Here is a 54,074-nt window from a genome sequence, read left to right as displayed (position 1 = left end):
CCTATGTGGTCTGCACCGGCGGCGAGCCTCTGCTGCAGCTGGATGAGCCCCTGATCGAGGCCCTGCATGCCCAGGGCTTCGAGGTGGCGGTGGAAACCAATGGCACTCAGCCCGCGCCGGCGGGGCTGGACTGGATCTGCGTCAGCCCCAAGGCCGATGCCGAGATCGTGCTGACCCGCGGCCACGAGCTCAAGCTGGTCTGGCCTCAGCCCCTGGCCCGGCCGGAGCGCTTTGCCGGCCTGGACTTCCAGCACTTCTACCTGCAGCCCATGGACACGCCCCTGCTGCAGAAGCAGCACACGCGCGAGGCCATCGCCTACTGCCTGGCCCATCCGCAGTGGAAGCTCTCGGTGCAGATGCACAAGGTGGTGGGCATCGATTGAGGCCCGACCCGGGACGCCCCTGTGGGCAAGTCTGTGGAAAGAACTTGAACAAGTCAGGGCTTGTCCACAGCCGTGTGGCCATGCGGCGACTTGTTCTCTTTTTCAAGCGTGCCTATCCCGGGTGGGACTCACAGCGTTTTGGGCGAGCCAAAGCCTTGTCGCTCAAGGACTTTCTGCAGCTGTCCACAGACGCGTGCGCCCTCTACCAATACCACCAAGAAGAAATATCAAGAACAAGGAATTAATACAGGCCATGAAAAAGGGAGCCACTCGGGCTCCCTGCTGGGGAAGCGGCCGGGGCCGCTTGGCTAAGGGGCTTACTTCAGCCAGCCCTTGGCCTTGAGAGCCGTGGTGATGGCCGAGGCGATCTGCTGGTGACCCAGGGGCGTGGGATGGAAGCCGTCCGAGAACAGATAGGTCTTCCACCAGTCGGCGCCACCGCTGACACCGGCCGGCGGCGTGGCCGAGAGTGCAGGGGCCGTGCACGTGGGGAAGTCGTAGCTGGGCAGGCCGTCGCTGCCCACACCCTTGACCGGGCAGGCCGGCGTCTTGACATTGCTGAGCCCGAACTGGGCCGGCGTGGCCATCTGCTGGTTGAAGGTGGTGTAGAAGTCCACGATCACCACCTTGTCCTGACCGTTGAACTGCTTGGCCAGCTCGGCGTTGTAGGCCTCAACCCAGCTCTTGAACAAGGCCTCGGACTGGGCGCGTGCGGTGGCGCCGGCCGTGCCACCGCCGCTGGCGGCGGCAATGCTGTCCAGCACGGTCTGGAAGCGTGGCGTGTTGGTGATGCCCGGCATGTTGAGCAGGGCCACGCGGCGGGCGCCCTTGTCCAGGGCCTGGTCCTTGATGCTGCTGGCGAACTTCTGGGCCAGGGCTTGCATATAGGGCACGCCGATGGCGGCGATGCTGCTGGCGCCGCCCGCCAGGGCCGTGCCCACCTGGGCCGAGGGCAGCAGGGTGCTCAGCAGCTTGGCGTAGGCATCACCCTTGTCCTTGGGCACCGAGAGGTAGGCGGTGACCAGGTTGGCGGCATCGTTGCCACCGCCGTCAATCAGCAGCAGGTCATTGGGCTTGAAGCCATTGGCCGCCACCAGCTGCAGCGGGATGCCGCGCGGATCGGCCGGGTTGCTGTTGTTGATGACCCCGCCGCCGACGGCGTAGTTGGTGCAGCCGGCCTTGCTGTTGAGGGTGAAGGTGCTGCCCGTGAAGGCGTAGTAGTTGCACTGGCCGCTCAGGCCATAGGCCGCGGCCACGCGCTCGGGGAAGGTGCTGGCTTCGCCCGTCTGCACGGTGAAGCGGATGCCGAAAGTGCCGACATCGGCCAGGCTGTCGCCAAAGACCTTGACGCTGCTGACGCTGTCATCGACGGGAATGGCATCGTCACCGCCGCCGCCACAACCGGCCAGGGCCAGCAGGGCCAGGCTCAGCATGCTGATCTTGAATTTTTTCATCGCTGTCTCCAGTAATCGGCGGCCCGAAAAGCGGTGGGGAAGCTCCCCGCGGGCGCCGGTGCCTTGACTCTAGCCAGCGGCCGCAGACGCTACGCGGGTGCAAACCCCGTGCTGTTGCGGAGGGCAGACTGCTTTGGAGGTTTGCATCTAGACTGTGCCGGGCTGTCGCGGAGGTGACAGCCTGGGCGTGACACACTGGCGGCATGGACATCGAAAACCTTCAGCAGCGCCTGCGAGACTTTGCCGCGGCGCGGCAGTGGCAGCCCTACCAGACGCCCAAGAATCTGGCCATGGCCATGGTGGTGGAGGCCGCCGAGCTGGTGGAGATCTTCCAGTGGCTCACCCCCGAGGAGTCGCAGAACCTGGATGCGGCCCGACGCGAGCATCTGGGCGAGGAGATCGCCGATGTGCTGCTCTACCTGCTGCAGATCGCGGCCCATAGCGGGGTGGACATCGAGGCGGCCGTGGAGCGCAAGCTGGCCCTCAATGCGCGCAAATACCCCGCGCCAGCGGGCTCGGACTGAGCCGCGCGGGGCTCACAGGCGGAGCAAAAAATATCCTGCTGTCAAGCGCTGCTTGACGGCTTTTTGGCGCGCAAAATCCCGCCCTTGCGTTTTTTCGCCGTCCCCTGAGTTTCTTTCGAGTTCCGTATGTCCAGTATCCAGGTCCGCCCGGCCACGCTGCGTGATGCCAAAGCCATTGCTGAAATCCATGTTGCAGCCTGGCAGGACGCTTACCGCGGTCTGCTGCCCGACACCACCCTGGACAGCCTGTCGGTCCAGAAGCGCCAGGCCTTCTGGCGCGAGGCCATCGATCTGTGCGAGCCCCAGGTGATGGTGGCCCATCTCGACAACGAGATCATGGGCTTCGTGGGTTTCGACCGTTCGCGCGACAAGGGCACGCCCTCCACCACCGGTGAGATCTGGGCCATGTACGCCAATCCCGTGCACTGGGACAAGGGCGTGGGTCTGGCCCTGTGGGATGCGGCCCGCGACGGTCTGCAGGAAGAGGGCTGCACCAAGGTCACGCTGTGGACCTATCTGCGCAATGAGCGCGCGCTGCGCTTCTTCGAGCTGGCCGGCTTCAAGCGTGAGCTGGGCAGTGCCAAGACCACCGAGGTGAGTGGCACGCGCATCGAGGAACTGCGTCTGCAGCGCTCCCTGGTCTGAGTTTCGTGGCTCGGCCTGTCGAGCCCTTTTCACCATGACTGCAAGTGCAGCGGCTGCCGTGCTGGCCAAGATCACCTCCAAGAACCAGCTCACCCTGCCCAAGAGCGTGACTCAGGCGCTGGGGCCGGTGCAGTACTTCGAGGTACAGACCAAGGGCGGGCAGATCATCCTGACGCCGGTGCGCATACAGCGCGGTGACGCGGTGCGCGCCAAGCTGGCCGAGCTGGCTTTGGATGAGGCCGACATTGCGGCGGCCTTGGACTTTGCGGCTCAGGCCCAGGAAGTGCCGGCAGCCGCCCCGACGCAGCCACCGGCCAGAAAGGCCGTTGCCAAGAAGCCCAAGCCGGCCAAGAGCCGCAGCAGTGCCAGCGCGGGCCGCAAGCCGGCCGTTCGCAAGGCCGCTGCGCGGTGAGCCGCCGGCCGGCCGTGGCATCTGCGGCACCCCGTGTTGTCTTTGATACCGCGCTGCTGCTGCGCAGCCTGCTCGCCGGTTCGAGCGCTGCCCAGGCCCTGCGCCAGTCCTGGCAGGACGCCGCTTGCCAGCCCCTGGTGGATGCCGATGCGGCCCGTGGCCTGATGTTGGCGCTGGGCGCACCCAGCCTGGGGCTGTCTGCGGCTCAGCAGCAGGAGCTGCTGGCGGATTTTCTGCCCTATGCCCAGGTGATCCAGCGCCCAGAGAAGAGTCAGCCCCTGCGCCCGCAGCGCGGGCTGCCCTTGCTCCAAAGGCAAGCCCTGACCCTTGCACGCCAGGCCAGGGCGCGCTGGCTGGTCAGCGACAGCCCGGCCTTGAAGCTCTACTTCGAGCGCCACCGCGTGGCACGGCCGCTGGAACTCTTGAGCAGTGAGAAATTCTTGGCGGGCCTGTGAGCAAACCCTGCCCTCGGAGCGTGTGGAGCTCTGCTAGATTGCGCACGCCCCAAGCATCATGAACAGCTTCGATCGTTCCACCTCCACCGGCATGTGGCGTGTCGTCTTCTACGAGCGCCGCGGTTACCGCATTCATATGGATCGCACCGGTCCCTGGTTGCCGAGCAAGTCCCTGGCTCAGCAATGGGCCAACTGGTTCGGCCAGCTGGGCTATCACGTGGCCCTGCAGGACCAGATGGGGGGCATGGAACGCCTGAGCCCCGGCCTGCCCTGAACCTGGGCAAGACCTGGCCCTCTGAGGCCTTCAGTGCGTCTGCTGCGGGTGGTGGGCCCGGTATCCGCCCCGATCCAGCGCCCAGCCCTCGGTGGCACGGGGTTGCGCGTGGCGTTGCACATGCACGGGACACAGCTGCTTGGCCGCGGCACGCTGTACCAGCTGCTCGGCTTGCGCTGCGCTGAGCTGCAGGGCAAATCGGGTCCAGCGCTTCATCACCAGAGGCTGGCTCCAGGCATCTTCAAGTGCCCAGCGAATCTGCTGGGCTTCGGTCAGCGTGCCCTGTCCCAGCTGCAACACCCGCGGTGCCAGGGCCAGCACAAAGCGGTTGAAGTCGGCACGCAGGGCCTCGCCGGGTAGCAGAGCCTCCAGGCGAGCCAGGCGGGCGCTCCAGCCCGGCGTGGCCAGCTGACGCGTGATCAGAGCCTGCAGTGCCTGGATGGGGTTGAACAGACGCAGGCGGTTGGGCGGCAGCACATGCAGGGGAATCTGGGCCGCTTCCTCGTGCGGCAGTTCGGTGACAAAGCTGCACAGCACGGCCACGCGCTGCCACTGGGCGGCGTCCAGGCCGGCCACGCTGCGGATGGGGCCTTGGCTGAGGCTGCGTGCCAGCTCGCTGGCGCTGGTCCAGCCATGGCGGGCCTTGGCCGCATTGGCGCCAGGACTCATCACGGCCAGATTGCCGGCGGCATAGCCGGCGTCGTCGCGCACCCGGTCCACCGAGATCTGCTCCCCCAGGGGGCAGCGCAGGATGGGGCAATGGCTCACACCGAGCAGCTGCTGCAGATGGTTGGGGGTGAGTTCCACCTCTTCAAAAGCGCGGCCGCGCTGCCAGGCGTGCAGGCGCAGGGCCAACCAGAGCTTGGTGGCGCGTGAGGGGTGGGGCCCCGGGCGGCGGCCGAAGGTGGCCATGCCGGCCTGCCAGCCCTGCAGCAGCGGGGATTGGTGCGAGAGATGGGCCACCGGCGGGGTCAGGCCATGACGGGCGTGGTCAAAGCCCAGCTCGAAACCCAGATCATTGCTGCAGCGTGTTGCGGCGGGCTCAGCGGTCGGGGTGGTGCTCGGCGCTGGGTCCACAAAGCCCGCCAGCTCCAGCTGGGCGGCGCAGACGGGGCTGCCCGGGTGGGCGATGGAAGCGGCTGCTGCGATCTGTGCCATGGTGTGCTCCTGTTGATATGGCACAGTGTGGACCGCGGGTGGCTCACTGGATGAGCTACCAGAAGTGTCCCGCGAGGCACACGCAGGCTACTGACAAATTTGGGCAGGAGGGCCCACCCCGCCATGGACCGCACCGAGCGCTTCTACAAGATCGAGATGCTGATACGCGGGCGCGAATGCGTGAGCTTCGCCACCTTGCTGGAGGCCCTGGAGGTGTCGCCGGCCACGCTCAAGCGCGATCTGCAGTACCTGCGCGAGCGTCTGGGCGCCCCCATCGAATACGACGCCCTGGCCAATGGCTACCGTTTTGGCCAGCAGTGGCGTGGCCAGAAGCATGAGCTGCCAGGCGTCTGGTTCAGCGAGAAGGAGCTGCATGCCCTCCTGACCATGCACCAGCTGCTCTCCGGTCTGGACGAGAACGGCCTGCTGAGCCGGCATCTGCAGCCCATGTTCGACAAGCTCAGCAGCATGCTGGGCGCCGATGCGCAGGAGGCGCAGCAGATCACACGGCGCGTGAAGCTGATCAGCACCGCCCGGCGCCGGGTGGCCAGCGAGTTCTTCGCGACCGTGGGCAGCGCCGTGGTGCAGCGGCGCCGCCTGCATATTGCCTACCGCAAGCGCGGGGGCGGCGCTGCGGAGCTCTCCGAGCGCGAGATCTCGCCCCAGCGTCTGGTGCACTACCGCAACACCTGGTACCTGGATGCCTGGTGTCACCGCAGCGAGGGTTGGCGCCGCTTTGCGCTGGACGCCATGGAGCAGGCCCGGCTGCTGGACACGGCGGCCCAGGCGGCCGATCTGGCGACCCTGGAGGCCGAGCTCGACCGGGGTTACGGCATCTTTGCCGCGGGGGCTGGCCAGATGCTGCAGGCGAAGCTGGTGTTCAGCGCCGAGGCGGCGCTATGGGTGTCACGCGAGGAATGGCATCCGGCGCAGCGCAGCCGCTGGCTCGAGGATGGGCGCTGGGAGCTGGTCCTGCCCTATGGCGAGGCCACGGAGCTGCTGATGGACCTGCTGCGACATGCGGGGCAGGTGCAGGTGCTGGAGCCCCCCGCGCTGCGTGAGGCCTTTGCTCAACGCCTGCGCGAGGCCGTGGCCCGCCTGGATGCTCCAGCAGCGTAGCCGGGCGAGATTCAGTCCCCGGCCTGCTCCTGCGCCTGCTGGCGCTGCAGGCGTTCGCTGCGCCAGTAGACATCGTCCCCGCCCTTGCCATCGAGATTGGCGCGGTTGAGCACGCGGGCCAGCACGAAGAGCAGGTCGGAAAGCCGGTTCAGGTACTGGCGCGGGGCGGCGTTGATGCTCTCCTGCCCGGCCAGGGTGACCACGGCGCGCTCGGCGCGGCGGGCCACGGTGCGGCAGACATGGGCGATGGCGGCGCTGCGCGTGCCCGCCGGCAGGATGAACTCGGCCAGGCGGGGCAGGGTGGCGTTGTGGTCGGCCAGGGCCTGATCCAGGCGCAGCACGGCATCTTCCTTGAGCAGGCTGTAGCCGGGCATGCAGAGCTCGCCGCCCAGGTTGAAGAGCTCGTGCTGGATGGTGATCAGGAGCTCGCGCACATCCTCGGGCAGGGGCTCGGCCAGGAGCACGCCGATCTGGGAGTTGAGTTCGTCCACATCGCCCATGGCCATCACGCGCAGATGGTCCTTGGGCACGCGGCTGCCGTCACCGAGGCCGGTGCTGCCGTCGTCACCGGTGCGGGTTGCGATCTGGGAAAGTCGGTTGGCCATGGGCGGTCTGCAGGTCTTGCTTGAGAAAGGCCTGCATCTTGCCCCAGAAGCCTGGCCCGCTGTCGCGCCGGGCTTTCTTGGGACCGCTCAGTGGCGGCGACCCCGGCGGTGGAAGGCCGGCTTTTGGGCCAGGCGCGGGTCGTCGCCGTGCAGGGGACGCGGACGGCCCGGCACATAGGGACCGTGGGCATGGGTCGCATCCGCGGTCTCGGCGGGGCTGGCCGGCTTGTCGCCCAGACGCAGCCACTCGCGCCAGAGCTGTCGGAGCGAGTCCAGGCGCAGGGCGCCCACCACAAGCAGAAGCACCAGGATCAGCAGCAGCACATTGGCGGTATCGGACATGGCGCAACACTCCTTTGCGTGTGTGGCTGGCAGCATATGCTTGCCGACCGTCTTCATGGTGGCACCGGCGCCTGGGGCATGCAAGCCGCTGGATCAAAGTCCTGGCACGAGCCAAGAAAAAACCCCGCCGGGGCGGGGTTTGTAGCGCTGGCGCAGTGCTCAGAACTGCTGGTTGTACTGCACACCGAAGAGCAGGGAGTTCAGCTTGTAGCGGCCCCGGGTGGTGGCGCAGCTGGAGGTGTTGCGGGTGGCATCGCAGATCTGGCTGCCGGAGGCATCGGTGATGCCGCCGTTGTCGAACTGGTCGATCTGGCCGGCCTTCACATGCACATAGCTGGCCGCCAGGTCGATGGAGCGCTTCTTGTCCAGCTTCCAGTTCATGCCGGCGGAGATCCAGCTGCGGTCATTGTCCGGCAGGGAGGCTGTGCGGTTGCGCGGGTTGACGGGCGACTGGTCGAAGGCCACGCCGCCGCGCAGGGTCAGGGCATCGCTCCAGTGGTAGTTCAGACCCAGGGAGGCGCGCAGGGTGTCGGTCCAGTTTTCCGGGGTGTTGCTGTCCGGCAGGAGGTCGGGATTGGTGAAGTCAATCCGCAGCTCCTTGAAGCGCGAGTGGCGGGTCCAGGTGATGTCACCCATCACGCCGAAGCGCTCATGCTGCTTGAAGAAGTTGAAGGACAGGGACTCCGGCGTGTCGATGTTCAGACGCGCGTCGCTGTTTTTGTAAGCGGCGATCAGGCGCTGCTGCACGGCCGTGCCGGCACCGGGCTGCACCGAGCCCAGGGCGGTGTTCAGCAGGGTGGCCAGATTGCCGGCCGGGGTGGCCACATTCCAGGTGGCCGTGCCCTTGAGCTGGTGGCTGATGGACGAGCGGTAGGCAATGCCGAAACGGGTGTCCTTGTCGTACTCGTACATCAGGCCCAGATTGAAGCCGAAGCCCCAGTCATCGCCCTGGACCTCGACACTGCCGGAGTACAGGGGATTGCCGGAAGCCTGCTTGACCAGACCCGAGAGCTGGTTCATCACGGTGGCGCGGATCATCTGCACCGGCACGCCCGGATTGGCGGCGGCGTTGGCGGCCACCAGCTGGTTGATCAGATTGCCCAGGGCGCCGGAGCCGAAGTCGGCACCCTTGACCAGCTTGCCGTCGATGTACTGGGCCGTCAGGCCGGCGCCCACGCTCAGCTTGGGGCTGAGCTTGTAGGCCACCGAGGGATTGAAGGCAATGGTGGTGAGCTCGGTGGCCAGCGAGGTGTAGCGACCGGCCCAGCCATTGTCGTACTCGGTCTTGGAGCCGAAGGGCACGAACACGCCCATGCCCACCGACAGATCCTTAGAGAGCTTGTGGCTCAGGTAGCCATGGGGCACGGCCGTGGTCTTGACGAACTTCTTGGTGTCGCCGCCGCTGATGGGCAGACCGAAGGAGGTGACCGAGCCCTGGTCGCTGTACTTGGTGCTGGGCACCACGATGTTCAGCACGCCGGAGGCCTGGGTGCCGTCCAGGCGGGTCATGCCGGCGGGGTTGTAGAAGAGCACGGTGGCGTCGCTGGCTTCGGCGGCATTGGCGTTGGCCGTACCTTGGGCCGAGGCCGACTGGGAGCCGAAGTGGTAGCCCGAGGCCAGGACGTTGCTGCTGGCGAGCGCGCACAGCAGACCGAACATGATGGGAGAGGGGGCGAAACGCATAGGGTCTCCTGCTGTTGTTAAGTAGGGATCATCATGTCCCTATCGCTCTTCATAATAGCCAGCACCCGACTGGGGAAACCCCGCGGCTTGATGCCGCAGGACAACAAGAATCTAAGGAGAGACATCTAATGCGCAAGACAAAGGGCGCCCTGCGCGCGCAAGTCCTGACCCCTGTCGCCTTGGCGACATCTCTGCTCCTGCTGGCCGGCTGCGGAGGCGGCTCCGGCGATCAGAATCCGGCCGATCCACCGCCGACGTCAACGCCGACGTTCCAGGCCGAAGTCCGCTACACCAGCTACGGTGTGCCGCATATCAAGGCCGAGAACTTCAAGGGCCTGGGCTATGGCTATGGCTATGCCTTCGCCACCGACCATGTCTGCCTGTTCTCTGAGGAGACCGTGACCCTGCGCGGCGAGCGCTCGCGCTACTTTGGCGATGTGGATGCCAAGGGCATGCCCATCACCTATCTGGGCCAGTTCGGCGACTTCACGCCCAATCTGTCCTCCGACTTCTTCTACAAGCTCCTGATGACGCCCAAGCTGGCCACCTCGCTGAAGGAGGCGGCGAGCCAGGAGACGCGCGATCTGGTGACGGGCTTTGTGGCGGGCTACAACCGCTATCTGCGCGAGAAGGGCGAGAACGGTCTGCCCAACGAGTGCAAGGGCGCGGTCTGGGTCCAGCCGCTCACCGAGGAGGCGATGTACTGGCGCTTCAGCCAGGCCGCCATGGCTGGCAGCTCGATGCAGTTCATCAACGCCATCGGCAGCGCCCAGCCGCCGGTGCTCAAGACAGCGTCCGCCACGCTGCCTGGCGCCAAGGCCCTGCGTGCCCAGAGCACGCGCATGGCTGTGCTCAACAGCCCCCTGGTGCGTGGCACGGATGCGGTGTACGAGCACATGATCGGCTCCAATGGCTATGGGCTGGGCAAGGGTGTGACCCAGAGCGGCGCCGGCATGGTGCTGGGCAACCCGCACTTCCCCTGGTGGGGGGCGCTGCGTCTGCACCAGCTGCACATGACCATTCCCGGTCAGTACGACGTGATGGGCGCCACCCTGCTGGGCGCGGTCGTGCCGCTGATCGGCTTCAACAAGGATGTGGCCTGGACCCACACCTTCTCCACCGACAACCGCTTCACCCTGTTCCAGCTCAAGCTGGACCCGGCCGATCCCACGCGCTACCAGGTGGACGGGGTCTTCAAGCCCATGAGCAAGACCGCGGTGAGCGTGCAGGCGCTGCAGGCCGATGGCAGTCTCAAGACCCATGAGCGCACGATGTACGGCACCGACTTCGGCCCGGTGCTCAGCGATGGCGCGACCTTCGCCTGGAGCGGTGCAGCGGCCTTTGCCATGCGCGATGCCAACTACGGCAATTACCGCCTGATCGACCAGGCCCTGCTCAACGGCAAGTCCACCAGCGCCGAGTCCCTGCGCCAGAACCTTGCCACCTACAACGCCATGCCCTGGGTCAACACCATGGCGGCCGACAGGGCCGGACGGGCGCTCTACGCCAACTACTCGGTGGCGGCCAATGTCAGCGATGCGCAGCTGGCCAGCTGCGTGAACAGCCCCACGGGCCAGTTCCTGCTGGCCAGCCGCGGCCTGGTGCTCATGGATGGCAGCAAGAGCAGCTGCAACTGGAGCGGCGCCATTCCCGCCGCCCAGCGCCCCTATGTGCTGCGTGACGACTACATCGTCAACGCCAATGACAGCCACTGGCTGCCCAATGATCAGGTGCGCTTGAGCGGCCATCCCAAGATCATCGCCACCGGTCCGGTGGCGGAAGGTGCCGAGCAGGGCGAGCGCACCCGCGCGGGCATTGCCCAGGTGCTGGACCGCATGAAGGGCAGCGACGGACTGGCCGGCACGGGCTTCACCCTGGCCAATCTGCAGCAGGTCTACGCCAAGAGCCGTTTCTTCAAGGCGGAGATGTGGCTGGACGAGTTTCTGGCAGCCACCTGTCAGGGCAAGCCCACGCCCATCGTGGTCAAGGACTCCAAGGGGGTGGACACCGACATCACCAAGGCCTGCGGCGTGCTGGCCATCTGGAAGAAGACCGAGGGCATGACGGATCCGGGCGCCCTGCTGTTCCGCAAGTTCTATGAGCTGGCCGGCGAACTCAAGGACGCGAGCTACTGGCGTGTGGCCTACAGCCCGGCCGATCCGGTGCAGACCCCGCGCGGCTTCAACACCGCCAATACCAAGGCCCGCACCCTGCTGGCCGATTCGGTGCAGTGGTTCGCCGCCAACGGCTTTGCGCTGGAGGAGGTGAGTGCCCGCAAGCAAGTCGTGATTCGCGACGGTGCGCCGATTCCCTTCCCCGGCGGCCGCTACACCTTCAACAATGTGCGCGGCAATCTCAGCGGCGGCCTCTATGGCGATCCGGTCTATGGCAATAGCTATATGCAGTTCGTCACCTTCGATGCCAATGGGCCGGTGGCCGAGGGCCTGCTGACCTATTCGCAGAGCACGCACGCCTTCAGCGCACATTTCGCGGATCAGACCAAGCTCTATTCGGATGTCTTCCTCAAGGGCGCCAAGTGGGCCAAGCTGCCCTTCAGCGAGGCGGAGATCAAGGCTGATCCGGCTTACCGCTCCCTCAGCCTGAGCGAGTGATCGTCGGGTTCCCCGACTGCCAGACCAGGCCTGGGCGCACAGCGCTCAGGCCTTTTTCTTGTGCCTCGCGTCAGCAGCCCGGCGGCGCACAATCGGGGTCAAGAAAGAGGCCCCGCGCGGGCCGGCATTTCCTTCGGAGACAGCGCATGAACCACCCCAGTCCGGCCCCCGAGCTGCTGCAGTCCTCCCCGCGGCGCGAGCTGCCGCAAGTCATGCTGGAGGCCTTGCGCGCCCGCTTTGGCGAGCGTTGCTCGACGGCCCTGGCCGTGCGCCAGCAGCATGGTCGGGACGAGTCACCCTTTGATGTGGATCCGCCGGACTGTGTGGTCTATGCCCAGAGCAATGAGGAGGTGGCGGCCGTCCTGACCCTGGCGCAGCAGCATGGTGTGCCGGTGATTCCCTACGGGGCCGGTTCTTCGCTGGAGGGCCATCTGCTGGCGGTGCAGGGCGGGGTGAGCCTGGACCTCTCGGGCATGAAGCAGATCCTGCGCGTCAATGCCGAGGATCTGACCGTCACGGTGCAGGCCGGTGTCACACGCAACCAGCTCAATACCGAGATCCGCCACCAGGGCCTGTTCTTCCCGATTGACCCGGGGGCCGATGCCTCCATCGGGGGCATGGCGGCCACGCGCGCCAGCGGGACGAATGCGGTGCGCTACGGCACCATGCGCGAAAACGTGCTGGGGCTGACCGTGGTCACGGCCAGCGGCGACATCATTCGCACCGGCTCGCGCGCGCGCAAGAGCAGCGCCGGCTATGACCTGACCCGGCTGTTCGTGGGCAGTGAAGGGACGCTGGGGGTGATCACCGAAGTCACGCTGAAGCTGTTTCCGCTGCCCGAGGCGGTGTCGGCCGCCATCAGCTTCTTTCCCAGCATTGATGCGGCCGTGCAGGCCACCATACAGATCATCCAGATGGGTGTGCCGATTGCGCGCTGCGAGTTGCTGGACGCCAATGCCATACGTGCCGTCAATCTGCACGACCGCCTGGGCCTGCGCGAGGCGCCCATGCTGCTGATGGAGTTTCACGGCTCGCAGGCCAGCGTCGCGGAACAGGCCCAGCTGGTGCAGGAGATTGCCCGTGATCTGGGCGGCGAGGACTTTGAATGGGCCACCACGCCCGAGGCGCGCAGCAGGCTCTGGACGGCGCGGCACCATGCCTATCTGTCGGCTCTGCAGACTCGCCCGGGCTGCCGCTGCGTGACCACGGATACCTGTGTGCCCATCTCACGCCTGGCCGAGAGCATCAATGAGTCGGTGCGCGAGGTGGAGGAGGCCGGGCTGCCCTATTTCATCGTGGGCCATGTGGGCGATGGCAACTTCCATCTGGGCTATCTGATCGACCCCGCCGTGCCGGCCGAACGGGAGACCGCCGAGCGCCTGTCCGCCCAGATGGTGCAGCGGGCCCTGCGGCTGGAGGGCACTTGCACCGGCGAGCATGGCATCGGCCTGCACAAGCAGGGCTTTCTGGTGGATGAGGCCGGTGAGGGGGCCGTGGCCCTGATGCGCCAGCTGAAGCTGGCCCTGGATGCCCGCAACATCATGAATCCGGGCAAGATCTTCACGCTCTAAGACCTGGCCGGAGCCGCCCCGCGGCCGGGGCTCCTGCTCAGCCGGGCTGACCGGCTGCCAGCCGTGCGCGCAGAGCCGGCACGTACTCGGGATGCTGGCGGAAATTCTCCGCCACGGCAGCCTCGATGACTTCGTAAAGCGGCTTGATCAGCGGCCGCAGATTGGCCACCACCTTGCTGGAGCTGATCAGCGAGGGCATGCGGGTGCCGCGGTGTTCGATGGTGCCGCCAATGCCGTGGATATCGAAGCCGATGCGGGTGAAGTGACTGGCCAGGCGCGGCTCGGTCAGCACGAACACATGCTCCACGTCGAGATGCCGCGCGATGGCGGCCGCGCCCAGGTAGAGGCTGATGGGGATGAAGGGGAAGCGAGGCGTCTGCCCGCGCGACTCGAAGTCTTCCTCCGAGATGGAGACGGCGGTGCCGGACTCGCCCTTGCGCTGCCGGAAGTTGCTCATCACGGCCAGTCGGGATACCTCGCCAATATCTTGGCGGGGCAGGGCTCGGGGATCAATGATGGAGCGGTCAATCACCTCATCGCAGCTCACCTCGAAAGGCAGGCGGGCCTCGGGCTGGCCGGGATAGGCCATGACCAGACGGGTGCACCCCACCGGCTCACCGCTGCCGCGCCGGCGCAGCAGACAGTGCACGGACTGTGGGTCGTACTTGTCGGTTTCCATGCCGTCGTCGCGCAGAGGCTCCCAGCCCAGATCGCGGCAATAGACCTCATGCCGTATGCGGTAGACCTGCTCGATGCTGGCGGGATCCAGCGCTGCGGACAGCTCAAACAGCTGCTCAAAGGTGCCACCCAGGTTGCGACGATCCAGTTCGACGTTCAAGTTGCATCCTCCCGCTAGACGACCTTGCAGGATATGTCCAGGCATGGGTGCTGCCTAGGCCCTAGAACCGGGGGGGTCAGTGCGCGGGGGCGGGCACTGTCCAGCGCTTGCTGATGTCACCGCGATCATTGACGCTCTCCAGATGCACGCCAAAGCCCCAGAGCCGGGCCACATGCTTGAGCACCTCCTGCGCGCCCTCGTGCAGGGGCCGGTTCATGTGCTGGGTGTGGCGCAGGGTAAGGGAGCGGTCGCCGCGCAGATTGACGTTCCAGACCTGGATATTGGGCTCGCGCGTGCTGAGGTCGTACTGGCGCGACAGCGCCTCGCGCACATGCTGGTAGCCCGACTCGTCGTGGATGGCCGAGATCTCGTACTCGCTCAGGCGCTCGTCGTCCACGATGGAGAAGAGCCGGAACTCGCGCATCAGGTGGGGGCTGAGGTACTGGCCGATGAAGCTCTCGTCCTTGAAGTTGCGCATGGCATGGTCCAGCGTGGGCAGCCAGTCGCTGCCGGCGATATCGGGGAACCAGCGCCGGTCTTCCTCGGTGGGCTGCTCGCAGATGCGCTTGATGTCGGTGTACATCGCGAAGCCCAGGGCATAGGGGTTGAGATTGGCCATGGCCGGCTGAGCCACCACATTGGTGTGTGACTTGAGCCACTCGATCATGACGCCGTCGGTGAGGTAGCCGTCGTCGTACATGGTGTTGAGCAGCTTGTGGTGCCAGAAGGTGGCCCAGCCCTCGTTCATCACCTGGGTCTGGCGCTGCGGATAGAAGTACTGCGCGATCTTGCGCACGATGCGCACTATTTCTCTCTGCCAGGGCTCCAGCAGGGGGGCATGCTTCTCGATGAAATAGAGCAGGTTCTCCTGGGGCTCCTCGGGGAAGCGGCGCGCCTCGCGCTCTTCCTCGGCCCGGTCCTTACCGCGCGGCAGGGTGCGCCAGAGCTCGTTGATCTGCTGCTGGGCGTAGGCCTCGCGGTCCTGCTGGCGGGCGCGTTCCTCGGCGAGCGAGAGCTTGGAGGGGCGGCGGTAGCGGTCCACGCCATGGTTCATCAGGGCGTGGCAGGAGTCCAGCAGGGTCTCCACGGCGTCCAGGCCGTGGCGCTCTTCGCATTCGGCCACATAGTTCTTGGCATAGACCAGGTAGTCGATGATGGACGAGGCGTCCGTCCACATGCGGAAGAGGTAGTTGCCCTTGAAGAAGCTGTTGTGCCCGTAGCAGGCATGGGCGATCACCAGGGCCTGCATGGCCATGGTGTTCTCTTCCATCAGGTAGGCGATGCAGGGGTCGGAGTTGATGACGATCTCGTAGGCCAGGCCCATCTGGCCGCGCTTGTAGTGGCGCTCGGTGGCGATGAACTCCTTGCCGTAGCTCCAGTGGCGGTAGTTCACCGGCATGCCCACCGAGGCATAGGCGTCCATCATCTGCTCGGAGCTGATGACTTCGAGCTGGTTGGCATAGGTGTCCAGGCCGTAGCGCTCGGCGGTCTGGCGGATCACCTCGTGGTACTGCTCGATCAGCTCGAAGGTCCAGTCGCTGGGGCCGGGCAGGGGACTGGCAGGCCGCTGCTTGAGTGGCAGGGGCTGGCGCAGCGGCGCGCGGGCTCGCCGCCCACCGTATTCATGACGGTCGGCCGCGATGCCGATCTGGCGGCGGTTCTCGATCATGCTCATTGGGCAACCTCCGTGCTGCGCACTGCGGTGAGAGCCCCCTTCGGAGCGGCCGGGCGGGGGCTCATGCGCTGGCTCCTTCCTTCTTGAACAGATCGCGGAAGACCGGATAGATCTGTGCCACCTCCACCGCCTTGCGCATGGCGAACAGCGGTTCCTCGTCGGCCAGCTTGGCGTATTCCTCCCAGAGGTTCTGCTCGGCCTCGGCCACCTGCACATAGGCGAAGTAGCGGCACAGGGGCAGGATCTTCTCGGCCAGCAACTCGCGGCAGCGGCCGCTGTCGTGGTGCCAGTTGTCGCCGTCGCTGGCCTGGGCGCCGTAGATATTCCACTCACTGGGCGAGTAGCGCTGGCGGATGATCTGCTCCATCAGCACCAGGGCCGAGGAGACCACGGTGCCGCCGGTCTCGGTGGCGTGGAAGAAGTTCTGCTCGTCCACCTCCTGGGCCTGGGTGTGGTGGCGGATGAAGACCACCTCGATCTTCTCGTAGTGCCGGGTCAGAAAAAGGTAGAGCAGGATGAAGAAGCGCTTGGCCAGGTCCTTGCGCGACTCGTCCATGGAGCCGCTCACATCCATCAGGCAGAACATCACGGCCCGCGTGGTGGGCTGGGGCACGCGCACGCGGTTGCGAAAGCGCAGGTCGATGGGGTCCAGAAAGGGGATGGCATCCAGGCGCTGGCGCAGCAGCAGGATGCGGGCCTCGGTCTCGGCACGCAGGGCCTGCACCTCGGGCTTGGCCGCGTCCTCGCGGCGCAGCAGGGCCAGGCGCTCCTCCAGCTCGCGCAGCTCGCGGCGCTTGCCCATGCCCAGGGCGATGCGCCGGCCCAGGGCACCGCGCATGGAGCGCACCACATGCAGATTGGTGGGCGTGCCGTCGCTGACGAAGCCGGCGCGGTGCGTCTTCCACTCGGGCGTCTCCGCCAGGGTGGTGCGGGCCAGATTGGGCAGGGCCAGGTCCTCGAAGAAGACCTGCATGAACTCCTCCTTGCTGAGGTGGAAGACGAAGTCGTCCTCGCCCTCGCCGGAGTCGCTGGCCTCGCCACCCCCGCCCTGGCCCGCGCCACCCTTGGGCTTGGCGATGCGGTCACCGCGCACATGCTCGGTATTGCCGGGGCGCACCACCTCGCGCACGCCGCCCTCGCCATGGCTGAAGACGGGTTCGCTGATGTCCTTCTTGGGGATGTGCACCTCTTCGCCGCGCTCCATATCGCGGATGCCACGCCCGTCCACGGCGCGCCGCACCGCCTCGCGGATCTGCTCCTTGTGGCGGCGCAGAAAGCGCTCGCGGTTGCCGATGGACTTGTTCTTCCCTGACAGCCGACGGTCGATGATTTGTTGCAGCATCTTCGGTCCTTGGCCCTGTCACGGCCCTTGTCTACATCAGGAACTCTTTCTCACGCGCAGGTACCACTCGCAGAGCAGCCGCACCTGCTTGGCCGTATAGCCCTTGTCCACCATGCGCTGCACGAAGTTCTCGTGCTTCTTGGCTTCGTCGGCGCTGGCCTTGGCGTTGAAGCTGATGACGGGCAGCAGCTCCTCGGTGTTGGAGAACATCTTCTTCTCGATCACCGTGCGCAGCTTCTCGTAGCTGGTCCAGGCGGGGTTCTTGCCCTGGTTGTTGGCGCGCGCCCGCAGCACGAAGTTGACGATCTCGTTGCGGAAGTCCTTGGGGTTGGAGATGCCCGCGGGCTTCTCGATCTTCTCCAGCTCGGCGTTCAGGGCCGCGCGGTCGAAGACTTCGCCGGTGTCGGTGTCGCGGTACTCCTGGTCCTGGATCCAGTAGTCGGCATAGGTGACGTAGCGGTCGAAGATGTTCTGGCCGTACTCGCTATAGCTCTCCAGATAGGCGGTCTGGATCTCCTTGCCGATGAACTCTGCATAGCGCGGGGCCAGGGCTTCCTTGATGAAGCCCACGTACTTCTGCTCCAGGTCCTGCGGGAACTGCTCGCGCTCGATCTGCTGCTCCAGCACATACATCAGGTGCACGGGATTGGCCGCCACCTCGCTGGAATCGAAGTTGAAGACCTTGGACAGTATCTTGTAGGCAAAGCGGGTGGAGATGCCGCTCATGCCCTCGTCCACGCCGGCGTAGTCTCGGTACTCCTGGTAGCTCTTGGCGCGCGGGTCGGTGTCCTTGAGGTTCTCGCCGTCGTAGACCTGCATCTTGCTGAAGAGCGAGCTGTTCTCGGGCTCCTTCAGGCGCGTGAGAATGGCGAACTGGCTCATCATCTTGAGCGTGCCCGGAGCGCACTTGGCCTCGGCCAGGGAGGAGCCGCGGATCAGCTTCTCGTAGATCTTCACCTCCTCGCTGACGCGCAGGCAGTAGGGCACCTTGACGATGTAGATGCGGTCCAGGAAGGCCTCGTTGTTCTTGTTTGTTGCGGAAGGTCTTCCACTCGCTTTCGTTGCTGTGCGCCAGCACGATGCCATCAAACGGTATCGCGCCGAAGCCCTCGGTGCCCTTGAAGTTGCCCTCCTGCGTGGCGGTGAGCAGGGGGTGCAGCACCTTGATGGGCGCCTTGAACATCTCCACGAACTCCAGCAGGCCCTGGTTGGCCAGGCACAGGCCGCCGGAGTAGCTGTAGGCATCGGGGTCGTCCTGGGCATAGGTCTCGAGCTTGCGGATGTCCACCTTGCCCACCAGGCTGGAGATATCCTGGTTGTTCTCGTCGCCCGGCTCGGTCTTGGCTACGCCCACCTGGCGCAGCACGCTGGGGTAGCGCTTGACCACCTTGAAGCGCCGGATGTCGCCGCCGAACTCCTCCAGGCGCTTGACGGCCCAGGGGCTCATGATGCGGTTGAGGTAGCGGCGCGGGATGCCGTACTCCTTCTCCAGCAGCGGCCCGTCCTCGGCCCCGTCAAACAGACCCAGCGGCGACTCGTTCACCGGCGAGTCCTTGAGCGCGTAGAAGGGCACCTGCTCCATCAGGCTCTTGAGCCGCTCGGCGATGGAGCTCTTGCCGCCACCCACCGGGCCCAGCAGGTAGAGGATCTGCTTCTTCTCTTCCAACCCTTGCGCGGCGTGGCGGAAGTAGGAGACGACCTGCTCAATCGCGTCCTCCATGCCGTAGAACTCGGCGAAGGCCGGATAGATCTTGATGGTCTTGTTGGCAAACAGGCGCGAGAGCCGCGGCTCGTTGCGCGTGTCCACCATCTGCGGCTCGCCGATGGCCTGGAGCATGCGCTCGGCGGCGGTGGCGTAGGCGAGGGGATTGCGTTTGCACTCGGCCAGGTACTCTTCCAGCGAGAGCTCTTCGACCCGGGTGCGCTCGTAGCGAGCGGCAAAGCTGCTGATCACGTCCATGCTGACCTCCTGTGTCGGGCAGAGACGGCCGCCGGGCGTGAAACACCGGCGTCGTCTGGGAAGTTCTGATGGCGCCCCTACAACGGGACCGAGGCGTCATCAGAGCTTTCCGAGGGTCAGCAGCAAAGCGATGGCTCTTGCTGTCTAGCTTGGTTCATGCACCAAGCCTTGAACACAGGATAAGCCCAGTCTTTGTCCTTCAACACAGAAGATTCGCGTCGCGTTGACATCATGCTACGCCCTTCCGTGCGTTCTTGCTCAGGGCAAGACCTGGCCCTGTGGCCTGCCCCCGCAAAGTGATGGACGGGAAGCGAATTTGAATATGCATGCGCCATGCCGGCTTGTGCACCGGGCATAAAAAAAGCCGTGAAGGGCTCACGGCTTTCTGGAGGCTGTGCAGCGGCCGGTGGCCGCGCTGGTCTTACTGCGGTCCGCGCAGCTTCTCGATCAGGCCATTGAGCTCGTCCAGCGAGCCAAACTGTATGGCCAGCTCGCCCTGCTCGCCGCGCTTGGTGCGCTTCTTGACGCGGATCTCCACCTGGGCGGTGAGCAGGTCCGAGAGCTCCTCCTCCAGGCGCAGCACATCGCGGCTCTTGTCGTTCTTGACGCGCAGCAGCGGCTTCTGCCGGGCCGAGCCCTGGCGGGCGACCAGCTTCTCGGCCTCGCGCACGCTGAGCTTCTTGGCGGCGATCTCGGTGGCGGTGGTGATCTGGTGCGCGCCATCCAGGGGCAGCAGGGCACGGGCATGGCCCATATCGATATCGCCGGCCATCAGCATGTTCTGCACCGGATCGGCCAGTTGCAGCAGGCGCAGCAGATTGCTGGCGGCGCTGCGCGAGCGGCCCACGGCCTGGGCGGCCTGTTCGTGGGTGAGTCCGAACTCCTCCGTCAGACGCTTCAGGCCCTGGGCCTCTTCCAGCGGATTCAGGTCCTCGCGCTGGATGTTCTCGATCAGGGCCATGGCGGCCGCGGCCTCGTCGGGCACGGCCTTGACCAGCACCGGCACCTCGCGCAGACCTGCCAGCTTGGCGGCGCGGAAGCGCCGTTCACCGGCAATGATCTCGTAGCGCGCTTCGCCATCCTTGGACGATTCGTGCGTGATGGGCCGCACCAGGATGGGCTGCATGATGCCCTGGCCCTTGATGCTCTCGGCCAGCTCATAGAGCGAGCCCTCGTCCATGCGCGTGCGCGGCTGGTATTTGCCGGCCTGCATCCATTCCAGGCGCAGGGTGCTGGGCTCGCCCTCGCGGCTTGCGGCGGCGCTATCGCTGACTTTGGGGCCGAGCAGGGCCTCCAGGCCCATGCCCAGGCCCTTGGGTTTTTTCGTGACCATAGGGGCTGGATTGTCCCTTATGCCGCGGCCGTGGCCTGCAGGCGTTGCAGCAGGGCCCGGCCCTCGGGCCAGTCGCCCAGGCCGGAGGCACTGTTGATATGGCCGCATGGGCCCAGCATCAGCAGCTCGGCGCCCCAGTCGGCCGCCATCTGGGCGCCGCGCTCGGGGGCGCAGAAGGGGTCGTCGCTGCTGACCACGGCCAGGGCCGGGAAGGGCAGGCGCGGCCGGCGTATGGGGCGCCAGTTGTGCAGCTGGGGCGGGGTGTCCTCGCGCTCGGTGTCGGGCGGGGCTACCAGCAGGGCGCCGCGCACCCGGGCCAGGTGCTGCGAATGCGCGGCCCAGCTGGCCACCAACTGGCAGCCCAGGGAATGGGCCACCAGCAGGGCAGGGCGCTCGTCCTGCTGCAGCACCTCGTCCAGCCGGGCCATCCAGTCGCCGCGGCGCGGCCATTGCCAGTCGGCCTGCTCCACGCGCTGGTCGCCATGCAGGGCCTCCCAGCGGCTCTGCCAGTGATCCGGGTCCGAATTCAGCCAGCCAGGCAGTAGCAATACACGCGGTTCAATCATGGTTTGGCCTTATGCTGTCGGTCCTTTCTGATCGATCGATTGTGCTGGAGAAGAGGCCATGGCTTACAAGGTGTTTGTGGATGGACAAGAGGGCACGACGGGCCTGCGCATTCATGAGTACCTGGCCGGTCGCAGCGACATCGAGGTGCTCAAGATTGACGCCGACAAGCGCAAGGACGCCGCCGAGCGCGCGCGCCTGATCAATGCCTCGGACGTGTCCTTTCTGTGCCTGCCCGACGCCGCCTCGCGCGAGGCCGCGGCCATGGTCAGCAACCCCAACACCTGCCTGATCGACGCCAGCACCGCCCACCGCACGGTGCCGGGCTGGAGCTTCGGCCTGCCCGAGCTGGCCCAGGATCAGCGCGCCAAGATCCGCGCGAGCAAGCGCATCGCCAACCCGGGCTGCCACGCCAGCGCCTTCATCCTGGCGGTGCGACCCCTGGTGGACGCCGGCCTGCTGGCGCCCGAGGCCCTGATCAGCGCCACCTCCATCACCGGCTACTCGGGTGGGGGCAAGTCCATGATTGCCCAGTACGAGGCCGGTGGCGACAGCAAGCTGGACTCGCCCCGCCCCTACGCCCTGGGCCTGGCGCACAAGCACCTGCCCGAGATGATGGCTCACACCGGCCTGAAGCATGCGCCGGTGTTCATGCCCATCGTGGGCAGCTTCTACAAGGGCCTGGCCGTGACCGTGCCCCTGCACCTGAGCCAGCTGCGCGCCGGCACCCGGGCCGAGCATCTGCACAAGGCCCTGAGCGCGCACTACGCGGGTGAGCGCTTCATCAAGGTCCTGCCCCTGCGTGACCCCGCCACCCTGGAAACCGGCTTCTACGATGTGCAGGCCTGCAATGACACGAACCGCGTGGACATCGCCGTCTTCGGCAGCGAGACCCAGGTGCTGGTGATGGCCCGCCTGGACAATCTGGGCAAGGGCGCCAGCGGCGCCGCCGTGCAGTCCATGAACGTCCATCTGGGCCTGGACGAGGGCCTGGGCCTCTGATGTCCCAGCGGGTGTGGCGTCGCGACGCCGAGCTGCCCCCCGCCGACCTGGACGCCATCCGTGAGGGCGTCATCCTGCATGGCCGCCAGCAGACCCAGGGCAGTGATGCCCGGGACATTGCCTGCGGCCTCTATGAAGACGGCCTGCTGATCGCCGGGGCCTGGGGCCGCACCGAGTTCCAGCGCCTGTATCTCAGCTATATCTGGGTGCAGCCCGAGCATCGCGGCCAGGGACTGGGCGGCCAGCTGCTGCGCCAGATCGAGGCCCAGGCGCTCAAGCGCGGCTGCGTCGACGCCCTGATCGAGACCCTGCTGGACGAGGCGGCCGACTGCTTCGAGCACCTGGGCTATGCCTGCGTGGCCCATCTGCACGACTATGTGCCGGGCTTCACCCGCCACACCCTGCTCAAGGTCTGGCAGGCGCGCGACTGAGCGCCGCGCCCTGAGTTGTCGTCAACGCAGCTCGGCGAGCGGGCTGCGGTAGTGGTAGCGGTAGGCGAACTCGAAGCCCAGGCGGCCATAGACGCGCTGCGCCACCGCGTTGTCGCTGCCCACCTGCAGATAGGCATGCCGGGCACCTTGCCCCCGGGCAGCCGCCAGCAGGGCCAGGCAGAGCTGGCGGGCATGACCGCAGCCCCGCTGCTCGGCGGGCGTGAAGATGTCGTACAGGCCCACCATGGCCCCTTCCTGGGCAAACTGGCCGCAGGCCAGCAGGGTGCCCCCGGCATCGCGCAGGGCATGGCCGCGGTACGGCACGGGCGACTCCCGCAGGCGCAGGGCATGGGCCTCGATTTCGGCTGCGCTGGAGCCGCGCAAGGCGCCCACCAGGGCGGCGTAGGCCTCGGCCTCCAGCGGTTCGACCCGGCAGCCCGGGGCCAGCTCGGTGGCGGGCAGATCGTCCAGCCGGGCCCGGACCATCACATCGGCCGGATCGAAGCTGGACCAGCCCAGGGTGGCCAGCTGCGCGTCCAGATCGGCCGGCTGGCTGAAGGGGGTGACGCGCACACACAGGGGCAGGCCGGCGGCGGCAAAGGCCTTGGCGCAGCGCTGCAGCAGCTCATCCAGCGGCAGCTCGCCTTGCTCCAGGGCATTCACGCAGCGCGAGCGCTTGGCCTTGCCCGGCGATAGCCGGATCAGCCAGCCCGCCACGCGCTGCTGCTGGGGCGGGGTGCTGGCATTGAGCCCGGCCTCCTCGGCCAGGCGGGCCAGCGCGGACAGGACGGGGCTCGTCGTCGGTGCCTTCATCACATGGTGGCGACGCGCCGCACCATCTCCCGGGCGAAGTCCACAAAGGCCTGGGCGCCCTTGGCGCTGGGGTCGAAAACCACGCCGGGCAGGCCGTAGCTGGGGGCCTCGGCCAGACGCACATTGCGGGGGATCACGGTGTCGAACACCTTGTCGCCGAAATGGCTCTTGAGCTGCTCGCTCACCTGCTGCTGCAGGGTGATGCGGGGGTCGAACATCACGCGCAGCAGGCCGATGATCTGCAGGTCCGGGTTCAGATTGGCATGCACCTGCTTGATGGTGTTGACCAGATCGGACAGACCTTCCAGCGCGAAGTACTCGCACTGCATGGGCACGACCACGCCATGGGCCGAGCACAGGCCGTTCAGCGTGAGCATGGAGAGCGAGGGCGGGCAGTCGATCAGCACGAAGTCGTAGTCGGCATCGGCGGCGGCGATTGCGGCCTTGAGCCGGCGTTCGCGGCGCTCCAGCTCCACCAGCTCCACCTCGGCACCGGCGAGCTCGCGGTTGGCGCCCAGCACGTCGTAGCCCACCTTCTCATTGCGCTGCCGGGCCTCGGCGATGCTGGCCGATTCCAGCAGCACGTCATAGACGCTCAGCTCCAGGGCGCGCTTGTCGATGCCCGAGCCCATGGTGGCATTGCCCTGCGGGTCCAGGTCCACCACCAGCACCCGCTTGCCCACCTGGGCCAGACCGGCGGCGAGGTTGACGGTGGTGGTGGTCTTGCCGACCCCGCCTTTTTGATTGGCAACGCAGAAGATCTTGGCCATGGTCTTGTAGTTCTGAGCAGGCAGCGATGGTAGCCCGGAAGCGGCCGGGCCAAGGACGGATCAAGCCCGCGGTTTGATCCAGATGAGACAGCGCTGGGCGTCCAGACCGGGCACCTGCAGCTGTTCCACGTGAAACACATCCAGGTCCGGGGGCAGGGCGGCCAACTCTTCGGCGGGATGCTGGCCCTTCATGGCCAGCCATATCGCGCCGGATTTGGCACCGGATTCGGCGCCCGGCTTGAGGTGCTGGCGGGTGAGGCTGGTGAAGTCCAGCAGGGAGGCAAAGGCGCGGGAGGTGATCAGGTCGAAGGGCGCCACCTCAAGCGCCTCCACCCGCGAATGCTCGCCGTGCAGATTCTTCAGGCCCAGCTCGGCCGCTACCTGCTTGATGAAGCTGGCCTTCTTGGCCACCGCATCCACGCAGGTCACGTCGATCTGCGGTGCGCAGATGGCTACCACCACGCCCGGCAGGCCGCCACCGCTGCCCACATCCATCATTCGCAACGGCCTGCCATCGGCATGGCGCAGCAGGGCGGGCAGCAGGCTCAGGCTGTCCACCAGATGCTGGGTCAGCATGGCCTGCGGGTCGCGCACGGCGGTGAGGTTGTAGACCTTGTTCCATTTCTGGATCAGGCCCTGGTAGGCCAGCAGCTGCTCGATCTGGCTGTCGCTGAGGCTCAGGCCCAGCTGTTGTGCGGCCGCCACCAGAGCGGGGCGCAAGGGATTGGTATCGGTCATGGGCGCGGGTTAGGGGCTTGGGCTCAGGCCGGGGTGCCGGCTTCGGCGGGCATGTCGGTGAAGCCCTTGAAGCGACCCTTCTTCAGATGGATCAGCAACAGGGAGATGGCGGCCGGGGTGACGCCCGAGATGCGCGAGGCCTGGCCCAGTGTCTCGGGTCGGTGCTTGTTCAGCTTCTGGCGCACCTCGAAGGAGAGGGCGCTGACTTGGGCATAGTCCAGCTCGGCCGGCAGCTTGAGGTTCTCGAAGTGTGCGGCGCGGGCCACGTCCTCCACCTGCTTGTTGATATAGCCGGCGTACTTGACGCTGGTTTCGATCTGCTCGATCACCGCATCGGCCACGGTCTTGCCCAGTTCGGCGCTCAGGGTTTCACGTGAAACACTGGACTCGGGGCGGGCAATCTGGGCCACCTCCACCAGGGTGTCGTAGCCCACGCCGGGGCGGCGCAGCAGGTCGGCCAGGTTGTACTCGCGCTCCAGGGCCTTGCCGACCAGACGCTCGGCCTGCTCGGCGGGCAGGATGCCGGGATGCACCCAGGTGCTCTTCAGCTTCTCGGTTTCACGTGAAACAGCATCGCGCTTGCGGTTGAAGGCGTCCCAGCGTGCGTCGTCCACCAAGCCCAGCTGGCGGCCGACCTCGGTCAGGCGCATATCGGCATTGTCCTCGCGCAGCTGCAGGCGGAACTCGGCCCGGCTGGTGAACATGCGATAGGGCTCGGTCACGCCCTTGGTGATCAGGTCGTCCACCAGCACGCCCAGATAGGCTTGGTCGCGCGTGGGCAGCCAGGCCTCCAAGCCCCGCACTTGCAGGGCCGCGTTCAGGCCGGCGAACAGGCCCTGGGCCGCCGCCTCTTCATAGCCGGTCGTGCCATTGATCTGGCCGGCAAAGAACAGGCCCTGGATGGCGCGGGTCTCGAAGCTGCTCTTGAGCTCGCGCGGGTCGAAGTAGTCGTACTCGATGGCGTAGCCGGGGCGCAGGATGTGGGCATTCTCCAGGCCGGGGATGGACTGCACCGCGGCCAGCTGGATGTCGAAGGGCAGGGAGGTGGAGATGCCGTTGGGGTAGAACTCGTGCGTCGTCAGGCCCTCGGGCTCCAGGAAGATCTGGTGCGAGTCCTTGTCCGCAAAGCGGTTCACCTTGTCCTCGATGCTGGGGCAGTAGCGCGGCCCCACGCCCTCGATCACGCCGGTGAACATGGGGCTGCGCTCGAAGCCCGACCGGATGATCTCGTGCGTGCGCGCATTGGTGTGCGTGATCCAGCAGGGCAGCTGGGCCGGATGCTGCTCGGCCGAGCCCATGAAGCTGAACACGGGCATGGGCGTGTTGGTGCCGGGCATGCCGTCGCCGGGTTGCTCGGTGCATTGGCTGAAGTCGATCGTGCGGCCGTCGATGCGCGGCGGCGTGCCGGTCTTGAGCCGGCCCTGGGGCAGCTTCAATTCTTTCAGCCGGGCCGAGAGGCTGACGGCCGGCGGGTCACCGGCGCGGCCGGCGCTGTAGTTCTGCAGGCCGATGTGGATGCGGCCGTCCAGAAAGGTGCCGGCGGTCAGCACCACCGCGCGGCTGCGGAAACGGATGCCGCTCTGCGTGACGGCGCCCACCACCTTGTCGCCCTCGACCATCAGATCGTCCACCGACTGCTGGAACAGCATCAGGTTGGGCTGGTTTTCCAGGCGGTGGCGGATGGCGGCCTTGTAGAGCACGCGGTCGGCCTGGGCGCGGGTGGCGCGCACGGCCGGGCCCTTGGAGCCGTTGAGGATGCGGAACTGGATGCCGCCCTCGTCGGTGGCCGCGGCCATGGCGCCGCCCAGGGCGTCCACTTCCTTGACCAGGTGACCCTTGCCAATGCCGCCGATCGAGGGGTTGCAGCTCATCTGGCCCAGGGTCTCGATATTGTGGGTGAGCAGCAGGGTGGACACGCCCATGCGTGCCGCGGCCATGCCGGCACCGACCACGATGACGTCGAATTCCTTGGGATAGAGCATGGCTTGAGCCTCGATCGGGCACCGCAAAAAGAAGGGAGAAAGCGCGGCGCGGGCAAACCCTGAATTTTACGGGCGGCCTGTGGATAAGTCACGGCCGAGGGCCATGCCCGGGCCGACAATACGCCCCACCATGAACTGCCGTGACCACTGCGCCGCCTGCTGCATCGCGCCCTCCATCAGCTCGCCCATTCCGGGCATGCCGGCGGGGAAGCCGGCGGGCGTGCGCTGCGTGCAGCTGGACGAGGCCGACCGCTGCAAGATCTTCGGCCGGCCCGAGCGTCCGGCGGTCTGCGGTTCCCTGCAGCCCAGCGAGATGATGTGTGGCGCGAGCCGCGAACAAGCCCTGCGCTGGCTGGGCTGGATGGAGCGCGAGACAGCGCCCTGACAGGCCGGCGACCTAGACTGCGCCACGGGTTCCATACAAACACACAGGAGACAAACCCATGGCTGATCGCCGCCTCATCCTCCAATCCGGCCTGGCCGGTGCTGCTACCGGTCTGCTGGGCCTGGGCCCCGCCGCCGCGCAAAGCCCCGGCTGGCCCAGCCGCTCGGTGCGCCTGGTCGTGCCCTTCGCCCCCGGCGGCAGCTCCGAGATCGTGGCCCGCGCCACCGCCCTGGAGCTGAGCAAGACCCTGGGGCAGACCGTCTATGTGGAAAACAAGCCGGGCGGCGGCGGCAATATCGCCATGGGCGAGGTGGCCCGCGCCGACGATCAGCACACCCTGATCCTGGGCCATATCGGCACCCTGGCCGTGAACCCCTACATCTACGACAAGCTGCCCTTCGACACCAACCGCGATTTCAAGCCGGTGACCCTGCTGGCCAAGGTGCCCAGCCTCTATGTGGTGCACCCCGATGTGCCAGCCAAGGACCTGAAAGAGTTTGTGGCCCTGGTGCGCAGCAAGCCGGGCAAGCTGAACTATGGCTCGGCCGGCAATGGCAGCGCCGGCCACCTGGCCATGGAATATCTGAAGATGGCGGCCAACCTTTTCATCGTGCACGTGCCTTACCGCGGCACCGGCCCCCAGCTCACCGATCTGCTGGCCGGCCGCCTGGACGCGGCTTCGGTGGGCGCGCCGGCCATCATGCAGTTCATCAAGGCGGGCAAGCTGCGCTGCATTGCCACCGGTTCCAAGGAGCGCCTGCCCCAGCTGCCCGATGTGCCCACCGTGGCCGAGCAGGGCTTCCCGGGCTTCGAGATGACGCAGTGGTACGGCCTGAACGCCCCGGCCTCCATGGCCCAGGCAAACATCGACAAGCTGGCCGTGGAGGCGGCCAAGGCCATTCGCTCGGTGAGTGCGCGCGAACGCCTGAGCCATGACGCGGCCGAGGCCGTGGGCAACACCCCGGCCCAGTTCGCCGCCTTCATTGCCCAGGAGCAGCAGCGCTGGAAGGCCGTGATTGCCCGCGCCAAGATCAAGCCAGATTGAGATCCGGCCCGCCGGCCGGAGACTCGGTGCTGGCCGGCTGACGACCGAACAGGCCGCGCAGGCGCGCTTCCACCCGGTCCCAGTACTTGTCGTGGAAGTAGTGCATCACGGTGTTGACCAGGGGTTCCACAAAGGTCACGGCCCCGGCGATGGCGACGCTGCCGGTCATCGCATAGGTCACGCCGAAGGCGGTGCCCAGGTGCAGCACACCGAAGCTGGCGGTCTTGGCCATCGTTGTTCTCCTATCGATCTCAAAAATCAGATAGGGAAATGCTAATGATTCGCAGCTGGGCCAGCCAGTTGGAAATCCCGATGGCGGCCATAGCCGCACACGGCCCGCTGGGCTACCCGGCCCCTCAGGCCTGGGCGCCGGGCGCCGGGGGCAGGGCGCGCAGGTCCTGTGCGACCCGGCCCTGGTGCAGGGTGATGACGCGCTGGGCCGCCGCAATGGTTTCGGGCCTGTGAGCGATCACTATCCGGGTGATCGAGAGCTGGCGTAGCGAGGCATTGACCTGGCGCTCGCGCTCCACGTCCAGCGCGCTGGTGGCCTCGTCCAGGAAGAGGAACTGGGGGCGCTTGTACAAGGCGCGCGCCAGCAGGATGCGCTGGCGCTGGCCGCCCGAGAGGCTGGATCCCATATCGCCGATCAGGCTTTCGTAGCCCATGGGCATGGCCTGGATGTCCTCGTGCACGCAGGCCAGGCGCGCGCATTGCTCGATCCACTCGGTATCGGCCTGGGGGTCGAAGAAGGCGATGTTGTCGCGCAGGCTGCCGGCAAAGAGCTGGTCGTCCTGCATCACGGTGCCGATGCGGCGGCGCCAGTCGGCCAGGCCGATCTGGCTCAGGGCCTGCTCGCCCAGGCGGATCTCGCCACTCTGTGGCCTGTGGATGCCCAGCATCAGCTTGAGCAGGGTGGTCTTGCCGCAGCCCGAGGGGCCGACGATGGCCACCGCCTCGCCCGGCTCGATGCGCAGGCTGCAGTGCGAAATCACCTCGGGCTCGCCATCGGCATAGCGGAAGCTCACCTCGCGCAGCTCCAGCGCGGCCGGGGCCGCGGCCTGGGCGGGCAGCTGGCGGTCCAGGGGCTCGGGTGCGGTGAGCACGATATCGGCCAGGCGCTCACCCTGCAGGCCCAGCATCTTGAGCTGCACCAGCTTGTCGATCAGGGCGGCCAGGCGCAGGCTGAACTGCTCCTTGTAGGCCAGGAAGGCGAAGAGCATGCCCACCGAGAGGCTGCGCTCCAGCACCAGCAGGGCGCCCAGCCAGACGATGGCCACCCGCTCCAGGCCGAAGACCAGCTTGTGCGCCACGCCCATGGCCAGCTCCAGGCGGCGCGAGCCCAGCTGGGCGTTCATATGCTCCACCACCAGATTGGCGAAGCGTGCGCCGCGGTCGGCCTGGGCATTGAAGAGCTTCACCGCCTGCGCGCCGCGCAGGGACTCGATGAAGTGGCTGGTCTGGCGCGCCTCATGCACCAGGGCCTCTTCCGAGGCCTGGCGCAGCGGCCGGAAATAGGCCCAGCGCAGCGCGCCATAGGCCGCCACCGCCGCCAGCGCGATCAGGGCCAGGCGCGGGCTGTAGACCCACATCATGGCCAGGGTGATCAGCACCATCAGCCCGTCCAGCACCGCCTCGATGAACTGGGTGGTCAGGGTCTGCTGCATCTGCTGCACGCTGTTGAAGCGCGAGAGGATGTCGCCCAGATGGCGCTTCTCGAACCAGTCCAGCGGCAGGCGCAGCAGGTGGTTGAAGACATTGGAGAGCCACTGCAGGTTCAGGCTGGCCGAGAGCTGCAGCACGGCCCAGGAGCGCAAGGCGCCTATGCCCACCTGCAAGAGCACCAGCAGGCCGAAGCCCAGGCCCAGGGTGACGAGCAGATCGCGGTCATCGCTGACCAGCACCCCGTCCACCACCCATTGCAGGAAGAAGGGCGAGAGCAGCACCAGCAGCTCCAGCGCCAGGGCCAGGGCCAGGATCTGGGCCAGGGAGCGCTTGAGCCCCAGCACCCGGCCCAGCAGCTGCTGCCAGCGGATCTTGGGCGGGGCGGGCTTGGGCGCGAAGTCCGGGCCGGGCCGCAGCTCCAGGGCCACGCCGGTGAAGTGGCGCGAGAGCTCGGCCAGCCTGATCCAGCGCCGGCCGGCCACCGGGTCGTGCAGCAGGGCGCGGTCGCCGCGCACCTCGGCCAGCACCACGAAGTGGCGGAAGTCCCAGTGCAGGATGCAGGGCAGCTGCAGCTGGGCCAGGTGCTCGGGCTCGGCGCGCAGGGCGCGGCTGGCCAGGCCCAGCTGGGCGGCCATGCGCACCAGATCGGCCATGGTGGCGCCCTTGAGCGAAAGCGAGAAGCGCGCGCGCAGCTCGGCCAGATCGCAGCGCTGGCCATGGAAGCTGGCCACCATGGCCAGGCAGGCCAGGGCGCATTCGGCGCCTTCGGTCTGCAGGATCAGGGGCAGGCGCGAGCCGCGCCGCCAGCCCAGGTTCAGGCGCTCCAGCAGACCGCCGCTGTGATTTGAGTTTGCGGATTCAGACACGGTTCGCCAGGGCCAGCAGGGGTTCAAAAATCCATTCGATCAGGCGGCGCCTTTCCAGCAGCACATCGGCGTCCAGCTGCATGCCCACGGCCAGGGGCTGCTCGGCGCCATAGGCGGCCACGCTCTGTCGCTCCAGGGCCACGGTGATGCGGTACAGGGGCTCATGCCCGCCGGCCGCCGGACCCAGGGGCAGGGCGGCCAGCTCGGCCGCGGGCAGGGGGGTGCGCGAGACCTGCAGCACCCGGCCCTGCTGGTGGCCAAACTTCTGGTACGGATAGGCCTGGTAGCGCAGGCGCACCGCCTGCTCGGGCCGCACAAAGCCCACGGCGCTGGAGGGCGCGTAGAGGTAAGCCTGCATGCGCGTGTCGGCCGGCAGCAGGCTGGCCAGGGCCAGGGCCGGCGTCACGGGCTGGCCGGGCTCGGCCTGCAGGGTGGAGACGATGCCGTCGCTGGGCGCGCGCAGCACCAGGCGGCGCCGCGCCTCGGTCTCCAGGCCCAGGGCGCGCAGCGAGGCCAGCTCGCGCGTCAGTTCGCCGCGGCGCTCGCTCAGGCGCAGGGGCAGGGCCTCGCGCTCGGCGCGCAGGGCGGCCTGCTCGGTGCGCAGCTTCTCGCGCTCGCGCTCCAGGCTCAGGGCTTGCGCCTCGGTGTCCAAGAGCTCGCGGCGGCGCACTTGCAGCTGGGTGTCGGAATAAAAGCCTTGGGCGCGCAGGGCCTCGGCCCGCGTCAGCTCCTCGCGCGCCAGGCGGCGGCGTTCACGGTGGGCCCTGGATTCCTGCTCGGCCGCGTCCAGCTCGCCCTGCTGGGCGGCCAGGCGGCGCTCCAGGCCCTGGCGCTGCTGCTGGAACTGCGGCTCCAGCTGGGCCAGGGCCTCGCGCAACGAGGCCTCGCGCTCCAGCAGGCTCTGGGCCACGCCCTCGCCGGCCTGGCTGCTGGCGCTGTCCAGGCTCAGCTCAAAGAGGATGTCGCCGGCCTTCACGGCCTGGCCTTCGCTGACGCGGCGCGCCAGCACGGTGGCCGCCTGCGGGGCGGTGATGCGCAGCACGCCGCGGTCCGGTACCAGATAGCCGCTCACGCGCGCCTTGCGGCTGTACTCGGCCGTGCACAGAAAGGCGCCGACCAAAACAACGCTGCCCACGGCACAGGCCGTGAGCAGCTTCAGCGAGAGCGGGCGCAGCAGCTGAATGCTGCCCAACCAGGACTGCTGCTGGCCGGCCAATGCTTCAGGACGGAACAGCATTCAGCGTGGGTGCCGCTGCGGGCCCTCGCGTGGGATGACAGCGGGCTTTTGACTTACCAAGTCGTGCGCGGCGCGGATACCGATTCCACTTCTGCAGTCTCGATAACAGACCACGTGGTTCGGGGTGCGCCGCCGCTGACGAACTGCAGCAGCGAGATGTCCAACTCGACCGGATCTTGGGGCTTGGTGACGATTTGCTGTTCTTGAACTTGCTGCTTCTGCATGACCGGCTCCGTGTGTTCTGTGGCGTGCGGGGGAGTGCACAGCCCGAATTGAAGCGGTGAAACCAATCATGCGTAACTGTCAACTCTTACAGATGGGGGATAGCCTAAGCCCGGATTAACGTATTAAGCCGAAGCGCAAAGCCTTCAACACTGCTTGGTGCTTGTTGTTGCAGTTGAGCTTGCGCATGGCGTTGTTGATGTGCAGAACGGCCGTACGTTCAGAGATGCCCAAGATGCCGCCAACCTCCCACGCGGTTTTGCCTTCCATGGTCCATCGCAGGCATTCCAGTTCCCTGGGGGTCAGTCTTGGAGCTTCCAGCTGTTGTTCGGCTGGAAGCAATACGCGCAGAGCGGTATCGAGCGCATGCACGGCGAACAGTTGCAGGTCGCCCATCATCCGCGTCAACTGCCCTTGATCGTCGGGGAGTGGTTTGTCGCGATCGACACCCAGGACAAAGTGCCGACCTTCCGGCAGATGAAGGGCCAAACAGATGCCAGTTCGATAGCCAAAACGTGCCTGGCTTTCCCAAAAGTCAGCCAAATCGTGGCGAACGTAAGTGCTTTGATCCCAGACGATGGGAACACTGCTGCGTTTGCAGTGCTGCATGACGGGGTCTTGGCGCCCACCCTGTGGGTTGTCCATGACCTCTCTGTAGGCGGGCGGACAGTTATCGATGGCAATGAATTCCGATTGCCCGAGGGAATGGTCCACGACGGTGAGGGCCGTGAACGTGTCGAACTCCAACTGCTTCGTAAAGCGCAGCACCTCCCCGCGAAATTCTTCGCGGGTTCTGGCTTCGAGTACGGATTGGTAACCGCCCTGCAGCATCAAACTATTTCCATGCGTTGCCCGAGTCGGGCTCGGAACGGGGCCTTCACATCCCTGACAAGGTTTACAGCTAGCGATTGATTCCAGGTGTCAGCACACTCTCGACACGCAGGTCGGCATTGCCCGGGCCAGTCTCATCCTCCAGAGAAAACTCCAGAAAAATGACTCCAACATGGATTGTGTATGCATGGCCGCGGATTTTGTGCGAAGCCAGGCGCGTGGACCGGCTGCAATTCGCGCATTCCACGACGCGCGTGTTGGTGTCGGGCGACGAGGCGCGGCCTTCCATGGGGCAAACCCTGTGGACCGGCGCCTCGGAGAATGGGGCAGCGGCCGGCGTGGCCTGGGATTGGGTCTGCCTGCCCGAGGGCGTGGTGGCCATGGCCGACCCCATGGCCCTGGTGACCAATCTGCAGTTCGTCAGCGGTGAGGGCGAGGTGCTGGCCCCCATGGAATCCGTGCTCCAGCTCAATGGCATCGTCCACACCCTGCCCTGGCAGTGCGAGGTGCAAAGAGCCCTGGGGCGCCTGCACTGAGCGACGCCCCGCCGGGGCGCCGGCCCCGGCGCTCAGAGTTCGCCGATGGCGATCTGGGACAGCACGTCCAGCTGCATCAGCTCCTGCACGCCCGGGTCGGGCCGGCTGCACCAGGCCAGCAGCAGCAGGCTGGCCGCCAGGGCCAGGGGCAGCCACCAGCGCATGGGGTGCTCGCGCCAGCTGGCGATAGTCAGCTGACCCTGGCCCGCGTGCAGCGGCGTACCGGCTCGCCCCGCCTGTTGTCGCTGCTGCCACTGGGCCAGCACACGGGCCTGCAGGGCCTCGCTATCACCGGGAGGCGCCGCCTGGCGCAGGGCGTGGCGCAGATCCTGATCGCTGTCGTGTTCGGGCTTCATGGGCGTACTGCTTCTTGCGGGCTGGGGGACGGGGTCTGCAACTGGCGTCGCAGCGACTGCTTGGCACGGTGCAGGAGCTGGTGGGCGGCATTGGGATCACCCAGGCCCAGGGTCTGGGCGATGTCGGCCACGCTGGCATCGGCATAGGCCCACAGGGCCAGGGCCATGCGCTGGCGCGCCGGCAGGCGCTGCAAGGCCTGCTGCAGCAGCTCGGATTCGACCCGGGCGTGCAGCGGCTGATCGAGGGCGGGCAGGGCCTCGCTGAGGGCTTCCAGGGTCTCGGGCTCCAGGCTCAGTTCGCGGCGCTTGACCAGCAGGCTCTTGCAGCGGTTGATCACGATGGTGTTGAAGAAGGTGGCCAGGCTGGCGCCATGCGCCTCGCTGGGCCGGCTGCCCCACAGGCGCAGAAAGGACTCCTGCACCATGTCCTCGGCGTCCTCGTGGCGGCGCAGCAGCTGCCGCGCCAGGCCCAGGGCCTGGGGTGTGAGCCGCTGCACCAGGGCCGTGGCGGCGGCGGCCTCGCCGGCGCCGGCACGCTGCCACAGCGCCCAGTCCTCTGCGCCCGCGTGGGTGCCGGCGGCGCGGCCCAGGCGCGCGCGCGCCGCCGACCACCAGCGCAGGGGCGCGGCGCTGCCGGGCGGGTCCAGGGCCTCGCTCATTCGCTGGGCAGCTTCTCGCGCAGGGCGCGGCGTTCCTCGGGGCTGAGCTTGTCCAGCATGGCGCGGCGCTGCTGCAGCAGTTCGCGGCGCTGGGCCGGACTCATGGCCTGGATCTGGGCGCGGCGTTCCTCGGCCTGGCGGCGGCGTTCCTCGGGTGGCATGGCCTGCCAGCGCTCGCGAGCCTGGGCCGCCAGGGCCTGGCGTTGCTCGGGGCTCAGGGTCTCCAGGCGCTCGCGCAGCTTTTCCCGGAAGGCGCGGCGCTCGGCCGGCGGCAGCCGCTCCAGCTGCTGGCGCAGCTCGGCGCGGCGCTGGGCCTGCTGCTCGGGGCTCAGGCGTGCCCACTCCTGAGGATCGGGCACGGTGGGCGGCCCCGCCCAGGCGGCGCTGCCCAGGGTCGTGAGCGTCAGGGCCAGCAGAGCGGAAGAGAGCAGGTGGTTCTTCATGGTGATGTGTCCGTGATCATGGCGCAGTTCAGACGCACTTCAAACGCGCCACAGGCCGTCCAGCGCGCGCGGCGCGCCGGGCAGCACACCGCCCTCCAGGGCCGCGCGGCCCAGGCCGAACTGGCGCTGCAGCAGGGCGGCCTGCAGGGCGCGGATGTCCAGGGTGGGGCGCAGATCGCGGGCCTCCAGCAGCTCGCGGTTGCCCAGGCCCGGCCAGTCGGCCAGCACCCGGCCACCGGCCACGGCGCCGCCGGCCAGCCAGGCCACGCCGCCCGTGCCATGGTCGGTGCCGCCGCTGCCATTGGGCCGGGCCGTGCGGCCGAACTCCGTCATCACCAGCACCGTGCTGCGGGCCCATTGCGGGCCCAGGGCGCTGCGCAGGGCGGCCATGCCCTGGTCCAGGCCGGCCAGCTGGCGGGCCAGGCGGTTGCTCTGCTGGTTGTGCGTGTCCCATCCGCCGCTTTCCAGCCAGGCCAGACGCGGGCCGCGCTCGGCGGCCAGAAAGCGCCCGGCCTGCTCGGCCAGGGCGGCAAAGCCATTGCCTGGGGGCTCCTCGCCGGCCATGCGGCCCAGATCGCGCTGGGCCATGGCCTGCTGCCAGGCAGTGTGCAGGGCGGCATCGCCGGCATAAAGCTGCTGCACACGGGTCAGCAGGTCCTCGCTGTCTGCGGGGCCGGGGCGGCTGGGCGTCCAGGAGCTGGCCTGGTCTGCGCCGCGCAGGGCCACGGGCAGGGCCGGGCTCAGGGCCACGCCGCCCTGGCCCGTGGCCTGCAGGGCCCGGCCCAACCAGCCGGTACTCAGGGCAAAGGGGCGGGGGCCGCCGCTTTCCAGCTGCTGCTGAGCGTCGAAGTGGGAGCGCTCGCGGTAGGGGCTGGCCAGGGCATGCAGAACCAGCAGCTGGCCCTCGGCATACCAGCGCGCCAGCGTGGGCAGGGACGGGTGCAGGGCGTAGAAGCCATCCAGGGGCAGGGCGCCCGTGGGGGCCAGCTCGCCGCGCAAGGTGGCGAAGGCGGGGTCGCCCGGCACCGGCACGGCGGCCAGGCCGTCCAGGGCGCCGCGCAGCATGATCACCACCAGGCGCGGCGCCTCGGCCGGGCCGGGCGCGGCCAGGCTCAGAGCCGGCCAGGTGGGCAGCAGGGCACCGGCGCCTAGCAGCTGCATCAGCTGGCGGCGGGCCGGATTCATCGTGGGCTTGAGGGGCATGGTGTGGGCCTCAGCGGCGTTGAAACTCGGGGCTGGCCAGCCACAGGGCCAGGGCCTGGGCGCCATCGGCGGCGCGCTCGATCTGCTGCCGGGTGCTCTCGCCCAGGTCCTCGCCCAGGGCCAGGCGGGCCAGGGCGCGGGCGTCTGCGGCCTGGGCATGGCGCTGGGCGAAGCGCTCGGCCCATTGCACGCGCTTGAGCAGGGCGTCGGGCGAGAGCCAGTCCTCGCTGCGGTCGGGCCAGCCCTGGGGCGAGGGCGCGCGGCCGGGCGCCTGGCCCAGGGCCGTGAGGGTCTGCATGCCGGCATCCAGCTCCCGCTCTCCCAGGGGGAGCTTGAGCTGGCGGTGGGCCGAGAGCAGAAGCTCCTCGGGGCGCTTGAGCTTGGGCGGGTTCTGCGGCGACCAGGTGGCCGGATGCTCGAACAAGGCCTGGGCCACCTGGCGCAGATCGCCGCCGCTCTCGCGCCAGCGCCGCGCCAGGGCGTCCACCAGGGCCGGCGGCGGCGTGTCGCTGACGAAATGCAGGGCCAGCTTGCCGGCCAGATGGCGGGCGGTGGCCGGGTGCAGGGCCAGGTCTTGCAGCAGCTGATCCAGGGCCTCCGGGCCCTCGGGGTAGCGCCGGCCCAGCACGGTCTTGGGGCCGGGCTGGTGCAGGGCGGGCTGGAAGCTGGCGCGGCCGTCGCCGCCTTGCAGGCGCACGGTCCAGCCGGTCAGCAGCCGGGCGGTCTCGGTGACATCGGCCTGGCTGTAGCCCCCGTTCACGCCCAGGGTGTGCAGCTCCAGCAGCTCGCGCGCCAGGTTCTCGTTGAGCCCGCGTTCGCGCCGCAGGCCGGCGCGGGACTGCGGGCCCATGGACTGGGCGTTGTCCAGGTAGAGCAGCATGGCCGGGTGCAGGGTGGAGGCGCGCAGCAGGGCGCTGAAACGGCCAAAGGCCAGCGGGCGGATGGCCTCGTTCTCATGCGGCCAGACCAGGGCGCGGGTGGCGCCCTTGGTGGCGGCCACGCAGCAATGGTTGGCCCAGAACTGCACCCAGCGCTCGGCCACCGGGGTCTCGGTCGTGATGATGTGCTGCCAGCGCCGCTGCAGCGCAGCCCGGTTGGCGCGGCGCAGGGCCAGGGCTTGCGCGTCCGGGCGGATCTCGGTGGCGGAGGCCGCGGCGGCGGACGCGGCCGCGCCGCGCAGGAGCTCGCCCGTCAGGCGCAGGGCGGCCGGGCCGTCCAGCAGGCCGCTGGCATCAAACGGCGTCTGGGCGCCGGGTGCGAACTGGGCCAGCACCCAGGCCCTGGGGTCGGATCCAGGGCCGCGCAGGCTGGTTTCGCTGTAGCCGAAGCGGTGGGCGGCGAGGGCGGCGGCTTGCATGGTGGGTAAGGGGCGGGCCGGGGCCCGCAAGCGAGGATGCCGCTTGAACCGCCCAGCTCGCCCGCTCTTACGCGGCGCCCTGCAATTCCGAGCGCGCCGCGGGGCCATGGTCATGGCCTCGTAAGCCGGCCGGCGGGATGCCGGTTCAAGCAGCACCTCAACCCTTCCAGGAAGCTCTCATGAACACCTTCTTCCGCGCTGCCTCTCTGGGCCTGATGCTGGGCCTGAACCCGTGGTTGGCTCAGGCCCAGACCGAGGCCTCCGAGCGCATGGCGCAGCGCATCGACCAGCGTCAGGAGCGCCAGGCTCAGCGCTTGGCCGAAGCCTCCAGCACAGGACAGCTGACGGCGCGCGAGCAGCACCGCCTGGCGCGCCAGCAGCAGCACACGGCCCGCATGGAGCAGCGTGCCGAGGCCGATGGCCAGCTCAGCCGCCGCGAGGCCCGCCGCCTGGAGCACAGCCAGGACCACAACAGCCGCGCCATCGCCCGCCAGAAGCACGATGGGCAAACCCAGCCCCAGCAGCAGCCCTGAGCCCGGCGCGCCAGGCGCTCAGGGCGGCGTGCTGGCGCGCCGCTGCGCGTAGTGCGCGGCCCGCGCCGCGTCGCCGCGCGCTCGGTAGAGGATCTCCAGCTCCTCGAACACATAGGGATCGGGCTGGCCGGCCGCGGCGCAGGCCTGCTCCAGCGCCAGCTGCTGGGTCAGGGCGGCCTCGGTCTCGCCCAGTAGGCGCAGCTGGTGGGCCACCATCCAGCGCGCGATGCGCAGGCGGCTGCCGCCATCCGTACCGGGCGCCTCCTGCTCGCGCAGCGCCAGCGCGGCCTGGAAGGCCTGCAGGGCTTCCTGCGGACGGCCCAGCTCGCGCAGGCTCAGGCCCAGATTGTTCTGCAGCGAGGCGCGCCAGCGCCGCGCCGTCGGCTGCGGCGAGGTCTCGGCCAGGGCCAGGGCCTCGCGGTTCCAGCGCAGCTGATCGGCGGGCGCGCTGTCCACAAAAGCCATCATGTGCAGCGCGTCCACGGCCAGGCCGTCCAGGCCGGCCGCGCGCGCCTCGGCCAGGGCCGCGAGGTAGGCGCGGCGGGCGGCCTCGCGGGCCTCGGGCGTGCGCTGCGCGGGCGGGTGGCTGGCCGAGATGAAGCTGCGGCCCAGCTCCAGGGCCTGGCGCACGCGTGCCTCAGGGCCGGCCGTGGCCAGCTGGGGTTCCAGGCTCAGCAGCAGGGCGCGGGCGCCCTCGAAATCGCGCCGCAGGCCCAGGCTGCGGGCGATCTGGGTCTGCAGGATCAGGGCCTCATCCCCTTGGGCCTGGACCAGGGCGGCGCGAAAGCGCTGCTCGCTCAGCGCGGGTCGGGCGTAGTCCCACAGCGCGTCCAGATCCTGGGCCTGGGCCGAGGCGGCCAGCAGCAGGAGTGAGCAGAGCAGGGCGGTCGGCTTCATGGGGCGGCGGCAAGCTTTTGCGTTTCATCGTATCGTGTCGCCGCGACGATGCCGGCCCGCCGGCCGGATCCCTTGAATCCCGACTCACACGGAGACCCCATGAAGCTCTACTACAGCCCCGGCGCCTGCTCCCTATCCCCCCATATCGTGGCGCGCGAAGCGGGCCTGAATGTCGACCTGGTGCTGGCCAGCACCAAGACCAAGAAGCTGCAGGACGGCACCGACTTCTACACCATCAACCCCAAGGGCTCGGTGCCCGTGCTGGAGCTGGACAACGGTCAGCGCCTCACCGAAGGCCCGGCCATCGTGCAGTACCTGGCCGATCTGGCCCCCGCCAGCGGCCTGGCTCCGGCGGCCGGCTCCTGGGAGCGCGTGCGCCTGCAGGAGTGGCTGAACTTCATCACCTCCGAACTGCACAAGGGCTTCTCGCCCCTGTTCACCCCGGGCATGGTGGAAGAGGCCAAGCCGCTGTTCCGCGCCAAGCTGCTGGAGCGTTTCAAGTACGTGGACCAGCAGCTGGCCGGCAAGAGCTATCTGATGGGCGAGACCTTCACGGTGGCGGACGCCTACCTCTTCACTGTCAGCAACTGGGGCCAGTACGTGGGCGTGGACGTGGCGCCCTTCGCCAACTTGGCCGCCTTCCGCGCCCGCGTCTCGGCCCGCCCGGCCGTGCAGGCCGCGCTGGAGGCCGAGGGCCTGCTGAAGAAGTGAGCGCTGGGCGCCCACCGGCCTGGCTGGCCGGGCGCTGCCACGGCGGCGGGACTGCGCGCACGGCGCTCAGTCCCGCCAGGCCGCTTGATCCAGCGCAAGTCTGCGACGGTGCGCGGGATGGCCAAATCGCCGCCTCCAACAAGCTGGCCGTCCGTGGCGGCGCCGGTCGCGGTCGCGAGATCCGCAGGGCGTCCTGACTTCGAAGCCCGAGCGCGCACCAGCGCGTCGGGGACCATGGGGCTACTGAAAGGTTTTTGCCTTGAGTATCGAACCCTGGTCGGATGATGAATTCGCCGAACTGGCCCTGATGCCGGTGCCCGAGCCTGGCGGCTCGGGTGTGGCCCCGGCCCCTCAACCCTGGGATGGCAGCCGGCGCTGGATAGACCTGATGCCCGATGGGGTGCTGGTGGTGGACCGCGAGGGTCTCATCTGCTGCGCCAATCAGGCCATGCACGAGCTCAGCGGCCATGCGCCCGCGGCGCTGGAGGGGCAGGCCCTGAGCGTGCTGCTGCCGCCGGCCTTGCGGGCCCGTCATGGCGCGCATCTGCAGGCCTACTTTGCCGCGCCCCACAGCCGCGCCATGGGTCGGGTGCAGGCCCTGAACCTCTGGCATGCCGAAGGGCGGGAGCGCCCGGTGGACATCTCCCTGGGTCTGTGCCGCTTCGAGCAGCGCCCCTGCACCCTGGCGGTGATCCGGGACATGAGCCACTTCCAGGCTTTGCAGGCGCAGCTGCGCCACCAGGTCATGCACGACGGCCTGACGGGGCTCTACAGCCGCCAAATGTTCGGCGAGCTGCTGGGACGCGCCCTGGAGCAGAGCGCCCGCAGCGGCCAGCCCACCGCCTTGCTGCTCATCGATCTGGATGACTTCAAGTCGGTCAACGACGGCCATGGCCACCATGTGGGCGATGCGCTGCTCAGGGAAGTGGCGCGTCGCATGCGGCGCTCTCTGCGCCAGAGCGATGTGCTGGCACGCCTGGGCGGGGACGAGTTCGCGGTGTTGCTGCCCGAGCTGCTGGACGCCGAGCATGCGCTGCGGGTGGCCGAAAAGCTGGTCCAGGTGCTGACCCGGCCCTGGCGCCAGCAGCACCACGAACTCACGCCGGGGGCCAGCATCGGCATCGTGCTGCTGCCGCGCGATGGTCAGGATGCCGACACCCTGATGCGCCGTGCCGATCTGGCCATGTACCGCGCCAAGGAGGCGGGCCGCGGCTGCTATGCGGTCTACGACGCCGCGATGTCCCGGCGCGTGGAGGAGAAGCTGCGCCTGCAGGCCCGGCTCAAGCTGGCCCTGCAATGCCCGGACGGCGGCGGCCTGAGTCTGCACTACCAGCCCCAGGTGGCGGCCGAGGGGGGATACGTGGTGGGCCTGGAGGCCTTGCTGCGCTGGCGCGATGCCGAGCTGGGGGAGGTGAGCCCCGCCCGCCTGATTGCCGTGGCCGAGAGCAGTGGTCTGATCCTGCCCTTGGGTGACTGGGTGCTGGTCCAGGCCTGCTCGCAGCTGGCCCAGTGGCGCGAGCAAGGTCAGGCCATGCTGCGGATTTCGGTCAATGTCTCGCCTCACCAGCTGCGCCAGCCGGGCTTCGAGCAGCGCCTGCTCGAGCTGCTCCAGGCCCATGCCGTGCCGGCGGGCATGCTGGAGCTGGAGATCACCGAGAGCGCCGCCATGGCCCATCGCGAGCAGGCCTCGGACCTGCTGGAGCGCATTGCGGCCCTGGGCGTGCCGCTGGCCCTGGACGACTTCGGCATGGGCTACTCATCGCTGGGGCATCTGCAGCAGCTGCCGGTGTGCCGGCTCAAGCTGGACCGCAGCTTCATACGCGGCCTGCCCGGCCATGGCCCGGATGCGGCCCTGACCCGGGCCGTGATCGGCCTGGCCCGCAGTCTGGGCAAGAGCCTGGTGGCGGAGGGGGTGGAGACCGCGGCCCAGCACAGCTTCCTGGCCGGGGAGGGTTGTGAGCTGCTGCAGGGCTGGCTGTTCGCACCGGCCCTGCCGCCGGCCGAGCTGCCTGCCTGGCTGGCCACGCGGCCGGCGCAGCCCGGACCCGGCTTGCCGCTGTCGCCTTGCCCGCCGCCGCCGCCCAGGTCCTGAGCGCCGGCGGCCGGGCCGGCTTCAAGCCTTCTTGGCCGGGGCCTTGATCAGGCCCTCGCAGGTGGCGCGCTGCTGGTCGGCGGTGTCGACCTTGGCACAGATGCCGTTGAGCTGGGTCTGGAGGCGGTTCAGCACCGCCTGGTGCTGGCCCTCGGCATTCCAGCTGGCCAGCTTGGCGCCCACGCGCTGCAGGGAGCGGGCGCTGCGCTCATAGAAGGCGCCCTTGTCCTGGCCGGCTTCCTTGAAAAGCTGGGCCGCGGTCTTCTCGATCTTGGCCGCATCCTGCGGCGCCAGTTCCACCAGGGCTGCGAAATAGCCCGAGCCCCATTGCAGGCGGGTGGCCGGGCCCTCGCTCTTGTTGAAGGCTTCCTCGTACCAGCGCAGGGCCTCGTCCTTGCGGCCCTGCTTGCGGGCATTGCCGCCCAGCTGGCTCATCAGGTAGTAGGGCGAGTGGCTCTTGGCCAGGCTGGCCTTGAGCAGATCGTCGCTCTCCTTCCACAGCCCGGCCTGGCCCAGCAGATAGGCCACCGAGGTGATCACGGCCTGGCGCTCGTAGCCCTCGGTGACCTCGCGGTCGGCGCGGGCGGCATGGGCCTTCACATCGGCCAGCAGCTCGGCCGGCAGCTTGGGGCTCAAGGCGTCGGCCGCCTGGTCCATGCGGGCCAGGCGCACCCGGCCGATCATGGCCGAGCTGCGGTCCGCGCGCGAGAGGCTGGCATCGGCCTCCAGGCGGCGCAAGGCGCTGTCGTAGAGGGCCACCAGGCTCTGGCGCTCGGCGCCGGCCTCGGGCTGCAGGGCACGCACGATATCGGCGGCCTCGCCCGTCAGCACATCGGCGTGTGCCCGGCTCAGGACGGGGTTGTTCAGAATGCCGCGCACCCTCTCGCGCAAGGCCGCATCGGCCTTCACGCCCTGGCCGCTGGTGCTGGCCGCCAGGGCCTTGAGCCAGAGGCGGTTGACCGTGTCGGCGTCGGCGCCGCCGCCTTGTGCGCCCGCTGCCAGCTGCACTAGCAGGCCCGTGCGTTCGGTGGGTGCTACCAGCTGCTGTTCATCGGTCTCCCAGGAGTAGAAGCCCAGCAGGCGCCATTCGTTGGCGCTGAGCTTCTTGCCCGCCTGGGCGTCCGTCAGCACGGCCTTGACCGGGCGGCCACCGGCCAGGCCCAGCTGCAGCACCTGGAGCACCTGGGGCGCCTCGGCCTCGCCGGGCAGGCGGGTCAGTTCCTGGCCTTCGGGGCTGAAGAGAATCAGGGTGGGATAGCCGCGCACCTTGAAGCGCGCGCCCAGCTTCTGGGCGCCGGGCAGGTCGCCATCGATATTCACGGCCACGAAGGCGCGCGTCTGCTGGATGAAGTCCTGGCTCTTGAACAGCGTGGCCTTGAGCTGGTTGCAGGGCGGGCACCACTTGGCGCCCCAGTACAGCAGCACCGGCTTCTTCTCGCTGCGGGCCTGGGCAAATGCGCGCTCGATATCGGCATCGGCGGCAGCCGGCAGCCAGGCGATGGCCTGGGCGGCGGTGGCGGGAGCGGTCGCCTGGGCGACCGGGGCGATGAGTGCCAGCGCGAGGGCCAGCGCAGAGAGTGCGGGTTTCATGCCGGGGATTGTCGCGCCCCGGGCCCACCCCTGCCCATGAGGGGAATGCAGTAGCTTATGCGGCCAAGGCACAAGCCGGCCGCGCCGAGCCAGGGTCATCCGGCTCTGGCCAGGTGTCGCGCCGGCTGTCGGCTATCGACTAGGATGACTGGTGCCACGCCTTGCATCCATGCCCTTAGACAAAGCGCCAGCAGTTCTGTTGCCACTGGGGCCCGTCGCCCGCGCCGGGCTTGCCCGGTGCAGCGCTTTGCTGCTGATGCTGATGCTGATCGTGTTGCTGCCACTTCCCGTCTGTGCCCAGGCATCGGCTGTGCAGCTGGACGCCGAACAGCAAGCCTGGGTACGCAGCCAGGCCGGGCGCACGCTGAGCGTGGGCTTCGACCCCTTCGCGGGCAGCGACAGCTTCGAGTTCCGCGGGCGCCGACAGGGTCTGCTGCCGGCCATGCTGGCCGATATGCGCGAGCAGCTGGGCCTGCGCATCGTGGCCGCCGAGGTCAAGAGCTGGGATGACGCCTACCAGCGTTTCGTCAACGGCGAGCTGGACCTGATCTATGGCGTGAACCAGACGGCCGAGCGCGAGCGCATCATGCGCTTCACCCGCGCCGTGCTGCAGTATCCCTATGTGGTCTTCGCGCGCAAGGACTCCGGCGTCCAGACCCTGGGCGATCTGGATGCGCGCCAGGTGGCCTTCCAGACCAGCGACTTCGCGATCGATCGCCTGGCCAGCGAGTACCCCAATATCAGATTCCGCCCGCAGACCTATGCCGATCCGGCGGCGGCCCTGCGGGCCCTGCAGCAGCGCGAGGTGGATGGTTTCGTCACCTCCGGCGGCAGCGTGGTGATCGAGTTCCTGCAGCAGTTCCCCACCCTGCAGGTGGTGGCACAGCTCAGAACCATCACCTCGGACATGCGATTTGCCGTGGCGCGCGATCAGGTGCTGCTGGCGGGCCTGATCGACAGCTATCTCCAGCAGCGGCGCGAGGTCCTGCTGGCCAAGGCGGCCGAGGCCGACCGGCACTACATGCGCAAGCAGCTGCGTCTGAGCGAGGCCGAGATGCTTTGGCTGGACCGCGAGCAGCCGGTGGTGGTGGGTGTGGCCGAGGACTATCTGCCCTTCGACTACAACGACCAGGGGCGCTACGCGGGCATCATGGGCGTGACCCTGCAGCGCATCAGCGATCTGATCGGTCTGCGCATCCAGGTCCGGCAGGGCAGCTTCTCCGAGCTGCTGGAACAGGCCCGGGCCGGCCAGGTGCATGTGCTGAACATGGCCAAGACGGAGGAGCGCCTGGCCCATTTCCACTTTCCTCGCCCCATCAGCACGGAGCGCGACATCATCGTGGGCCGAAAGTCCATGCCGCCGGTGCAGGACATCTACGACCTGGAGGGCCAGCGGGTGGCCGTCGTCGAGGGCTTCTGGCATGGGGAGTATCTGCGCAAGAACCTCAAGGCGCTGAGCCTGGTCAGGACCGCCAGCGTGGAGGCGTCCCTGGTGGCCCTGCGTGAGGGACGGGCCGACTACATGATCGAGAACCCCACGGTGGTGGAGTTCTACATCAACGGTCTGGGCTACACCGACCTGATCAAGCGCGGCATCACCTCCAAGGACTCCTACATCTACTTCGGCGTGAGCAAGCGCCAGCCCGAACTGGCCGCGATCATGGACAAGGTGATCCCCCTCATCGACTTCGAGGACATGAAGTTCGAGGGTCTGCAGACCGTGCCCTCCCTGAACCACGCCGGCCGCCAGCGCCTGCTGTGGATGCTCAGCCTGCTGGCGGCCGCCCTGCTGCTGCTGACGGTGTTTGCGCTCAGGACGGCGCGCAAGCTGATCCACCAGCGCGCCCTGAACCAGTTCCTCAGCGAGCGCGAGCACCTGCTCTACACCGACAGCCTCACCGGCCTGCACAACCGCAATTACTTCAGCCACAAGGCCGATCTCATCGGGGCGAGCGGCTTTCCGCAGGCGGTGGTGATGGCCGATATGAACAACCTCAAGCGCGTCAACGACGGCCATGGACATGCCGCCGGTGATGCGCTGATTCAGGGCTTTGCGCGGCTCGCGCGGGCCCAGTGGCCGCAGGCCGAGGCCTTCCGCCTGGGCGGCGACGAGTTTCTCTTCATCCTGCCCGGGTTCGATCAGGAGCGCGTGGACAGCGAGCTGGCGGCCCTGCAGCAGCGCCTGCTGTCCGAGCACATCCTGCTGCCGGACGGCGCCCGCGTCCACGTCGGCGTGGCCCTGGGCAGCGCCATGCGGCTGCAGGCTTCCCAGCCCCTGCAGGAGGCCATGGCGGCGGCCGATGCCCGCATGTACGCGGCCAAGGCCGGGTTCAAGCGCCGCAGCAGCGACCCGGTCGACGATTCGGGGGCCTGAAGCCGGCCGATGTTCGCGGCTGGCATGGCGCCTACTCCGGCTCGCCGCTCGGGATGGGCCGCGCCCGGTTGGCAAACTGCGCCATCGCCACGCCGCCCAGGGTGATGGTGGCGGCCAGCAGCTTGACGGCGCTGAAGCTCTCGCCCGTGCTCAGCCAGGCCGACAGGCCCGCGATGGGCGGCATCAGGTAGATCAGCGGTGCCGTGCGCGCCACGCCGCGCCGCTCGTTGACATAGCCCCAGGCCAGCCAGCCGGCGAAGCCGCTGGCCAGGATGGCCCAGGCCGCACCCAGCCACAGCCAGGGGGAGAGCCCGGCCCAGTCCACCCGCGCGGCCGCCGGGGCGCTCAGGGCCAGCACCGGCAGGCTGGCGATCAGGGTGGCCAGGCACATCACCAGCACGCCACCATGGCGCTCGATCAGGGGTTTGCTGGCCACCGTGTAATAGCTGAACAGCGCGGCGGCGACCAGCAGCACCAGATCGCCGCCGCTGGCGGTCCACTGGGCGGCCATCAGCTTGTCCGACATGAAGAGCAGGGCGCCCGCGGCCGCCACCGCCACCCCCGCCACCTGGGCCCGGCTCAGGATCTCGATGCCGCTGGCGCGCCGGATCAGCAGGGTGAAGACCGGCCCGCAGGCCAGCAGCACCGAGCTGGAGAAGGCGGTGGACCAGTGCACCCCGTAACTGGCCAGGGCCAGATGCAGGCCCTGGCCGATCAGGCCCAGGCGCAGCAGGGCGCCCCAGTCCGCGCGCGACAGACGCGGCCAGTGCCGGCCGTAGCGCCAGCACAGCAGTCCGGCGGCGCACAGCGGCATCAGCAGATAGCGCAGAAACAGAAAGCCCTCCGGCCCCATGGCCTGGAACAGGGTCTTCTGCAGCGGGAAATTCAGGCCCCACACCAGGATGGTGCCCAGGCCCAGCGCCAAGGCCAGGCCCTGGCCGCGGTCTGCACCGGCGCTTTGTGCTTGCTCTTGCATGGTGCCATTCTTGTCCGGATCGCAGCACCGGGACGGTTCCGGGGTATCGCGCAGCGCACAGGCCGGCGGCAGCGACAGTTGCGGCGCAGGCGGCTGCTAGACTGCGCGAGCCCGGCGGTTTCTCGCAGCACCGCGAGAATGAAAAGGGAACGACAGAACGGATGCGGACAGGCTTGCGCGAGCAGGTGGTCGGCGCCGAAGCTGTGGCTGCCCCCGCAACTGTGATCGGCGAGATCCCTGCCCCCTTGTGTCACTGGCCTTGTGCCGGGAAGACAGGCAGGGAACGATGACCCGAGAGCCAGGAGACCTGCCACCGGGCGATTGTGTTGTGCCGGGCGGGGTGTCCTGGAGCAAGAACTCATGGCTGTCCGCAGCCTCCTGTCAGGGAGGCCGCGGCGACCTGTCTTGCCGGGTCTGCAAAGACCTGTCCCCGCCTCCTTTTCCGGAGGTGTCTCTTGTCTCTTCATTGTTCCGATGATGCGGTGTCTGCGGCCGCAATCTCCCGGCCGGGCGATGCGCTCTTGCCGGCCCTGACCGTGGTGGACATGGTCTGGCCCGAACAGTCCAATCACCATGGCACCCTGTTCGGCGGGGCCGCCCTGTCCATGCTGGACCGTCTGGCCTTCATCCTGGGCAGCCGCGTGCTGCGTGGCACCGTGGTCACGGGTGCCGTGGGGCGTCTGGACTTTGCCGCCCCGGTGCCAGCCGGTCAGGTGGCCGAATGCCAGGCGCGGGTCGGGCGGCGCGGGCAACGCTCGGCCACGATCGGCCTGGAGCTCTTTGCCGAGGACTTGCTCAGCGGCGAGCGCCAGCTCTGCCTGTCCGGTGAATTCGTCATGGTGCGCCGGGCCGAGACCGAGGGCGAGCCGCTCCTGGTCGTGCCACCGCCCCTGCCGCAGCCCCCGGAGCCGGATGCCGCCGTGGTCCGCGTGACCGAGATCGTGTTTCCCGGTCATGCCAATCACCGCGGCCTCTTGCATGGCGGGCCCGCCATGGCCTGGATCGCCAAGGCGGGCTTTGTGGCGGCGAGCCGGCGGGTGCGGCGCCCGGTGGTCATGGCCAGCAGCGAGCGCATGGACTTTGTGGCGCCGGCCCGTGTCGGCGATGTGGTCGAGGTCTGCGCCCAGGTGCTTGAGCAGGGGCGGCGCTCCATCCGCGTGGCGGCCAGCATGTGGGCCGAGTGTCCTGGCACCGGCGAGCGCCGGCTGTGCACCTCCGCGAGCCTGGTCTATGTCGCACTTGCCGATTGAGCTGGGCGTGCTGGACGCGCGCCACGTCCATGCCCTGGGCCTGCACCTGCTGGCCCTGGATGAGCCGGACCGTCATGCCCGCTTTGGCCAGTCGCTCGGCGACGAGGCCCTCCTGGCCTGGGTGCATCGCATTCCCTGGCAGCGGGACCGCTGGATGGGCGCCTGGGCCGGCCCCGAGAACCATCTGGTGGGCGCGATCCAGCTGGTGCGCACGCGGCGGCCGGGTGTCTGGGAGCTGGCGCTGAGCGTGGCCGCACCCGTCCGTCGTCATGCCGTGGCCACCCGGCTGCTGGCCGCCGCCCTGGGCGATACGGCCCTGGCCGATTGCCGCAGCCTGCTGTGTCATCACGGCCATCCGGCCCTGCGCCGCATGGCCCGGCACCTGGGGCTGGCCTGTGTCGAGAGCGGTGCCGCGCCGGGTCTGCTCATCCATCGCCTCGGCGGCGGGCTGGGCTGATGCCGCGGGAGCGCCGTCTCGGCGCCATGGGCACTTTCCCCAGGCTGGCGGGCGGACAGCTTGGATAGATTGCGGCGCCAGGGCGGCCCCCCTGGCTGCTAGCATCGCGCCCCCATGAGTCATCCCTATCCCCATCTGCTCGCCCCGCTGGACCTGGGCTTCACCACCCTGCGCAACCGCGTGCTGATGGGCAGCATGCACACCGGCCTGGAAGACAGCCGCCGCCATGTGGAGCGGCTCACGGCCTATTTCGCCGAGCGCGCGCGCGGCGAGGTGGGCCTGATCGTGACCGGCGGCTATGCCCCCAATATCGAGGGCTGGACCAAGCCCTTCGCCGGTACCCTGGCCACACGCGGCGCCGCCCGGCGCCACCAGCCCATCACCCAGGCCGTGCATGCCGAAGGCGGCAAGATCGCGCTGCAGATCCTGCACACCGGCCGCTATGGCTACCACCCGCTGGCCGTCGCGCCCTCGGCCCTGAAGTCGCCCATCACGCCCTTCACGCCGCGCGAGCTCTCGGCACGCGGCATCGAGCGCCAGATCCGTGCCTTCGTGCGCTGCGCCCAGCTGGCCCGCGAGGCCGGCTACGACGGCGTGGAGGTGATGGGCTCCGAGGGCTATTTCATCAACCAGTTCCTGGTGGCGGCCACCAACCAGCGCCAGGACGGCTGGGGCGGTGCCTACGAGAACCGCATGCGCCTGCCGCTGGAGATCCTGGCGCGCATGCGCGAGGCCGTGGGTCCGGACTTCATCATCATCTACCGCCTCTCCATGCTGGACCTGGTGCCCCAGGGCAGCAGCTGGGACGAGGTCCTGCAGCTGGCGCGCGGCGTGGTCAAGGCTGGCGCCACCCTGATCAACACCGGTATCGGCTGGCACGAGTCGCGCATTCCCACCATCGCCACCAGCGTGCCGCGTGGCGGCTTTGCCTGGGTCACGCGCCAGCTGCGCGAGCAGCTGCGGGCCGAGGGCATCAACATCCCGCTCATCACCAGCAACCGCATCAACACCCCCGAGGTGGCCGAGGACCTGCTGGCCCAGGGTGACGCCGATATGGTGAGCATGGCGCGGCCCTTTCTGGCCGACCCCGAGTTCGTGCGCAAGGCCCGCGAGAACCGGGCCCCCGAGATCAACACCTGCATCGCCTGCAACCAGGCCTGTCTGGACCATGTGTTCAAGCAGCGCATCGCCAGCTGCCTGGTCAATCCGCGCGCCGCCCACGAAACCCTGCTGCGCCCCATGCCCCGGCCGGCGGGGCAGGGGCCCAAGCGCGTGGCCGTGGTGGGGGCGGGCCCCTCGGGTCTGGCGGCGGCCTGCACCCTGGCCGAGCGCGGCCACGCGGTCACGCTCTTCGACGCGGCGGCCGAGATTGGCGGTCAGTTCAATATGGCCAAGCGCATCCCCGGCAAGGAGGAGTTTCAGGAAACCCTGCGCTACTTCGGCCAGCGCCTGGCGCGCGCCGGCGTCGAGCTGCGCCTGAACCAGCGCGTGGGCCTGGATGCGCTGCAGGGCTTTGACGAGGTGCTGCTGGCCACCGGCGTGAGCCCGCGCAACCCGCGCATCCCCGGCCAGGCCGAGGGCGAGGCGCGGGGTCAGGTCTTGAGCTATATCGATGTGCTGCGGCACGGCAAGCCCGTGGGCCAGCGCGTGGCCGTGGTGGGGGCGGGCGGCATCGGCTTCGATGTGGCCGAGTACCTGGTCGAGGCCGGCCATTCCCTGGCCCTGGACGCGCCGGCCTGGCGCCGCCACTGGGGCGTGGGCGACACCGCCCAGGCCCGCGGCGGCCTGCTGGCACCCCAGCCCCAGGCCCCTGCGCGCCAGGTGACCCTGCTGCAGCGCCGCGCCGGCAAGCCGGGTGCGAGCCTGGGCAAGACCACGGGCTGGATTCACCGCGCGGCGCTCAAGATGGCCCAGGTGCAGATGCTCGCGGGCGTGAACTACGAGTCCATCGACGAACAAGGCCTGTGGATCAGCTTTGGCGAGCGCCGCGAGGACCTGCAATGCCTGGCGGTGGACAGCATCGTGCTGTGCGCCGGCCAGGTGCCGCAGCGCGAGCTGGAGGCACCGCTGCGCGCGGCCGGCGTCTCGGTGCATCTGATCGGTGGTGCCTCCGAGGCGGCGGAACTGGATGCCAAGCGTGCAATATTGCAGGGAACCCGGCTCGGCATGAGCCTGTGATCCCTAGCCAGGCTAAAGCGGGGCCCCGACACTCCCGAAACGCCGAATACGAGGGAACACCCGGCGGTAACGGGTGCATCTGGCAATAACAGGTCGCGCGGGCGTCACGAACGTCTGGCTGTGCGACCGATAAGGTGTGTTCGCCCATGAGCCTGATCTCAAGCCTGCGCCATCCGCGCTGGCCTGCATTGCCGGCCCTGGCCTTGCCCGGGACGCTGCTGGCCCACCCCCACGGGGGTGAGGGCTGGGCCGCGGCATTCAGCGGCCCCATGGACTTCTCCAACCCCCAGCTGTGGCTGGGCGCCGCCTCCCTGCTGGGCGCGCTGGCCATGGGCCTGGGTCTGGTGCTGCTGCGCCGTCAGCGCCTGCGTCTGCGCCTGCGCAAGCTGGAGCTGCAGCGCGTCAAGCGTGAGCGCAGCCGTCTGGCGGCCCTGCTCAATGCCATTCCCGACGGCGTGTTCTTCAAGGACCAGGACGGGGTCTACGAGGCCTGCAATCCGGCCTTCGAGCGCCTGATCGGGCTCAGCGAGGCCCAGCTTCAGGGCAAGCGCGACGCCGACCTGGCCCAGATCCTGCCGGAGCAGGGCCGGGCCTGGGCCCGTGGCAGCGACGGCATCCGTCTGTGTCTGGACATGCAGCAGGCGCCGGTCTCGGCGGACGGCGAAGCCTTGGGCGTGCTGGGCGTGGCGCGCGACATGACCGAGCTGCAGATGGCGCTGGAGGAGTTGCGCCGCGCGGCCGTGGTCTTCGAGCACTGCGCCGAGGGCATCCTGCTGCTGGACGAGCAGGCGCGCATCGTGGATGCCAATCCCGCTTTCTCCATCATCAGCGGCCACGATCTGCGTGATGTGATGGGCCAGATGCCCCAGCCCCTGTGCCTGGGCGAGCAGCAGCCCGAGGTGCTGGAGCAGCTCTGGGCCAGCCTGGACGCCGAGGACAAATGGTGCGGCGAGCTCATGCTGCGTCGCCGCGACGGCGAACCCATTCCCGTCTGGGCCACCATGGTGCGGGTGCAGCCCAGCAGCTCCAGCCCGCTGCAGCATCTGCTGGTGCTCAGCGACATCTCCAAGCTCAAGAGCACGGAGGCCGAGCTGCTGCACCAGTCCCTGCACGACCGTCTGACCGGCCTGCCCAACAAGGCCCTGCTGCGCGACCGCATCGGCCGCCAGATCGGCAATGCCCAGCGTGACCAGACCCGCGTGGCCGTGCTCTACATCGACCTGGACGGCTTCCGTGATGTGAACGACATCGTCGGCCATGGCGCCGGCGACGCGGTGCTCAAGGAGGCGGCGTCCCGCTTTCTGGGCGTGGTGCGAGCCAGCGACTCGGTGGCCCGGGTCGGCGCGGACGAGTTCGTGGTCATGCTCTCCGGCCTGGTGGACGAGGAAACCTCCATGCGCCTGGGCGATCGCCTGATCCAGTCCATGGACGAGCCCATCATGGTGGGCTCACATCGTTTCAATCTGGGCGCCAGCATCGGTCTGGCCATCTATCCGGCCGACGGCCAGGATGTGGACGAACTGCTGCGCAACGCCGAGGCCGCCATGTGCCGCGCCAAGGTGCATGCCCGCAACTCGGTGCAGGCCTACCGGCCCGAGCTGACCCAGGCGGTGCAGCAGCGCTTCGAGCTCACCCACGCCATGCGCCAGGCCAATGAGGCGGCGCAGTTCCGTCTGGAATACCAGCCCCAGGTGCGCCTGTCGGATGGCGCGCTGATCGGCGCCGAGGCCCTGCTGCGCTGGCGCCACCCCACGCGCGGCCCCATCTCGCCGGCGGAGTTCATTCCCCTGGCGGAGGAAACCGGTCTCATCATTCCCATCGGCCGTTGGGTGCTGGAGCAGGCCTGCGCCCAGGCCGCCCGCTGGCAGGGCCAGGAAGGCAAGCCCCAGCAGGTGGCCGTCAATGTCTCGGCGCGCCAGCTGCGCCAGGGTGATTTCGTGCAGAGCCTGGATGCCATCCTGGCCGACACCGGCTGCCCGCCCCGGGCCCTGGAGCTGGAGGTGACCGAAAGCCTGGTGCTGGAGGATGCCGAGCAGACCATCGAGCTGCTGACCCAGATCACGGCCCGCGGTGTGCGCATCGCCATCGACGACTTCGGCACCGGCTACTCCTCGCTGTCCTATCTCAAGCGCATGCCGGTGCAGACGCTCAAGGTGGACCGCAGCTTTGTCACCGAGCTGGGCGCCGACAGCAATGCCTCGGCCATCGCCCGCACCGTGATCGTGCTGGCGCACAGCCTGGGCATGGACGTGCTGGCCGAGGGCGTGGAAACCGCTGAACAAGCCGCCTGGCTCCAGCGCGAGGGCTGCGACTGGGCCCAGGGCTGGCTCTATGGCCGCCCCATGCCGGCCGAGGACTTTGGGCTGGCCACGCCGCCCACCGAGCCGCGCGTCGCCCGGGTCCGGCATCTGCAGCTGGCCTGAGCCCGCCCCGGGCTCAGCGCCCGCGGGGCGCCGGCTTGTCACCAAGCCCCGCTGCCGCAGCGGCTAGCATGGCCCCCCATGCTGTCCGACACCCTGTTCCACCCCGACGCGGCCCGTGCCTGGCTGCTGCTGACCCGTCTGGGTGAGATGCAGATCCTGCTGCCCCTGGCGGCCGCCGCCTCGCTGTGGCTGTGGAAGTCGGCGGCGCAGACGCGCCTGGTGCTGCGCTGGGCCGCTGCCGCCGCCCTGGCGGCCACCCTGACCGCCGGCAGCAAGCTGGCCTTCATGGGCTGGGGTCTGGGCTCGGCGCGCGGGGACTTCACCGGCATCTCGGGCCATGCCCTGTGCGCCGCGCTATGCCTGCCACTGCTCGCCTGGGTCAGCCTGGCGGCGGGTGGCCGCCCCGACCCGCGCGGCCTGCGCCGCAAGCTGGCCCTGCTGGCGGGCTATATGGTGGCGGCCCTGGTGGCCTGGTCGCGCATCGAGGTGGGGGCGCACTCGCATTCCGAGGTGGCCGCCGGCTTTGCCCTGGGGGGCCTGGCCAGCGCCTGGGCCCTGGCCGGGACGTCTGAGCTGCGGGCGCTGCAGCCCCGCTGGCTGGCTGCCGGCTTGGCGGCGGGCCTGCTGCTGCTGCCGCTGGCGGCACCGCGCTCCCGCAGCCATGAGCTGATGATGGAGCTCTCGCGCCAGCTCTCGGGGCGGGACCAGCTCTACACCCGGCGCGATCTGCACCGCCGCACACCCGCAGCGGCACGCTCCGCCCTGCGCTTCAGTGAAGCCGTGCCGCCGTCGCCTGCGGGAACCACAGCCCCAGGGCCGGCTCATCCAGGGCTTCGCTGATCTCCAGGCCGCGGTTCAGCTCGTAGCTGGACTCATACCAGCCGCAGCCCTCGGCCTTGTCCTGTGCCGGGATGCTGCTGGCCGCAGCCGGGCGTGTGCCGACACGCGGGGCGGCTTGTGTGGCTTGGGAAGCGTGGTGCTGGCGGCTGCAGAACTGGAACAACATGATGCGGACTCCTGGACGGTGGGGTTCTGCGGCCGGGGAGGGGCTGCAGGCCCTGTGCAATCCAGTGTGGTCGCCCGGCCTCTTGCTTCCCATCACACGG

The 54,074-nt window shown here is 68.5% G+C and carries 51 protein-coding genes, 1 pseudogene and 1 riboswitch (1 of these 53 running past the window's edge); of the genes and pseudogenes, 23 read left to right on the top strand and 29 right to left on the bottom strand.

Annotation, left to right across the window (positions count from 1 at the left end; all coding sequences use genetic code 11):
* Positions 1–383, top strand: partial view of a 7-carboxy-7-deazaguanine synthase gene (gene queE / locus ACK5F2_RS10115; protein WP_409864449.1) — the 3' portion only. Its footprint begins 256 nt before the window's first position; the window shows 383 of its 639 coding nt (coding positions 257–639); the start codon falls outside the window, past its left edge; the stop codon is at positions 381–383.
* Between the two features lie 317 nt (positions 384–700).
* Here queE and ACK5F2_RS10110 read toward each other — a convergent pair whose 3' ends face one another.
* Positions 701–1,837, bottom strand: coding sequence for an SGNH/GDSL hydrolase family protein (locus ACK5F2_RS10110; RefSeq protein ID WP_409864448.1), 1,137 nt, complete (start codon positions 1,835–1,837; stop codon positions 701–703).
* A gap of 203 nt (positions 1,838–2,040) precedes the next feature.
* Between ACK5F2_RS10110 and ACK5F2_RS10105 the strand changes: the two genes are divergently transcribed.
* The 5 genes from ACK5F2_RS10105 (at position 2,041) to ACK5F2_RS10085 (ending at position 4,147) form a co-directional block, all read left to right on the top strand.
* The gene (locus ACK5F2_RS10105) at positions 2,041–2,361 is read left to right on the top strand and encodes a nucleotide pyrophosphohydrolase (protein WP_409864447.1); all 321 of its coding nucleotides are present in this window, start codon (positions 2,041–2,043) and stop codon (positions 2,359–2,361) included.
* A gap of 126 nt (positions 2,362–2,487) precedes the next feature.
* On the top strand, positions 2,488–3,006 hold the full coding sequence (locus ACK5F2_RS10100; protein ID WP_133601882.1) for a GNAT family N-acetyltransferase: 519 nt from the start codon (positions 2,488–2,490) through the stop codon (positions 3,004–3,006).
* A 34-nt stretch (positions 3,007–3,040) separates the two neighbouring features.
* A complete protein-coding gene (locus ACK5F2_RS10095; RefSeq protein WP_409864446.1) occupies positions 3,041–3,418 on the top strand; it encodes an AbrB/MazE/SpoVT family DNA-binding domain-containing protein in 378 nt (125 codons plus the stop codon).
* A 14-nt stretch (positions 3,419–3,432) separates the two neighbouring features.
* Positions 3,433–3,873: a putative toxin-antitoxin system toxin component, PIN family gene (locus tag ACK5F2_RS10090; protein WP_409864444.1), complete on the top strand. Its 441-nt coding sequence runs from the start codon at positions 3,433–3,435 to the stop codon at positions 3,871–3,873.
* A 58-nt stretch (positions 3,874–3,931) separates the two neighbouring features.
* Positions 3,932–4,147, top strand: a complete 216-nt coding sequence (locus ACK5F2_RS10085; RefSeq protein WP_409864443.1) for a hypothetical protein — start codon at positions 3,932–3,934, stop codon at positions 4,145–4,147.
* Between the two features lie 30 nt (positions 4,148–4,177).
* On the opposite strand, the gene ACK5F2_RS10080 is transcribed toward ACK5F2_RS10085, so the two are convergent.
* Positions 4,178–5,305, bottom strand: a complete 1,128-nt coding sequence (locus ACK5F2_RS10080) for a hypothetical protein (protein ID WP_409864442.1) — start codon at positions 5,303–5,305, stop codon at positions 4,178–4,180.
* 123 nt (positions 5,306–5,428) lie between these two features.
* On the opposite strand from ACK5F2_RS10080, the gene ACK5F2_RS10075 reads away from it, so the two are divergent.
* Positions 5,429–6,424, top strand: coding sequence for a helix-turn-helix transcriptional regulator (locus ACK5F2_RS10075; RefSeq protein WP_409864441.1), 996 nt, complete (start codon positions 5,429–5,431; stop codon positions 6,422–6,424).
* Between the two features lie 11 nt (positions 6,425–6,435).
* Here ACK5F2_RS10075 and ACK5F2_RS10070 read toward each other — a convergent pair whose 3' ends face one another.
* The 3 genes from ACK5F2_RS10070 to ACK5F2_RS10060 form a co-directional block, all read right to left on the bottom strand.
* A complete protein-coding gene (locus ACK5F2_RS10070; RefSeq protein WP_409864440.1) occupies positions 6,436–7,029 on the bottom strand; it encodes a cob(I)yrinic acid a,c-diamide adenosyltransferase in 594 nt (197 codons plus the stop codon).
* Between the two features lie 87 nt (positions 7,030–7,116).
* On the bottom strand, positions 7,117–7,371 hold the full coding sequence (locus ACK5F2_RS10065) for a hypothetical protein (protein WP_409864439.1): 255 nt from the start codon (positions 7,369–7,371) through the stop codon (positions 7,117–7,119).
* 159 nt (positions 7,372–7,530) lie between these two features.
* Positions 7,531–9,054: an OmpP1/FadL family transporter gene (locus ACK5F2_RS10060; RefSeq protein WP_409864437.1), complete on the bottom strand. Its 1,524-nt coding sequence runs from the start codon at positions 9,052–9,054 to the stop codon at positions 7,531–7,533.
* Positions 9,055–9,182: 128 nt separating this feature from the next.
* Here ACK5F2_RS10060 and ACK5F2_RS10055 point away from each other — a divergent pair, with 128 nt between their 5' ends.
* On the top strand, positions 9,183–11,666 hold the full coding sequence (locus ACK5F2_RS10055) for a penicillin acylase family protein (RefSeq protein ID WP_409864436.1): 2,484 nt from the start codon (positions 9,183–9,185) through the stop codon (positions 11,664–11,666).
* 146 nt (positions 11,667–11,812) lie between these two features.
* Positions 11,813–13,237 carry an FAD-binding oxidoreductase gene (locus tag ACK5F2_RS10050; RefSeq protein ID WP_409864435.1) on the top strand — a complete coding sequence of 475 codons (1,425 nt, stop codon included), beginning with the start codon at positions 11,813–11,815 and terminating at the stop codon, positions 13,235–13,237.
* A gap of 37 nt (positions 13,238–13,274) precedes the next feature.
* Here the strand turns inward: ACK5F2_RS10050 and ACK5F2_RS10045 are convergent, their stop codons facing one another.
* From ACK5F2_RS10045 to ACK5F2_RS10020, 6 genes and pseudogenes are all read right to left on the bottom strand, one after another.
* Positions 13,275–14,075 (bottom strand): PEP-CTERM/exosortase system-associated acyltransferase, encoded by an 801-nt coding sequence (locus ACK5F2_RS10045; protein ID WP_409864433.1) that lies wholly within the window; start codon positions 14,073–14,075, stop codon positions 13,275–13,277.
* A 76-nt stretch (positions 14,076–14,151) separates the two neighbouring features.
* The gene (locus ACK5F2_RS10040; RefSeq protein WP_409864431.1) at positions 14,152–15,750 is read right to left on the bottom strand and encodes a SpoVR family protein; all 1,599 of its coding nucleotides are present in this window, start codon (positions 15,748–15,750) and stop codon (positions 14,152–14,154) included.
* Positions 15,751–15,811: 61 nt separating this feature from the next.
* Positions 15,812–17,092, bottom strand: coding sequence for a YeaH/YhbH family protein (locus ACK5F2_RS10035; protein ID WP_409864430.1), 1,281 nt, complete (start codon positions 17,090–17,092; stop codon positions 15,812–15,814).
* Positions 17,093–17,128: 36 nt separating this feature from the next.
* Positions 17,129–19,052, bottom strand: a pseudogene (locus ACK5F2_RS10030) (PrkA family serine protein kinase).
* Positions 19,053–19,473: 421 nt separating this feature from the next.
* On the bottom strand, positions 19,474–20,385 hold the full coding sequence (locus ACK5F2_RS10025) for a ParB/RepB/Spo0J family partition protein (RefSeq protein WP_409864428.1): 912 nt from the start codon (positions 20,383–20,385) through the stop codon (positions 19,474–19,476).
* A 17-nt stretch (positions 20,386–20,402) separates the two neighbouring features.
* Positions 20,403–20,951 carry an RBBP9/YdeN family alpha/beta hydrolase gene (locus tag ACK5F2_RS10020; RefSeq protein WP_409864427.1) on the bottom strand — a complete coding sequence of 183 codons (549 nt, stop codon included), beginning with the start codon at positions 20,949–20,951 and terminating at the stop codon, positions 20,403–20,405.
* Positions 20,952–21,009: 58 nt separating this feature from the next.
* Between ACK5F2_RS10020 and argC the strand changes: the two genes are divergently transcribed.
* Both argC and ACK5F2_RS10010 read left to right on the top strand, forming a co-directional pair.
* Complete coding sequence (argC, locus tag ACK5F2_RS10015) at positions 21,010–21,951, top strand: N-acetyl-gamma-glutamyl-phosphate reductase (RefSeq protein WP_409864426.1); 942 nt, start codon at positions 21,010–21,012, stop codon at positions 21,949–21,951.
* On the top strand, positions 21,951–22,382 hold the full coding sequence (locus ACK5F2_RS10010; RefSeq protein WP_409864425.1) for a GNAT family N-acetyltransferase: 432 nt from the start codon (positions 21,951–21,953) through the stop codon (positions 22,380–22,382). The genes argC and ACK5F2_RS10010 overlap by 1 nt, the downstream gene beginning before the upstream one ends.
* Before the next feature lie 21 nt (positions 22,383–22,403).
* Here ACK5F2_RS10010 and ACK5F2_RS10005 read toward each other — a convergent pair whose 3' ends face one another.
* Genes ACK5F2_RS10005 through mnmG form a run of 4 tightly spaced genes read right to left on the bottom strand, consistent with a single transcriptional unit; the run spans position 22,404 to position 26,685 of the window.
* Entirely contained in the window at positions 22,404–23,195 is a 792-nt protein-coding gene (locus ACK5F2_RS10005) for a GNAT family N-acetyltransferase (RefSeq protein ID WP_409864423.1), read from the bottom strand.
* On the bottom strand, positions 23,195–23,965 hold the full coding sequence (locus ACK5F2_RS10000) for a ParA family protein (protein ID WP_409864421.1): 771 nt from the start codon (positions 23,963–23,965) through the stop codon (positions 23,195–23,197). The genes ACK5F2_RS10005 and ACK5F2_RS10000 overlap by 1 nt, the downstream gene beginning before the upstream one ends.
* Positions 23,966–24,025: 60 nt before the next feature.
* A complete protein-coding gene (rsmG, locus tag ACK5F2_RS09995) occupies positions 24,026–24,703 on the bottom strand; it encodes a 16S rRNA (guanine(527)-N(7))-methyltransferase RsmG (RefSeq protein WP_409864420.1) in 678 nt (225 codons plus the stop codon).
* A 23-nt stretch (positions 24,704–24,726) separates the two neighbouring features.
* Entirely contained in the window at positions 24,727–26,685 is a 1,959-nt protein-coding gene (gene mnmG, locus ACK5F2_RS09990; RefSeq protein ID WP_409864418.1) for a tRNA uridine-5-carboxymethylaminomethyl(34) synthesis enzyme MnmG, read from the bottom strand.
* A gap of 130 nt (positions 26,686–26,815) precedes the next feature.
* Between mnmG and ACK5F2_RS09985 the strand changes: the two genes are divergently transcribed.
* Positions 26,816–27,070 (top strand): YkgJ family cysteine cluster protein, encoded by a 255-nt coding sequence (locus tag ACK5F2_RS09985; RefSeq protein ID WP_409864416.1) that lies wholly within the window; start codon positions 26,816–26,818, stop codon positions 27,068–27,070.
* Positions 27,071–27,128: 58 nt separating this feature from the next.
* On the top strand, positions 27,129–28,115 hold the full coding sequence (locus ACK5F2_RS09980) for a Bug family tripartite tricarboxylate transporter substrate binding protein (RefSeq protein ID WP_409864415.1): 987 nt from the start codon (positions 27,129–27,131) through the stop codon (positions 28,113–28,115).
* On the opposite strand, the gene ACK5F2_RS09975 is transcribed toward ACK5F2_RS09980, so the two are convergent.
* The 5 genes from ACK5F2_RS09975 to ACK5F2_RS09955 all read right to left on the bottom strand — a co-directional run bounded on the left by ACK5F2_RS09975 (position 28,102) and on the right by ACK5F2_RS09955 (position 32,933).
* Positions 28,102–28,347: a DUF2061 domain-containing protein gene (locus ACK5F2_RS09975; RefSeq protein WP_409864413.1), complete on the bottom strand. Its 246-nt coding sequence runs from the start codon at positions 28,345–28,347 to the stop codon at positions 28,102–28,104. The two genes, ACK5F2_RS09980 and ACK5F2_RS09975, sit on opposite strands and share 14 nt — an antisense overlap.
* A 124-nt stretch (positions 28,348–28,471) precedes the next feature.
* On the bottom strand, positions 28,472–30,643 hold the full coding sequence (locus ACK5F2_RS09970; protein WP_409864411.1) for a peptidase domain-containing ABC transporter: 2,172 nt from the start codon (positions 30,641–30,643) through the stop codon (positions 28,472–28,474).
* Positions 30,636–31,880: an HlyD family secretion protein gene (locus ACK5F2_RS09965; RefSeq protein WP_409864410.1), complete on the bottom strand. Its 1,245-nt coding sequence runs from the start codon at positions 31,878–31,880 to the stop codon at positions 30,636–30,638. Before ACK5F2_RS09965 ends, ACK5F2_RS09970 begins: the two co-directional genes overlap by 8 nt.
* A gap of 53 nt (positions 31,881–31,933) precedes the next feature.
* Positions 31,934–32,104, bottom strand: a complete 171-nt coding sequence (locus ACK5F2_RS09960; protein WP_409864409.1) for a hypothetical protein — start codon at positions 32,102–32,104, stop codon at positions 31,934–31,936.
* A 115-nt stretch (positions 32,105–32,219) separates the two neighbouring features.
* Entirely contained in the window at positions 32,220–32,933 is a 714-nt protein-coding gene (locus ACK5F2_RS09955; protein ID WP_409864408.1) for a helix-turn-helix transcriptional regulator, read from the bottom strand.
* Between the two features lie 287 nt (positions 32,934–33,220).
* On the opposite strand from ACK5F2_RS09955, the gene ACK5F2_RS09950 reads away from it, so the two are divergent.
* Positions 33,221–33,469: a hypothetical protein gene (locus tag ACK5F2_RS09950; RefSeq protein WP_409864407.1), complete on the top strand. Its 249-nt coding sequence runs from the start codon at positions 33,221–33,223 to the stop codon at positions 33,467–33,469.
* 32 nt (positions 33,470–33,501) lie between these two features.
* Here the strand turns inward: ACK5F2_RS09950 and ACK5F2_RS09945 are convergent, their stop codons facing one another.
* The 5 genes from ACK5F2_RS09945 to ACK5F2_RS09925 are packed head-to-tail and all read right to left on the bottom strand — an operon-like array spanning position 33,502 to position 37,487.
* Positions 33,502–33,825 carry a hypothetical protein gene (locus ACK5F2_RS09945; protein ID WP_409864406.1) on the bottom strand — a complete coding sequence of 108 codons (324 nt, stop codon included), beginning with the start codon at positions 33,823–33,825 and terminating at the stop codon, positions 33,502–33,504.
* Positions 33,822–34,484, bottom strand: a complete 663-nt coding sequence (locus ACK5F2_RS09940) for an RNA polymerase sigma factor (protein WP_409864405.1) — start codon at positions 34,482–34,484, stop codon at positions 33,822–33,824. Before ACK5F2_RS09940 ends, ACK5F2_RS09945 begins: the two co-directional genes overlap by 4 nt.
* A complete protein-coding gene (locus ACK5F2_RS09935; protein WP_409864404.1) occupies positions 34,481–34,927 on the bottom strand; it encodes a DUF3106 domain-containing protein in 447 nt (148 codons plus the stop codon). The genes ACK5F2_RS09940 and ACK5F2_RS09935 overlap by 4 nt, the downstream gene beginning before the upstream one ends.
* Before the next feature lie 39 nt (positions 34,928–34,966).
* On the bottom strand, positions 34,967–36,130 hold the full coding sequence (locus ACK5F2_RS09930; protein WP_409864403.1) for a DUF1501 domain-containing protein: 1,164 nt from the start codon (positions 36,128–36,130) through the stop codon (positions 34,967–34,969).
* A 10-nt stretch (positions 36,131–36,140) separates the two neighbouring features.
* Entirely contained in the window at positions 36,141–37,487 is a 1,347-nt protein-coding gene (locus ACK5F2_RS09925) for a DUF1800 family protein (RefSeq protein WP_409864402.1), read from the bottom strand.
* 179 nt (positions 37,488–37,666) lie between these two features.
* Here ACK5F2_RS09925 and ACK5F2_RS09920 point away from each other — a divergent pair, with 179 nt between their 5' ends.
* Positions 37,667–38,020 (top strand): hypothetical protein, encoded by a 354-nt coding sequence (locus tag ACK5F2_RS09920; RefSeq protein ID WP_409864400.1) that lies wholly within the window; start codon positions 37,667–37,669, stop codon positions 38,018–38,020.
* 18 nt (positions 38,021–38,038) lie between these two features.
* Here the strand turns inward: ACK5F2_RS09920 and ACK5F2_RS09915 are convergent, their stop codons facing one another.
* Positions 38,039–38,917: a hypothetical protein gene (locus tag ACK5F2_RS09915; RefSeq protein WP_409864398.1), complete on the bottom strand. Its 879-nt coding sequence runs from the start codon at positions 38,915–38,917 to the stop codon at positions 38,039–38,041.
* 99 nt (positions 38,918–39,016) lie between these two features.
* Here ACK5F2_RS09915 and gstA point away from each other — a divergent pair, with 99 nt between their 5' ends.
* The gene (gstA, locus tag ACK5F2_RS09910) at positions 39,017–39,628 is read left to right on the top strand and encodes a glutathione transferase GstA (RefSeq protein WP_409864397.1); all 612 of its coding nucleotides are present in this window, start codon (positions 39,017–39,019) and stop codon (positions 39,626–39,628) included.
* A gap of 259 nt (positions 39,629–39,887) precedes the next feature.
* The gene (locus ACK5F2_RS09905) at positions 39,888–41,720 is read left to right on the top strand and encodes a putative bifunctional diguanylate cyclase/phosphodiesterase (RefSeq protein WP_409864395.1); all 1,833 of its coding nucleotides are present in this window, start codon (positions 39,888–39,890) and stop codon (positions 41,718–41,720) included.
* A gap of 21 nt (positions 41,721–41,741) precedes the next feature.
* Here ACK5F2_RS09905 and ACK5F2_RS09900 read toward each other — a convergent pair whose 3' ends face one another.
* Positions 41,742–43,310 carry a thioredoxin family protein gene (locus tag ACK5F2_RS09900; protein ID WP_409864394.1) on the bottom strand — a complete coding sequence of 523 codons (1,569 nt, stop codon included), beginning with the start codon at positions 43,308–43,310 and terminating at the stop codon, positions 41,742–41,744.
* 256 nt (positions 43,311–43,566) lie between these two features.
* On the opposite strand from ACK5F2_RS09900, the gene ACK5F2_RS09895 reads away from it, so the two are divergent.
* The gene (locus tag ACK5F2_RS09895) at positions 43,567–45,684 is read left to right on the top strand and encodes a transporter substrate-binding domain-containing protein (protein WP_409864393.1); all 2,118 of its coding nucleotides are present in this window, start codon (positions 43,567–43,569) and stop codon (positions 45,682–45,684) included.
* Positions 45,685–45,715: 31 nt separating this feature from the next.
* Here ACK5F2_RS09895 and ACK5F2_RS09890 read toward each other — a convergent pair whose 3' ends face one another.
* Complete coding sequence (locus tag ACK5F2_RS09890; RefSeq protein ID WP_409864392.1) at positions 45,716–46,660, bottom strand: DMT family transporter; 945 nt, start codon at positions 46,658–46,660, stop codon at positions 45,716–45,718.
* A 98-nt stretch (positions 46,661–46,758) separates the two neighbouring features.
* Positions 46,759–46,990, top strand: a riboswitch (cobalamin riboswitch).
* A 152-nt stretch (positions 46,991–47,142) separates the two neighbouring features.
* Between ACK5F2_RS09890 and ACK5F2_RS09885 the strand changes: the two genes are divergently transcribed.
* The 5 genes from ACK5F2_RS09885 (at position 47,143) to ACK5F2_RS09865 (ending at position 53,808) form a co-directional block, all read left to right on the top strand.
* Positions 47,143–47,910: an acyl-CoA thioesterase gene (locus ACK5F2_RS09885; protein WP_409864391.1), complete on the top strand. Its 768-nt coding sequence runs from the start codon at positions 47,143–47,145 to the stop codon at positions 47,908–47,910.
* Positions 47,891–48,367 (top strand): GNAT family N-acetyltransferase, encoded by a 477-nt coding sequence (locus ACK5F2_RS09880; RefSeq protein ID WP_409864390.1) that lies wholly within the window; start codon positions 47,891–47,893, stop codon positions 48,365–48,367. Before ACK5F2_RS09885 ends, ACK5F2_RS09880 begins: the two co-directional genes overlap by 20 nt.
* Positions 48,368–48,481: 114 nt before the next feature.
* A complete protein-coding gene (locus tag ACK5F2_RS09875) occupies positions 48,482–50,545 on the top strand; it encodes an FAD-dependent oxidoreductase (protein WP_409864388.1) in 2,064 nt (687 codons plus the stop codon).
* Positions 50,546–50,691: 146 nt separating this feature from the next.
* On the top strand, positions 50,692–52,968 hold the full coding sequence (locus tag ACK5F2_RS09870; RefSeq protein WP_409864387.1) for an EAL domain-containing protein: 2,277 nt from the start codon (positions 50,692–50,694) through the stop codon (positions 52,966–52,968).
* Between the two features lie 78 nt (positions 52,969–53,046).
* Positions 53,047–53,808, top strand: coding sequence for a phosphatase PAP2 family protein (locus ACK5F2_RS09865; protein WP_409864386.1), 762 nt, complete (start codon positions 53,047–53,049; stop codon positions 53,806–53,808).
* Here the strand turns inward: ACK5F2_RS09865 and ACK5F2_RS09860 are convergent.
* Positions 53,738–53,974 (bottom strand): hypothetical protein, encoded by a 237-nt coding sequence (locus ACK5F2_RS09860; RefSeq protein ID WP_409864385.1) that lies wholly within the window; start codon positions 53,972–53,974, stop codon positions 53,738–53,740. The two genes, ACK5F2_RS09865 and ACK5F2_RS09860, sit on opposite strands and share 71 nt — an antisense overlap.
* Between the last annotated feature and the right edge of the window lie 100 nt (positions 53,975–54,074).

The organism is Roseateles sp. (genome assembly GCF_046300915.1).
GTDB lineage: Bacteria > Pseudomonadota > Gammaproteobacteria > Burkholderiales > Burkholderiaceae_C > Kinneretia.
This window is presented reverse-complemented; position numbering and strand designations above follow the sequence as displayed.

What these genes read in the sequence shown, in the direction of transcription:
- ACK5F2_RS10110 (WP_409864448.1), bottom strand. Translation starts at nt 1,837, where the DNA reads ATGAAAAAATTCAAGATCAGCATGCTGAGCCTGGCCCTGCTGGCCCTG.
- ACK5F2_RS10105 (WP_409864447.1), top strand. Translation starts at nt 2,041, where the DNA reads ATGGACATCGAAAACCTTCAGCAGCGCCTGCGAGACTTTGCCGCGGCG.
- ACK5F2_RS10100 (WP_133601882.1), top strand. Translation starts at nt 2,488, where the DNA reads ATGTCCAGTATCCAGGTCCGCCCGGCCACGCTGCGTGATGCCAAAGCC.
- ACK5F2_RS10095 (WP_409864446.1), top strand. Translation starts at nt 3,041, where the DNA reads ATGACTGCAAGTGCAGCGGCTGCCGTGCTGGCCAAGATCACCTCCAAG.
- ACK5F2_RS10085 (WP_409864443.1), top strand. Translation starts at nt 3,932, where the DNA reads ATGAACAGCTTCGATCGTTCCACCTCCACCGGCATGTGGCGTGTCGTC.
- ACK5F2_RS10080 (WP_409864442.1), bottom strand. Translation starts at nt 5,305, where the DNA reads ATGGCACAGATCGCAGCAGCCGCTTCCATCGCCCACCCGGGCAGCCCC.
- ACK5F2_RS10075 (WP_409864441.1), top strand. Translation starts at nt 5,429, where the DNA reads ATGGACCGCACCGAGCGCTTCTACAAGATCGAGATGCTGATACGCGGG.
- ACK5F2_RS10070 (WP_409864440.1), bottom strand. Translation starts at nt 7,029, where the DNA reads ATGGCCAACCGACTTTCCCAGATCGCAACCCGCACCGGTGACGACGGC.
- ACK5F2_RS10065 (WP_409864439.1), bottom strand. Translation starts at nt 7,371, where the DNA reads ATGTCCGATACCGCCAATGTGCTGCTGCTGATCCTGGTGCTTCTGCTT.
- ACK5F2_RS10060 (WP_409864437.1), bottom strand. Translation starts at nt 9,054, where the DNA reads ATGCGTTTCGCCCCCTCTCCCATCATGTTCGGTCTGCTGTGCGCGCTC.
- ACK5F2_RS10055 (WP_409864436.1), top strand. Translation starts at nt 9,183, where the DNA reads ATGCGCAAGACAAAGGGCGCCCTGCGCGCGCAAGTCCTGACCCCTGTC.
- ACK5F2_RS10050 (WP_409864435.1), top strand. Translation starts at nt 11,813, where the DNA reads ATGAACCACCCCAGTCCGGCCCCCGAGCTGCTGCAGTCCTCCCCGCGG.
- ACK5F2_RS10040 (WP_409864431.1), bottom strand. Translation starts at nt 15,750, where the DNA reads ATGAGCATGATCGAGAACCGCCGCCAGATCGGCATCGCGGCCGACCGT.
- ACK5F2_RS10035 (WP_409864430.1), bottom strand. Translation starts at nt 17,092, where the DNA reads ATGCTGCAACAAATCATCGACCGTCGGCTGTCAGGGAAGAACAAGTCC.
- ACK5F2_RS10025 (WP_409864428.1), bottom strand. Translation starts at nt 20,385, where the DNA reads ATGGTCACGAAAAAACCCAAGGGCCTGGGCATGGGCCTGGAGGCCCTG.
- ACK5F2_RS10020 (WP_409864427.1), bottom strand. Translation starts at nt 20,951, where the DNA reads ATGATTGAACCGCGTGTATTGCTACTGCCTGGCTGGCTGAATTCGGAC.
- argC (WP_409864426.1), top strand. Translation starts at nt 21,010, where the DNA reads ATGGCTTACAAGGTGTTTGTGGATGGACAAGAGGGCACGACGGGCCTG.
- ACK5F2_RS10010 (WP_409864425.1), top strand. Translation starts at nt 21,951, where the DNA reads ATGTCCCAGCGGGTGTGGCGTCGCGACGCCGAGCTGCCCCCCGCCGAC.
- ACK5F2_RS10005 (WP_409864423.1), bottom strand. Translation starts at nt 23,195, where the DNA reads ATGAAGGCACCGACGACGAGCCCCGTCCTGTCCGCGCTGGCCCGCCTG.
- ACK5F2_RS10000 (WP_409864421.1), bottom strand. Translation starts at nt 23,965, where the DNA reads ATGGCCAAGATCTTCTGCGTTGCCAATCAAAAAGGCGGGGTCGGCAAG.
- rsmG (WP_409864420.1), bottom strand. Translation starts at nt 24,703, where the DNA reads ATGACCGATACCAATCCCTTGCGCCCCGCTCTGGTGGCGGCCGCACAA.
- mnmG (WP_409864418.1), bottom strand. Translation starts at nt 26,685, where the DNA reads ATGCTCTATCCCAAGGAATTCGACGTCATCGTGGTCGGTGCCGGCATG.
- ACK5F2_RS09985 (WP_409864416.1), top strand. Translation starts at nt 26,816, where the DNA reads ATGAACTGCCGTGACCACTGCGCCGCCTGCTGCATCGCGCCCTCCATC.
- ACK5F2_RS09980 (WP_409864415.1), top strand. Translation starts at nt 27,129, where the DNA reads ATGGCTGATCGCCGCCTCATCCTCCAATCCGGCCTGGCCGGTGCTGCT.
- ACK5F2_RS09975 (WP_409864413.1), bottom strand. Translation starts at nt 28,347, where the DNA reads ATGGCCAAGACCGCCAGCTTCGGTGTGCTGCACCTGGGCACCGCCTTC.
- ACK5F2_RS09965 (WP_409864410.1), bottom strand. Translation starts at nt 31,880, where the DNA reads ATGCTGTTCCGTCCTGAAGCATTGGCCGGCCAGCAGCAGTCCTGGTTG.
- ACK5F2_RS09960 (WP_409864409.1), bottom strand. Translation starts at nt 32,104, where the DNA reads ATGCAGAAGCAGCAAGTTCAAGAACAGCAAATCGTCACCAAGCCCCAA.
- ACK5F2_RS09955 (WP_409864408.1), bottom strand. Translation starts at nt 32,933, where the DNA reads ATGCTGCAGGGCGGTTACCAATCCGTACTCGAAGCCAGAACCCGCGAA.
- ACK5F2_RS09950 (WP_409864407.1), top strand. Translation starts at nt 33,221, where the DNA reads ATGGGGCAAACCCTGTGGACCGGCGCCTCGGAGAATGGGGCAGCGGCC.
- ACK5F2_RS09945 (WP_409864406.1), bottom strand. Translation starts at nt 33,825, where the DNA reads ATGAAGCCCGAACACGACAGCGATCAGGATCTGCGCCACGCCCTGCGC.
- ACK5F2_RS09940 (WP_409864405.1), bottom strand. Translation starts at nt 34,484, where the DNA reads ATGAGCGAGGCCCTGGACCCGCCCGGCAGCGCCGCGCCCCTGCGCTGG.
- ACK5F2_RS09935 (WP_409864404.1), bottom strand. Translation starts at nt 34,927, where the DNA reads ATGAAGAACCACCTGCTCTCTTCCGCTCTGCTGGCCCTGACGCTCACG.
- ACK5F2_RS09930 (WP_409864403.1), bottom strand. Translation starts at nt 36,130, where the DNA reads ATGCCCCTCAAGCCCACGATGAATCCGGCCCGCCGCCAGCTGATGCAG.
- ACK5F2_RS09925 (WP_409864402.1), bottom strand. Translation starts at nt 37,487, where the DNA reads ATGCAAGCCGCCGCCCTCGCCGCCCACCGCTTCGGCTACAGCGAAACC.
- ACK5F2_RS09920 (WP_409864400.1), top strand. Translation starts at nt 37,667, where the DNA reads ATGAACACCTTCTTCCGCGCTGCCTCTCTGGGCCTGATGCTGGGCCTG.
- ACK5F2_RS09915 (WP_409864398.1), bottom strand. Translation starts at nt 38,917, where the DNA reads ATGAAGCCGACCGCCCTGCTCTGCTCACTCCTGCTGCTGGCCGCCTCG.
- gstA (WP_409864397.1), top strand. Translation starts at nt 39,017, where the DNA reads ATGAAGCTCTACTACAGCCCCGGCGCCTGCTCCCTATCCCCCCATATC.
- ACK5F2_RS09900 (WP_409864394.1), bottom strand. Translation starts at nt 43,310, where the DNA reads ATGAAACCCGCACTCTCTGCGCTGGCCCTCGCGCTGGCACTCATCGCC.
- ACK5F2_RS09895 (WP_409864393.1), top strand. Translation starts at nt 43,567, where the DNA reads ATGCTGATGCTGATCGTGTTGCTGCCACTTCCCGTCTGTGCCCAGGCA.
- ACK5F2_RS09890 (WP_409864392.1), bottom strand. Translation starts at nt 46,660, where the DNA reads ATGCAAGAGCAAGCACAAAGCGCCGGTGCAGACCGCGGCCAGGGCCTG.
- ACK5F2_RS09880 (WP_409864390.1), top strand. Translation starts at nt 47,891, where the DNA reads ATGTCGCACTTGCCGATTGAGCTGGGCGTGCTGGACGCGCGCCACGTC.
- ACK5F2_RS09875 (WP_409864388.1), top strand. Translation starts at nt 48,482, where the DNA reads ATGAGTCATCCCTATCCCCATCTGCTCGCCCCGCTGGACCTGGGCTTC.
- ACK5F2_RS09870 (WP_409864387.1), top strand. Translation starts at nt 50,692, where the DNA reads ATGAGCCTGATCTCAAGCCTGCGCCATCCGCGCTGGCCTGCATTGCCG.
- ACK5F2_RS09865 (WP_409864386.1), top strand. Translation starts at nt 53,047, where the DNA reads ATGCTGTCCGACACCCTGTTCCACCCCGACGCGGCCCGTGCCTGGCTG.
- ACK5F2_RS09860 (WP_409864385.1), bottom strand. Translation starts at nt 53,974, where the DNA reads ATGTTGTTCCAGTTCTGCAGCCGCCAGCACCACGCTTCCCAAGCCACA.